The organism is Alloyangia pacifica (assembly GCF_900116195.1).
In the GTDB taxonomy this organism is placed as follows: Bacteria; Pseudomonadota; Alphaproteobacteria; order Rhodobacterales; family Rhodobacteraceae; genus Salipiger; species Salipiger pacificus.
This window is the reverse complement of the sequence record NZ_FOZW01000011.1, coordinates 1-56,572: the sequence shown is the minus strand read 5'-3', so window position 1 is coordinate 56,572 and position 56,572 is coordinate 1. Positions and strand designations below refer to the sequence as shown.

The 56,572-nt window shown below is 66.7% G+C and carries 50 protein-coding genes and 3 pseudogenes; 25 read left to right on the top strand and 28 right to left on the bottom strand.

Annotated features, from left to right (window positions below; translation table 11 throughout):
• The first annotated feature begins 175 nt into the window (after positions 1-175).
• The gene (locus tag BM397_RS20850) at positions 176-1,063 is read left to right on the top strand and encodes a hypothetical protein (protein WP_177239598.1); all 888 of its coding nucleotides are present in this window, start codon (positions 176-178) and stop codon (positions 1,061-1,063) included.
• A gap of 637 nt (positions 1,064-1,700) precedes the next feature.
• Here the strand turns inward: BM397_RS20850 and BM397_RS20845 are convergent.
• From BM397_RS20845 to BM397_RS30090, 7 genes and pseudogenes are all read right to left on the bottom strand, one after another.
• Entirely contained in the window at positions 1,701-2,798 is a 1,098-nt protein-coding gene (locus tag BM397_RS20845; RefSeq protein WP_092428105.1) for an alpha/beta hydrolase family protein, read from the bottom strand.
• Positions 2,782-4,590 carry a PHA/PHB synthase family protein gene (locus tag BM397_RS20840; protein ID WP_092428103.1) on the bottom strand — a complete coding sequence of 603 codons (1,809 nt, stop codon included), beginning with the start codon at positions 4,588-4,590 and terminating at the stop codon, positions 2,782-2,784. Before BM397_RS20840 ends, BM397_RS20845 begins: the two co-directional genes overlap by 17 nt.
• 464 nt (positions 4,591-5,054) lie before the next feature.
• A complete protein-coding gene (locus BM397_RS20835) occupies positions 5,055-5,930 on the bottom strand; it encodes a Crp/Fnr family transcriptional regulator (RefSeq protein ID WP_342707627.1) in 876 nt (291 codons plus the stop codon).
• A 178-nt stretch (positions 5,931-6,108) separates the two neighbouring features.
• Positions 6,109-8,487 carry an endopeptidase La gene (lon, locus tag BM397_RS20830; protein ID WP_092428099.1) on the bottom strand — a complete coding sequence of 793 codons (2,379 nt, stop codon included), beginning with the start codon at positions 8,485-8,487 and terminating at the stop codon, positions 6,109-6,111.
• Positions 8,484-8,888, bottom strand: coding sequence for an Hsp20/alpha crystallin family protein (locus tag BM397_RS20825; RefSeq protein WP_218124903.1), 405 nt, complete (start codon positions 8,886-8,888; stop codon positions 8,484-8,486). The genes lon and BM397_RS20825 overlap by 4 nt, the downstream gene beginning before the upstream one ends.
• A 156-nt stretch (positions 8,889-9,044) precedes the next feature.
• The gene (locus BM397_RS20820; protein ID WP_092428097.1) at positions 9,045-9,794 is read right to left on the bottom strand and encodes a response regulator transcription factor; all 750 of its coding nucleotides are present in this window, start codon (positions 9,792-9,794) and stop codon (positions 9,045-9,047) included.
• Positions 9,795-9,983: 189 nt separating this feature from the next.
• A pseudogene (locus BM397_RS30090) lies at positions 9,984-10,463 on the bottom strand (heavy metal translocating P-type ATPase); the annotation flags it as partial.
• Between the two features lie 232 nt (positions 10,464-10,695).
• On the opposite strand from BM397_RS30090, the gene acsA reads away from it, so the two are divergent.
• The 18 genes and pseudogenes from acsA to BM397_RS20730 all read left to right on the top strand — a co-directional run bounded on the left by acsA (position 10,696) and on the right by BM397_RS20730 (position 28,955).
• Positions 10,696-12,411: an acetate--CoA ligase gene (gene acsA, locus BM397_RS20810; RefSeq protein ID WP_092428095.1), complete on the top strand. Its 1,716-nt coding sequence runs from the start codon at positions 10,696-10,698 to the stop codon at positions 12,409-12,411.
• Positions 12,408-14,417, top strand: coding sequence for a pyruvate dehydrogenase (acetyl-transferring) E1 component subunit alpha (gene pdhA, locus BM397_RS20805; RefSeq protein WP_092428093.1), 2,010 nt, complete (start codon positions 12,408-12,410; stop codon positions 14,415-14,417). The genes acsA and pdhA overlap by 4 nt, the downstream gene beginning before the upstream one ends.
• Positions 14,418-14,433: 16 nt before the next feature.
• A complete protein-coding gene (locus BM397_RS20800; RefSeq protein ID WP_092428379.1) occupies positions 14,434-15,600 on the top strand; it encodes a dihydrolipoamide acetyltransferase family protein in 1,167 nt (388 codons plus the stop codon).
• Entirely contained in the window at positions 15,597-15,854 is a 258-nt protein-coding gene (locus BM397_RS20795; RefSeq protein ID WP_092428091.1) for an acyl carrier protein, read from the top strand. The genes BM397_RS20800 and BM397_RS20795 overlap by 4 nt, the downstream gene beginning before the upstream one ends.
• Positions 15,855-15,889: 35 nt before the next feature.
• Complete coding sequence (locus tag BM397_RS20790) at positions 15,890-17,962, top strand: [FeFe] hydrogenase, group A (RefSeq protein ID WP_092428089.1); 2,073 nt, start codon at positions 15,890-15,892, stop codon at positions 17,960-17,962.
• Positions 17,963-18,206: 244 nt separating this feature from the next.
• Positions 18,207-19,289, top strand: coding sequence for a hypothetical protein (locus tag BM397_RS20785; RefSeq protein WP_092428087.1), 1,083 nt, complete (start codon positions 18,207-18,209; stop codon positions 19,287-19,289).
• Positions 19,290-19,371: 82 nt separating this feature from the next.
• Complete coding sequence (locus BM397_RS20780) at positions 19,372-20,076, top strand: calcium-binding protein (RefSeq protein WP_092428085.1); 705 nt, start codon at positions 19,372-19,374, stop codon at positions 20,074-20,076.
• A gap of 69 nt (positions 20,077-20,145) precedes the next feature.
• A pseudogene (locus tag BM397_RS29995) lies at positions 20,146-20,283 on the top strand (DUF533 domain-containing protein); the annotation flags it as partial.
• A gap of 54 nt (positions 20,284-20,337) precedes the next feature.
• Entirely contained in the window at positions 20,338-20,592 is a 255-nt protein-coding gene (locus tag BM397_RS29755) for a hypothetical protein (protein WP_245696159.1), read from the top strand.
• A 585-nt stretch (positions 20,593-21,177) separates the two neighbouring features.
• The gene (locus tag BM397_RS20770; protein WP_092428083.1) at positions 21,178-22,344 is read left to right on the top strand and encodes an ABC transporter substrate-binding protein; all 1,167 of its coding nucleotides are present in this window, start codon (positions 21,178-21,180) and stop codon (positions 22,342-22,344) included.
• Between the two features lie 66 nt (positions 22,345-22,410).
• Complete coding sequence (locus tag BM397_RS20765) at positions 22,411-23,271, top strand: branched-chain amino acid ABC transporter permease (protein WP_092428081.1); 861 nt, start codon at positions 22,411-22,413, stop codon at positions 23,269-23,271.
• Positions 23,272-23,273: 2 nt separating this feature from the next.
• Entirely contained in the window at positions 23,274-24,230 is a 957-nt protein-coding gene (locus BM397_RS20760; protein WP_092428079.1) for a branched-chain amino acid ABC transporter permease, read from the top strand.
• Positions 24,217-24,963, top strand: coding sequence for an ABC transporter ATP-binding protein (locus tag BM397_RS20755; protein ID WP_092428077.1), 747 nt, complete (start codon positions 24,217-24,219; stop codon positions 24,961-24,963). The genes BM397_RS20760 and BM397_RS20755 overlap by 14 nt, the downstream gene beginning before the upstream one ends.
• Entirely contained in the window at positions 24,956-25,666 is a 711-nt protein-coding gene (locus tag BM397_RS20750; protein ID WP_092428075.1) for an ABC transporter ATP-binding protein, read from the top strand. Before BM397_RS20755 ends, BM397_RS20750 begins: the two co-directional genes overlap by 8 nt.
• A gap of 15 nt (positions 25,667-25,681) precedes the next feature.
• On the top strand, positions 25,682-26,932 hold the full coding sequence (locus BM397_RS20745; protein WP_245696158.1) for a cytochrome P450: 1,251 nt from the start codon (positions 25,682-25,684) through the stop codon (positions 26,930-26,932).
• Between the two features lie 12 nt (positions 26,933-26,944).
• Entirely contained in the window at positions 26,945-27,268 is a 324-nt protein-coding gene (locus BM397_RS20740; RefSeq protein ID WP_092428071.1) for a 2Fe-2S iron-sulfur cluster-binding protein, read from the top strand.
• The gene (locus BM397_RS20735; protein WP_092428069.1) at positions 27,265-28,443 is read left to right on the top strand and encodes an NAD(P)/FAD-dependent oxidoreductase; all 1,179 of its coding nucleotides are present in this window, start codon (positions 27,265-27,267) and stop codon (positions 28,441-28,443) included. The genes BM397_RS20740 and BM397_RS20735 overlap by 4 nt, the downstream gene beginning before the upstream one ends.
• 23 nt (positions 28,444-28,466) lie before the next feature.
• Positions 28,467-28,955, top strand: a complete 489-nt coding sequence (locus tag BM397_RS20730; RefSeq protein WP_092428067.1) for a MarR family winged helix-turn-helix transcriptional regulator — start codon at positions 28,467-28,469, stop codon at positions 28,953-28,955.
• Positions 28,956-29,756: 801 nt separating this feature from the next.
• Here the strand turns inward: BM397_RS20730 and BM397_RS20725 are convergent.
• Positions 29,757-32,906: an efflux RND transporter permease subunit gene (locus BM397_RS20725; RefSeq protein ID WP_092428065.1), complete on the bottom strand. Its 3,150-nt coding sequence runs from the start codon at positions 32,904-32,906 to the stop codon at positions 29,757-29,759.
• Positions 32,903-34,081 carry an efflux RND transporter periplasmic adaptor subunit gene (locus tag BM397_RS20720; RefSeq protein ID WP_245696157.1) on the bottom strand — a complete coding sequence of 393 codons (1,179 nt, stop codon included), beginning with the start codon at positions 34,079-34,081 and terminating at the stop codon, positions 32,903-32,905. The genes BM397_RS20725 and BM397_RS20720 overlap by 4 nt, the downstream gene beginning before the upstream one ends.
• A 105-nt stretch (positions 34,082-34,186) precedes the next feature.
• Here BM397_RS20720 and BM397_RS20715 point away from each other — a divergent pair, with 105 nt between their 5' ends.
• The 3 genes and pseudogenes from BM397_RS20715 to BM397_RS29750 form a co-directional block, all read left to right on the top strand.
• Positions 34,187-34,885: a TetR/AcrR family transcriptional regulator gene (locus tag BM397_RS20715; RefSeq protein ID WP_143015396.1), complete on the top strand. Its 699-nt coding sequence runs from the start codon at positions 34,187-34,189 to the stop codon at positions 34,883-34,885.
• A 229-nt stretch (positions 34,886-35,114) separates the two neighbouring features.
• Positions 35,115-35,564, top strand: coding sequence for a helix-turn-helix domain-containing protein (locus tag BM397_RS29990; RefSeq protein ID WP_092428059.1), 450 nt, complete (start codon positions 35,115-35,117; stop codon positions 35,562-35,564).
• Positions 35,492-36,304, top strand: a pseudogene (locus tag BM397_RS29750) (DDE-type integrase/transposase/recombinase); the annotation flags it as partial. The gene BM397_RS29990 and the pseudogene BM397_RS29750, both read left to right, overlap by 73 nt.
• 107 nt (positions 36,305-36,411) lie before the next feature.
• Here the strand turns inward: BM397_RS29750 and BM397_RS20700 are convergent.
• From BM397_RS20700 to BM397_RS20645, 12 genes are all read right to left on the bottom strand, one after another.
• Positions 36,412-36,771 (bottom strand): hypothetical protein, encoded by a 360-nt coding sequence (locus BM397_RS20700; protein ID WP_092428055.1) that lies wholly within the window; start codon positions 36,769-36,771, stop codon positions 36,412-36,414.
• Positions 36,768-37,439 (bottom strand): hypothetical protein, encoded by a 672-nt coding sequence (locus BM397_RS20695; protein WP_092428053.1) that lies wholly within the window; start codon positions 37,437-37,439, stop codon positions 36,768-36,770. The genes BM397_RS20700 and BM397_RS20695 overlap by 4 nt, the downstream gene beginning before the upstream one ends.
• 126 nt (positions 37,440-37,565) lie before the next feature.
• Entirely contained in the window at positions 37,566-39,791 is a 2,226-nt protein-coding gene (locus BM397_RS20690; RefSeq protein ID WP_092428051.1) for a PAS-domain containing protein, read from the bottom strand.
• Entirely contained in the window at positions 39,788-40,945 is a 1,158-nt protein-coding gene (locus BM397_RS20685; RefSeq protein ID WP_092428049.1) for an FIST N-terminal domain-containing protein, read from the bottom strand. Before BM397_RS20685 ends, BM397_RS20690 begins: the two co-directional genes overlap by 4 nt.
• Before the next feature lie 5 nt (positions 40,946-40,950).
• Positions 40,951-41,676 carry a LuxR C-terminal-related transcriptional regulator gene (locus tag BM397_RS20680; RefSeq protein WP_092428047.1) on the bottom strand — a complete coding sequence of 242 codons (726 nt, stop codon included), beginning with the start codon at positions 41,674-41,676 and terminating at the stop codon, positions 40,951-40,953.
• Between the two features lie 124 nt (positions 41,677-41,800).
• Positions 41,801-42,430, bottom strand: a complete 630-nt coding sequence (gene gfa, locus BM397_RS20675; RefSeq protein ID WP_092428045.1) for an S-(hydroxymethyl)glutathione synthase — start codon at positions 42,428-42,430, stop codon at positions 41,801-41,803.
• 160 nt (positions 42,431-42,590) lie between these two features.
• The gene (locus BM397_RS29540; RefSeq protein ID WP_092428043.1) at positions 42,591-43,232 is read right to left on the bottom strand and encodes a DUF58 domain-containing protein; all 642 of its coding nucleotides are present in this window, start codon (positions 43,230-43,232) and stop codon (positions 42,591-42,593) included.
• Positions 43,233-43,885: 653 nt separating this feature from the next.
• A complete protein-coding gene (locus BM397_RS20665; RefSeq protein WP_092428041.1) occupies positions 43,886-44,314 on the bottom strand; it encodes a cupredoxin domain-containing protein in 429 nt (142 codons plus the stop codon).
• 16 nt (positions 44,315-44,330) lie between these two features.
• Positions 44,331-45,002: an ABC transporter ATP-binding protein gene (locus BM397_RS20660; RefSeq protein ID WP_092428039.1), complete on the bottom strand. Its 672-nt coding sequence runs from the start codon at positions 45,000-45,002 to the stop codon at positions 44,331-44,333.
• A 10-nt stretch (positions 45,003-45,012) separates the two neighbouring features.
• Positions 45,013-45,978 (bottom strand): ABC transporter substrate-binding protein, encoded by a 966-nt coding sequence (locus tag BM397_RS20655; protein ID WP_092428037.1) that lies wholly within the window; start codon positions 45,976-45,978, stop codon positions 45,013-45,015.
• 28 nt (positions 45,979-46,006) lie between these two features.
• The gene (locus BM397_RS20650) at positions 46,007-46,978 is read right to left on the bottom strand and encodes a YVTN family beta-propeller repeat protein (protein WP_092428035.1); all 972 of its coding nucleotides are present in this window, start codon (positions 46,976-46,978) and stop codon (positions 46,007-46,009) included.
• Between the two features lie 8 nt (positions 46,979-46,986).
• Complete coding sequence (locus BM397_RS20645; protein WP_092428033.1) at positions 46,987-48,198, bottom strand: ABC transporter substrate-binding protein; 1,212 nt, start codon at positions 48,196-48,198, stop codon at positions 46,987-46,989.
• Between the two features lie 141 nt (positions 48,199-48,339).
• Between BM397_RS20645 and BM397_RS20640 the strand changes: the two genes are divergently transcribed.
• From BM397_RS20640 to BM397_RS20630, 3 genes are read left to right on the top strand one after another with little or no spacing between them, the layout of a single operon-like run.
• On the top strand, positions 48,340-48,831 hold the full coding sequence (locus BM397_RS20640; RefSeq protein WP_092428031.1) for a DUF3280 domain-containing protein: 492 nt from the start codon (positions 48,340-48,342) through the stop codon (positions 48,829-48,831).
• Complete coding sequence (locus BM397_RS20635) at positions 48,828-49,379, top strand: SRPBCC family protein (protein ID WP_092428029.1); 552 nt, start codon at positions 48,828-48,830, stop codon at positions 49,377-49,379. Before BM397_RS20640 ends, BM397_RS20635 begins: the two co-directional genes overlap by 4 nt.
• Positions 49,342-50,304 (top strand): beta-propeller fold lactonase family protein, encoded by a 963-nt coding sequence (locus BM397_RS20630; RefSeq protein ID WP_092428027.1) that lies wholly within the window; start codon positions 49,342-49,344, stop codon positions 50,302-50,304. Before BM397_RS20635 ends, BM397_RS20630 begins: the two co-directional genes overlap by 38 nt.
• A 529-nt stretch (positions 50,305-50,833) precedes the next feature.
• On the opposite strand, the gene BM397_RS20625 is transcribed toward BM397_RS20630, so the two are convergent.
• The 7 genes from BM397_RS20625 to BM397_RS20595 all read right to left on the bottom strand — a co-directional run.
• Positions 50,834-51,361, bottom strand: coding sequence for a PQQ-dependent catabolism-associated CXXCW motif protein (locus tag BM397_RS20625; protein WP_092428025.1), 528 nt, complete (start codon positions 51,359-51,361; stop codon positions 50,834-50,836).
• Positions 51,358-52,200 carry a substrate-binding domain-containing protein gene (locus BM397_RS20620; protein WP_092428023.1) on the bottom strand — a complete coding sequence of 281 codons (843 nt, stop codon included), beginning with the start codon at positions 52,198-52,200 and terminating at the stop codon, positions 51,358-51,360. The genes BM397_RS20625 and BM397_RS20620 overlap by 4 nt, the downstream gene beginning before the upstream one ends.
• A complete protein-coding gene (locus BM397_RS20615) occupies positions 52,184-52,717 on the bottom strand; it encodes a c-type cytochrome, methanol metabolism-related (RefSeq protein WP_092428021.1) in 534 nt (177 codons plus the stop codon). Before BM397_RS20615 ends, BM397_RS20620 begins: the two co-directional genes overlap by 17 nt.
• A gap of 100 nt (positions 52,718-52,817) precedes the next feature.
• On the bottom strand, positions 52,818-54,620 hold the full coding sequence (locus BM397_RS20610; RefSeq protein ID WP_092428019.1) for a methanol/ethanol family PQQ-dependent dehydrogenase: 1,803 nt from the start codon (positions 54,618-54,620) through the stop codon (positions 52,818-52,820).
• A 142-nt stretch (positions 54,621-54,762) separates the two neighbouring features.
• Positions 54,763-55,155, bottom strand: coding sequence for a c-type cytochrome (locus BM397_RS20605; protein WP_092428017.1), 393 nt, complete (start codon positions 55,153-55,155; stop codon positions 54,763-54,765).
• Positions 55,156-55,183: 28 nt separating this feature from the next.
• Positions 55,184-56,008: an S-formylglutathione hydrolase gene (gene fghA, locus BM397_RS20600; protein ID WP_092428015.1), complete on the bottom strand. Its 825-nt coding sequence runs from the start codon at positions 56,006-56,008 to the stop codon at positions 55,184-55,186.
• Between the two features lie 2 nt (positions 56,009-56,010).
• The coding region (locus BM397_RS20595) for a zinc-binding dehydrogenase (protein WP_143187054.1) at positions 56,011-56,572 on the bottom strand (562 nt) is incomplete at its 5' end.

Below are 56,572 nucleotides of genomic sequence, written 5' to 3'. Positions count from 1 at the left end.
CGGAGAGGCGCTCTACGAGGGGCGCGCCCCGATTTCCGTGCAGATGGGCGAGGCGGTTCTGCCGGCGGTGGGAATCTCCTGCGCGGGGTGCCATGGCCACGACGGCGCGGGCGGGCGCGAGGCTGGATCGGGGCCCCCTTTGCTGGGACTGAGGGCTCAGGATATTCTGCGTGCCGTGCGCGACGGGATCGGAGAGGACGGTCGGACGCTGTCGCCCGCCATGCCTCGGTTCGTCTTCGACGCACCTGGCGACGCGGCAAATCTGGCGGGGTACATCGAGGAAATCGATGCGTTGCAGCGCAGCGGGTTCGGCACGCGCGAGATCGTGCTGGTATTCGGTCAGGGGGCTGCAGCAGAGCGCTTTGCAAAAGCCTTCTTCGGACGCGTCGCGCAAATCGCGCCGCGCGGCGTTTTCGGGCGCAGTCTCGTTCGGCAGGAGGCCGGGGGCGTCGTCATCTTGGCAGCGACCCGGCCCGAGGGTAGGGCAACGGCGCCGCATCTGTTTCCACTCTACATGCTGCGCGGAGATGAGGACGTGCGGCGGGTGCGCGGCGGGTTCGCAAGCCTGAACGATCAGATCGCCGCGCTCGCGCGCACCGCAGAGAGAGGGGTGATCCTCGATCCGGAGGGACGTGAGCCCGATGTGCCCGCCGGCTGGTCCGTCGTAGCCAGGCCTCCGGGCGACGTACCGGTGATCGCCCTTGGATCAGCCGCAGGGCAGGTCGATCCAGACGCGGGCCCGGTCTTGATAGTCGCGGATGATCTGCACCACCTTGGGCGCATTGCTGGCTGCTTCACCGTGGCAGACCCGCGCCCGGCACCGGATCGTTCTGGGGCGCCGCCGCTGGAACGCTACGGACGCGCTGCGGCCGAGGTGTTGGTCGAGGCGTTGGCGCGCTGTGAGCGGGAGTGCACACGGGCAAAGCTTTTCGAGAAGCTCGATGGTCTCTCCGTTCAATCGCCTGAATGGCCGCATCTCGACTATGCGGCATGGCCGCTGACGGGGACCGATCTTGTAGCGCTCCGCCGAGTTTGTCTGAGTGATGATCGCCAGGCACCATGAGCCAACTCGCGGACGAGAAACTCTTGATTTTCAAGAGTTCTCCATCAGACAGTCGCAAGCGGCGGTGGTGGCTCTCAAAAGCAGGCTTTGCCCGGCACGACGAGATGATGGCGCTCGCGTTGACGGCAGAGACCTAAATGGTTGCGGGCCTGACATCTGAGGAGCTCGAAATCAGCCTGCGTGCTATGCGCATCATGTTGGGAAACCTTGGCTAACCCTGCTCGGGCTCTCCATGGAACGACGGTCCCGAGCGGCCCTGCGCAAGGACGTTGCGGCGGAGATTACGCTGGTGCGGTCGTGAAGACTTCTCAGTAGAGGGTGACGTCCCGGGTTGTGGTGCGGCTGTCGGTGACCACCGCGCTCTTCAATCGGCGAACCCATAGCGGCCATTTCCTCGAAACCGGAAACGCCGGCTTCCGCTTCAAGGACGGCGCGACCGCAGCCTCCCGGAAAAGAGGGAGCTCAGCCATGTCTTGACCCAAACACGACCCGCTCAGCAAAGCCCAAGGTTGGTCAATTCTCGATGGAGCACCCCGGTCAGTTCTGAGTGGAAATCAACATTCCAAGGAACGGCTTACCGCCCGAGTCTGGCGGTAAAATATGAAAATCAGGCGGTTCCGCTGGCGTGAGCCAAGGGTCATTGCCGGGACAGAAGTTCGGCGAGGGCAGGGCAGATCTTCTCGCGCCAGATGCGGCCGTGGAAGAGACCGAAATGGCCGCAGCCGGGCAGGACCATCGCATGGTGATCGCTCTCGGCAAGGCCGCAACACAGCACATGGGCTGCGCTTGTCTGACCGGGCGCAGCGATCTCGTCCTCAGCGCCTTCGACCGTAATCAGCCGGGTCGGCCCAAGCGCAGCCGGGGTGACGCGTCTGCCGCGGAAGTCCAGCGTGCCGCTGGCGATGGCGCGTGACAGGAATACGCGGTCGATGTTCTCCGCGAAGAGCCGCGCGTCGAGGTCCATGACGGCGCTGTAGAGGATCGGGAAGGGGAAGCTTTCCGGGTCCGTGCCGTCGTCCTCCTGCATCTTGCGCGCCAGCTCGGTTTCGGCGGCGAGGGCCTTGTTGCGGTAACGTGTCAGCGCCGCGAGCTGCGTTTCGGCGGGGTAGACCCAGCGGCGGTGTCCCTCGTGCGCGGCCCCGACCCGCGCCAGCGGCACGGTGCGGTACCAAGATGGGGGATTGGCCCGCAGCAGGTGGACGAGCGGTGTCGGGCGGGCCATCGGATCGACCGGGGCGGCGAGCAGCACCAGCGCGGCAGGCTCGGATCCGGGGAGCTGTGCCGCGAGATCGGCGGTCGCCGCGAGCGCAGGGACCCCGCCCTGACACAGCGCCAGCACATGCGCCCCGGGGCCGATGTGCAGGATCGCCTCGACGATGGCGCCGATGTTGTCGTCGAAGCCGAAACTGCCGTGCTCGATCCCCACGTGACGCACGTTCGCCCAGTCGATCACCGTGACGTTCAGCCCGACGCCCAGAAGCCCGAGCACCGTGTCGCGCAGAAGTACCGGCAAGTGGCCGGACAGCGGCGGCACCAGCAGCGTGCGCGGCGCTGCAGGCTGTCCGACAAGATCGAATGCCCTGAGCGTATAGAAGGGCGTGGCGTGAAGGGTGCTCTCGGTGACCGGGGCCGGACCGGATGCCGCTGGGGCGGTACCGATCCCGAACGGCTGGTAGAGCGGCTGTTCCGCGCCTGGTCGCAGTGCGCTCGGGCGATGGTCAGCGCTGCAGGACATAGAGGCCCGGCGCCGGGCATAGCGGCGCGAACTCTGTGCCGGGCAGGCCTGTCCCGGGCGGCGGCACCTTCTCGTTCGAACTCTTCTGCCGCAGCCAGTCCACCCACTGCGGCCACCACGATCCCTGCTGCGGGACGTTCTGAGAATGCCAGTCGTCGGGCCCGACGTAGCGCGCGCCCGCGGGTCGGTGGCCGAGGCGGAAGCTGCGCCGGGGCTGCCCCGGAGGGCTCAGTATCCCGCCATTGTGGCCGCCGCTGACCAGCGCGAAGGTCAGGTCGTGGTCGGTGAAGAGCGCCGTCTTGTAGACCGAGCGCCAGGGCGCGATGTGGTCCTTCTCGGTGGCGAGGACGAAGAGCGGTGCCGAGATGTCCTTCAGCGCGATGACGCGGCCTTCGACGGCGAAACGCCCGGCGGTCAGGCGATTTTCCAGGAACAACCCGCGCAGGTACTCGGAATGCATGCGATAGGGCATCCGCGTGGTGTCCTTGCTCCAGGCGCCGATGTCGAACTCCTGCTCCTCCTCGCCCATGAGATAGCGTCGGACCAGCCGCGACCAGATGAGATCGCGGTCGCGCAGCACCCGGAAGGTGCCGGCCATCTGCCGCTGATCCAGATAGCCCTGCGCCCACATCAGGTCCTCAAGGTAGGCGATCTGCGTCTCGTCGACGAAGAGCATCAACTCGCCCGCCTCGGAAAAGTCGGTCTGTGCCGCAAGCAGGGTGATCGAGCCGAGCCGGTCGTCGCCCTCGCGCGCCATGGTCGCGGCGGCGATGGCGAGGATCGTGCCGCCGAGACAGTAACCGCAGGCATGCACCTTGCTGTCCGGGCAGATGCGGGTGATCGCGTCCAGCGCCGTCAGCACCCCGTCGCGCCGGTATTCGTCGAGCGACAGGTCGCGATCCTCGGCACGGGGGTTGAGCCAGGAGATGCAGAAGACGGTGAAGCCCTGCGCCACCAGGTAGCGGATCAGCGAGTTATGCTCGCTGAGGTCGAGGATGTAATATTTCATGATCCATGCAGGCACGATGAGGATCGGCTCGGCCTGGACTGTCCCGGTCGTCGGCGCGTATTGGATCAGCTCGAAGAGGTGATTGCGGTAGACCACGCTGCCGGGCGTGCAGGCGACATCCTGCCCGGGCACGAAGGTCTCGGGCGGCTCCGAATGCAGCACCCCGTCCCGCAGCCAGTCCTCGACCATGAGCGCCGCGCCGTCGAGCAGGCAGCGCCCGCCGCTGCGGGCCGTGGCGTTGAGCACCTCTGGATTGAACCACGGCACGTTCGAGGGCGACATCGCGTCAAGCGCCTGGCGGGCCATGAACGAAACCCGCGCGTTTTCGCGGGGGTTCATGCCGCGTTGCGGGCGCGTGGCGCTGTCCCACCAGTCCTCGGCGGCAAGGAAGCTCTGCATCCAGAACCGCGAGACCGGGTTGGCCCAGCCGTCGCCGTCGAAGCGATGATCATCCGGCGCGGGGGAGAAGCCGCGTGCGGTGTCCCATATGCCTGTGAACGCCTGCCACTGGTTGCGCCAGAAGCGTTCTGCGAGGTCGGTCTGGCGGCCGGGTGCCTTGAGCAGTGTCGTGGCCCAGGCCTGCCAGGCCGTGGCGGCGGCATAGGGCGAGACACCCATGGTCAGACGGGCCCGCGTCGAGGCAAGGGCCCTGTCGAGGCTCTCGTGGAACCCGTCGTGTACCCATGCGTCGGGCGGCGTGGCAGGGGTGCAGGCGGGCAGGGGTACGGGGAGCGTCGTCCCGGCGCTTTCCGATGCGAAAGGTGATGTGGTGAGTTCGGACATGTTCGGTGCTTTCACGCGTGCGGCGGCAGGAGCCGCCAGAACCGGTCGACAGGACGACGTTGGAGCAGTCCGTGCGGCAGGCCTGTCGCCCCGGCTCGCTGCAGCGTCGTGCCCTTGGGCGATGGCCGGCTCCGGGCGTCTGCCGCGGGAAAATTTTGCCGGAATCGCGCCGTTGCTGGGAGGAGAGATTGTGCAACCAGCCCGCGCCGATGCGGGGGTGCGGTGCCTGTACGAGGCCTCGCGGGGAAGCCGTGGGGTCCGCCCCTCGGTGTCTCGCGTGCTCGGTCCGACATGCGGCCTCTCGATCCTCTGAACGCTCCGTCCCGAAGCTGGCACGGCGCGCGGGACCTGTCGTTGTTCGAAATCAAATGCGCGGACGGGTTTGTGCAGATCGGCGCTTGGGCAACCGTGGGCCCCGCAGCCGGGAACGTCGGCACTCCTTTTCGGAAGACCCGGTGACCCGGTCACGATCTGGGCGGTCGCAGCGCATCCCCGGATCGGACGGCGGCGTCCTGCTGTGAGTGGCCGCGGCTCTCGCCGGGCGGCGCTGCGGTCTCGCTCCATGTGTGCCAGCCATTGCGACGCGGGGAAGGGAAGGGCCGGGCAAGCGCCTCGCCGAGACAATCCTCGTGGCAGCGGGCGATGAGCCGCAGTTTGGTCAAGTCGGTCACCTCGAGATGGTCAGGCGCGAGCAGCCTGATGGCCCGCTTGTCGTGCAGCTGCCGGAGGGAGCGGCAGAGCGTCTCGGCCGTCATGTCCAGAAGCGAGGCCAGATCGCGGCGGCTGAGGCAGATGTGCAGGCTGCCCGGGGCGCCGGTCTCGGAGTTGGCAAGCTCTTCCAGCAGCCAGAAGGACAGGCGCTGCAGCGTATTGCGTCCGCGCATGTTCATCGCCGCGCGCTGCATCTGTTCGAGCTGGTAGTGCATGGTCACCATGTAAGACAGGAAGTGTGAGGGCTGTTCTTCCAGGAAGCCGTCCCATGCTTTGCGGGGCATCCAGCAGACCTCTGCGTCGGTTGCCGTCTCCCAGGTGAAGAGGCTGCCCGTGTTTTCGGGGACGTGAATCAGCTGACCGCGCCGCATGATCTGAAGCAGGTGCTCGTCTCCGCCCTCGGTGACGGTGCCGACCTTGATCACGCCACCGGCGATGATCCCGATCTTCTCGAGTGGCTCGCCCTGCAACACGATTTCGGTGCCTCGGGGATAGAACGCGAGGCTGCTCCTGCTCGAGACTTCGCGGAGCGCATGGGCGTCGAGCGTGCCGCAGAATCCGAAATTCCTTGCGGCGCAATGGCGGCAGCGGCACGCCTCCGCCTGTCGTGATGTCAGGCCAGTCTGCATATCCTCCCCCACGCAAACTCCTTCGGGACTCATGATTTCAGAAACTGGAATATGAAATCATCAGGAGAATTGAGTAGAAATGTGCAGGACGCTGCGGGCCCTTGGCGCGGCCTGAGCGGAAGTCCCGGAGAGGCCCCGGAGAGTGCACAGTGGGGGCGTTGCCGCGGTCGAGCAGCAGTCAGACCGCGGGCTCTTCCGCCCGGTCCGCCGCGGGCTCCAGCGCATGGATCAGCACGTCGTCCACTGTCCTTAGCCAAACGAAGGTCACCCGGCGCCGCGCCGCCTCGGGAATGTCCTCGATGTCGGGACGATTGCGCTCGGGCAGCAGCACCTGCGTGATCCCGGCGGCGGCGGCCGCGACGACCTTCTCACGGATTCCGCCCACCGGCAGGACCAGTCCCCGCAACGAGATTTCCCCGGTCATCGCCGTATCGCTGCGCAGCTTGCGGTCGAGCAGCAGCGAGGCCAGGGCCGCGAAGATCGCGGTACCGGCGCTCGGCCCGTCCTTGGGGGTGGCGCCGGCGGGGACGTGGACGTGGATGTCCGAGGTCTCGAACAGCTGCGGGTCGATGCCGAGACCCGTGGCCCGCGCCTTGACGAGCGTCACCGCGGCCTGCGCGCTTTCACGCATCACCTCGCCGAGTTGCCCGGTGAGGGTCAGACGCCCCTTGCCCGGCACCCGGCTGGCCTCGATGAACAGGATGTCGCCGCCGACCGGCGTCCAGGCGAGCCCGGTGGCGACACCCGTGAGGCTGGTCCGCAGGGCGATCTCGTTCTCGAAGCGCGGCGGGCCGAGGACCCCCGCCAGATCGCTCTCGGAGATGGTCCGGGCCTCGGTCCGGCCCTCCGCGAAACTGACTGCGACGTGGCGCAGCAGCGCCCCGATTTTCTGTTCCAGGCCGCGCACCCCCGCCTCGCGGGTGTAACCACGGATGAGTGCATGAAGCGCGGCCTCGTCGATCCGTGCCTGCGCGGGCGTCAGCCCGGTCGCGGCAAGTTGCGCCGGCAGCAGGTACCGTCGCGCGATCTCCAGCTTCTCGTCCTCGAGATAGCCGGCAAGCGCGATGATCTCCATCCGGTCGCGCAGCGGCGCGGGGACGGTCTCGAGGGTGTTTGCGGTACACAGGAAGACCACGTGCGAGAGGTCGAAATCGGTGCCCAGATAGTTGTCGTGGAAACTGGCATTCTGCGTCGGGTCCAGCACTTCCAGTAGCGCCGCCGAGGGATCCCCGCCCAGCCCCTGACCGAGTTTGTCGATCTCGTCGAGCATCAGCACGCAGTTGCGCGCCCCGGCGCGGCGGATCTGCTGAATCACCATGCCGGGCATCGCGCCGACATAGGTGCGGCGATGGCCGCGAATTTCCGCCTCGTCGTGCACCCCGCCAAGGCTGAGCCGCGCGAAGGGCCGGTTCAGCGCCCGCGCGATGCTCTGGCCCAGCGAGGTCTTGCCCACGCCCGGCGGCCCCACGAAACACAGGATCGGCGCCTTACCCGCCGGCGCGAGGCGGCGCACCGCGAGATACTCGATGATGCGCGCCTTGATTTTCTCGAGCCCGTAGTGATCGGCATCCAGCGTCCGGCGCGCCGCGGCGAGGTCGGTCGTGGTCTCTTCGGGAAGCCGCCATGGCAGGTCGAGGATCGTATCGAGCCAGCTGCGCAGCATCGCCGCCTCGGCGCTTCCCGGTGCCATGCTCTCGTAGCGGCCAAGCTCGGCAAGCACGTGCCGCTCGGTTGCTTCCGGCATGCCTGCCGCCATGATGGCGCTCGAGAGGCCCGCCACCTCCTCTCCGCCACCCGTGTCGGCCTCTCCGAGTTCGCGGCGGATGGCGGCAAGCTGCTCGCGCAGGATCACCTCGCGGTGGCGGCCCTCGAGCTCCTCGCGGGCCTGTTCACTGATCTCGCGGGTGATGCGCAGCACTTCCACCCGGCGGCTCAGCTTCTGGGTCATCGCCTCGATGCGGGCGGAGATTTCCGGCGTTTCGAGCAGATCCTGGCGCTCCGCGGTGGACATGTCGGTGTAGTTCGCGGCGAGATCGGCGAGGTAGCCGGGGTCGTCAATCTGGGCCACCGACTCGGCAAGGCCCTCGGGCGCCTCGGGCAGCATGTGCAACAGCTGTACGGCCAGCTCGCGCAAATGGAGGAAGTGGGCCTCGGTCTCGGGACGAGGGTCTGGGACGTCTTCGACCCGCTCGATCCGTGCGACCGGGTAGGGCGTGTCCGGTAGCAGCTCCAGCAGGCGGAAGCGTGCGGTGCCACGGCAGATCAGGTGGCGGGCGTCGTCGGGGGTCGTCACGTAGCGCAGGATCTCGGCGACGCAGCCCATGGGGTGGAGTCCCGCGGCATCGGGTGCATCCTCTTCCGGCCCGCGCTGCAGGATTATACCGATCGGCAACTCGTCGCGGAGCGCCCGCTCGATGGCGACGACCGAGGACGGCTGGCCGATGGCGAGCGGGAAGACGGTCCCCGGGAAGCCAACGAAATCGCGCATGGGCAGTAGGATCAGCGCATCCTCGGGGACCGCGAAACCTGCCACTCCGGCCGTGGTGTCCACGGTCATGATACGTCCTCCGGCAACTTGGCGAGCCGGACAACGAGACAGCCCGGCGCCGTTTCGCGGGTCACCCGGTAGGGCACGTCTGGGATAGTGACCCGGCGCTCGAACCGGCCCCATGGCAGTTCCAGACGCAGGATCGAGGAGGATGTCAGCTCCGGAGGGCGCGTCCGGAGTCCGCGCAGGGTCAGGGCGCCACCGGCGACCTCGATCTCGACCGACGCGGGATCGACACCGGGCAGCACCACGTAGGCCACCAGTTCGGTCGCGGTCTCGATCAGATCCAGCGGCGGCTCCCAGGTCAGAGGCTGGCCGAGCCCGAAGGCCAGCTGCCGCAGCTCGTCGAGGCGCCCCAGCCGGTACAGGGCATCCGCGAGCATTCGGTTCTGTATCGATTTCGAGATCATGGGCGGGCCTCCGGCCAATGCACTCAGCCTGTCCTACCTCGGAGGGGAACGCATTGTCGTGGCGCAATTGATCGGGCCAGCGGCGCAGATCATTTGAACGGCGCTAGGATGGCGGCTGGTCCCAGGGGACGGAAGCGCGCGCCGCGCGCGGCTCCGTCAGTGCCGGTCACCCGTGCGCTTCTGGGCGTGCAGCGCGTGTTCACGTGCGATCCTGACCGGGCCTGCAAAGACATAGCCGACGCCGCGCACCGAGCGGATCAGCTTGTCCGTGCCGCTGGCCGTAGGTTCGATCTTGCGCCGGAGCCGAGCCACGTGCCCGTCGATCGTGCGGTCCTCGGGGGACCAGTTCCGCCCGTGCAGGGCCTGGCAGATTTCGTCCCGGGTCAGGATGCGGCCCGGATGCTGCACGAAAAGCGCGAGCAGCTTCTGCTCGAAGCCGGTCAGGTTCACCGGGGTTCCGTCGAGATGGGTCAGCACACCGCGCTTGGCCTCGTAGATGGCATGGTCGAACAGGATATTGACCTCGTCCGGGATCTCGCGCCGATAAAGTTCGAGTGTCTTGCGAACGCGCAGAACGACCTCGCGTATGTGGAACGGTTTGACGATATAGTCGTCCGCGCCGAATTCGAGCCCGCGGATGCGATCCTCGGGCGAGGACTTGCCGGAGATCATCAGGATCGGAATGTTCGATGTCTCGCGCAGGCTGTGCGCAATGGCGAGCCCATCCTCGCCGTCGAGGCTGAGGTCGAGGGTTACCAGATCGACCCGGTGGTCGTCGAGGGCGTCGAACACTGTGGCGCGATCACAGGCCTCGCGCACGTTCCAGTTCTCGGCCTCGAAGGCCGAGCGCAAAGTCTCGCGCACGCTCCGGTCATCGTCGACAACAAGGATCGTAACGGTTCCCATGCGCGCACCCCATGCTGAGGTAACAGGATACCAGAAACCCGGGGCCTGCTAAATGCCGTATGGGTAAGGGAAAACACTTCAACCAAGACGCGCAATAGTAATATATCGATCAGCTCCTAGATGTTTCCTCGGTCTCGCCGCCAGACAGCTGATCCCCGATGCCTCTGCGAAAGGCACATCTGCCGCGGTCTAGGGGTTGGGCGGAGCCGCCGCTGAGACAACCGCGTCAACCGGGGCCCCTCGGGGCACGATGCGCAGCGCGCGGAGCGCATTGAGGATCACTGCGACGTCGATCACCTCCTCCAGCAAGGCGCCCTCGACCGGCTTGAGGTATCCCAGCGCCGCGGCGTTCATGCCGATCACCGACGGGTCGATGCCCGCCGCGCCGCTCTGCAGAGCGATGCTTCGCGCGTCGCGGGCGATCGCGATGCCGGCCACCAGCGGGTCGGTCCTACCCACCAAGTGGACCCCATCTGCCGCCTCGGCCGAGGCAGCGGCCCCGGGCACCCATGGCGATGCCGATAGCCGCGGCGGCGAGGGCAGGGGCGTCGGTAACGCCCTCGCCGACCATCATGGTGGGCCCGCCCTCGCGTTCGGCCAGAACCAGCGCGACCTTTTCGTCGGGATAAGCTCCGCCCAAACCGCGTCGATCCCTAGCCCCGCGGTCACTTCCGGGCGGGTGCCGAGCGCCGCCATCGCCGCATGGACGCACTTGAAGCCCCGACCCGAACGCGGCGGTCCTCGGCGGTGCCGGTGGCGCCTTCGCCTGGCGACTTGTGCACCTCCGCCGGAGCCGCGCATGCCCGACCGAAGCCGCGCGCATTGATGCACGTCAACCGGCGCTCCGGCAAAAGCGGGTAGAGCTAGGGTGTCGAGGAGAAGACGGCTTCGGGAGGAGGCCATGTCTCAGCGCGAAAAACTCGAAGCCCGGTCGGGTCCCGCACAGGACGCAAATGCGCCCTGGTCCGAGGTGCCCGGGCTGATCGATGCCCCGGGTGGCAGCGTGAACATCGCCTACGAGGCGGTGGATCGCCACGTCCGGCATGGGCACGGCGCGGACACCGCCCTGCTCTGGTTCGGAGCTGAGGGCGCTCGGCGCGCACTGTCCTTTGCCGAGCTTGCGGAGCAGACGGCGCGTTTCGCGAACGTCCTCCGCGCGCATGGGCTGGACCGCGGCGACAGCGTCTACGCCTTGATGGGCCGGGTGCCGGAGCTCTACGTCACCGCGCTCGGCACGCTGAAGGCGGGGCTGGTGTTCACGCCGCTGTTTTCCGCCTTCGGCCCCGAGCCGATCCGCACGCGCATGGAAATCGGCGGCGCAACGGTGCTGGTGACGACCGAGGCGCTTTACCGGCGCAAGATTGCGCCCTGGCGGGACCAGGTGGCCTCGTTGCGGCTGGTGTTGATCCTCGGCGACGATGCGCCCGAAGGCTGTGTTGCGCTCGGTCCCGGACTGGCTGCGGCGGTGTCCACGTTCGAGCCGGTTCCGACGAGGCCCGAAGACCCGGCGCTGATCCACTTCACCTCGGGCACCACGGGCCGCCCCAAGGGCGCGGTCCACGTGCACGGCGCGGTGCTCTACCACGCCTTCTCTGGGCGCGTTGCGCTCGATCTGAAGCCAGGCACGATCTATTGGTGCACGGCGGATCCCGGCTGGGTCACCGGCACCTCCTACGGCATCATCGCCCCCTTGGTGAACCGGGCGATGATGATCGTCGACGAGGCGGAGTTCGACCTGCAGCGCTGGTATGAAACCGTCCAGCGCGAGAGGGTCGAGGTCTGGTATACTGCCCCCACCGCGATCCGCATGATGATGCGCTCCGGCCAGAAGGCGGCGGCACCCTACGACTTTTCTTCGCTGCGCTTTCTGGCCAGCGTCGGTGAGCCGCTGAACCCCGAGGCGGTGATCTGGTCCGAGGCTGTCTTCGGTCAGCCGTTCCACGACAATTGGTGGCAGACCGAGACCGGCGGCATCATGATCGCCAACCGGCCGGGGATGAGGGTGCGGCCCGGCTCCATGGGCACGCCGCTGCCGGGCATCGCGGCGGGCATCGTAGAGCGCGACGGTGATGGGCTGCACGAGCTCGGCGACGGCGAGGTCGGCGAGCTCGCCCTGCGCCCCGGTTGGCCGTCGATGATGCGCACCTACCTCGGCGAGCAGACGCGCTACGACAAGTGCTTCGCGGATGGCTGGTATCTCAGCGGCGATCTCGCGATGCGCGATGCAGACGGGTATTTCTGGTTCGTCGGCCGCGCCGACGACCTGATCAAGAGCTCCGGTCATCTGATCGGGCCCTTCGAGGTGGAAAGCGCGCTGATCGAACACCCCGCCGTCGCCGAGGCTGGCGTTATTGGCATTCCCGACGAGACGGCGGGCGAGGTGGTGAAGGCCTATGTGACGCTCAACCCCGGCTACTCGGCCTCGGAGGACCTGGAGCGCGCGCTGCGCGGCCACGCCCGGTCGCGGCTCGGGCCGGCGGTGGCCCCGCGCGAGGTGATCTTCCGTACGACCCTGCCCAAGACCCGCTCGGGGAAGATCATGCGCCGCCTCCTGAAGGCGCGCGAGCTGGGCCTGCCCGAGGGCGATATTTCCACGCTGGAGACGGACGAGTCATGAGCCCCTCGGACACCAGCGCGACGAAACCAAGGCTCGACCGGGCGCATGTGCTTGCGCTGCTTCGGCAGATGATCCGGATCCGCAGGTTCGAGGACACCTGCGCCGAGCTCTACACGCAGGAAAAGATACGCGGGTTCCTGCATCTCTATGATGGCGAGGAGGCCGTTGCCGCCGGTGTCATCCCGGCGCTGGAGCCGCGCGACCGGATCGTGGCGACCTACCGCGAGCATGGCCACGCGCTGGTGCGCGGCGTGCCTATGACCGCTGTCATGGCCGAGATGTACGGCAAGGCCGAGGGCTGCTCGGGCGGGCGGGGTGGCTCGATGCACCTCTTCGACGCTGCGCGGAAGTTCTACGGCGGCAATGCCATCGTCGGTGGCGGGCTGCCGCTCGCCACCGGGCTGGCGCTGGCCGACCGGATGCCGGACAGCGGTTGCGTCACCGCCTGCTTCTTCGGCGAAGGCGCGGTGGCCGAGGGCGAGTTCCACGAGGCGATGAACCTCGCGGCGCTCTGGCAGCTGCCGGTGCTCTTTGTCTGCGAGAACAACGGCTACGCCATGGGTTCTGCGCTGGCCCGGACCGAGGCGCTGACCGACATCTCGCGCAAGCCGGCGTGTTACGGAATCGAGGCGCGGCAGGCCGACGGCATGGATGTGGTCGCGGTCGAGGTCGCGGCACGCAGCGCCATTGCGAAGGTCCGCGAAACCGGCGCCCCGCAGTTCCTCGAATGCCTGACATACCGCTTCCGGGCGCATTCCATGTTCGACCCCCAGCTTTACCGTGACAAGGCGGAGGTGGAGCGCTGGCGCCAGCAGGGCCCGATCGTGAAGTTCCGCGGCTGGCTGCTGGAGAACGGGCTGATCCACGAGGCGGAGGTGGCCGAGATCGAGCAGCAGGTCGATGCCGAGATCGCCGATGCCGTGGCCTATGCCGAGGCGGGAGGCTGGGTGCCGCTCGAGAGTCTGACCGCCCATGTGCTGGGTCCGCCCGCCGCGCCGCCGCCCGCTCCAGCGCCATCCGGAGAACTGGTCGAGATGACCTACCGCGAGGCGCTCCGGCTCGGTCTGCGCGACGCTCTTGAGCGCGACGAACGGGTCTTTCTGATGGGCGAAGATGTGGGGGCCTACGGCGGTTGCTATGCCGTTTCCAAGGGGCTGCTGGACGAATTCGGCGAGGCCCGCATCCGCGATACCCCTTTGAGCGAGAGCGGATTTACCGGCGCGGGGATCGGGGCCGCTGCCGCCGGGATGCGGCCCATCGTCGAGCTGATGACGGTGAACTTCTCGCTGCTGGCGCTCGACCAGATCCTCAACTCGGCCGCCACGCTGCGCCACATGTCGGGCGGCCAGTTCGGCGTGCCGCTGGTGATCCGCATGGCCACCGGCGCGGGCAAGCAGCTTGCCGCGCAGCATTCGCACAGCCTCGAGGGCTGGTACGCGCATATCCCGGGGCTGAAGGTGCTCGCACCGGCAACGCTGGAGGACGCGCGCGGGATGCTCTGGAGCGCTTTGCAGGACCCGGACCCGGTGCTGATCTTCGAGAACGTCATGCTCTACAACCGCAGCGGCAAGATCGACAGCGCCGCCGGCGCGGTGGAGATCGCCTCGGCCGCCATCCGCCGCGCCGGGACGGATCTCAGCCTGATCACCTACGGCGGCTCGCTGTTCAAGGTGCTGGAGGCCGCCGAGGTGCTGGCGGCGGAGGGCATCTCGGCCGAGGTCATCGACCTGCGCAGCCTGCGGCCGCTCGATGAGGCGACGATCATCGCCTCGGTTGCCAGGACCCGCCGGGCGCTGGTGATCGACGAGGGCTGGCGCAGCGGCGGGCTGGCGGCGGAGGTCTCTGCGCGGATCATGGAGCAGGCGTTCTGGTCGCTCGACGCGCCGGTCGGGCGGGTCTGCTCGGCAGAGGTGCCGATCCCCTATGCCCGGCATCTCGAGCAGGCGGCGATCCCGCAGGTGCCCGCGATTGTCGCGGCGGCCCGTGCGCTGCTGGGGGGCGGCTGATGGTGGGGGGTGGCTGATGGGGCTCTTCACCATGCCGTCGCTCGGCTCCGACATGGAGGCCGGCACGTTGGCCGAATGGCTGGTTAAGCCGGGCGACCACGTGTCCCGCGGCGACGTCGTGGCGGTGGTCGAAACCCAGAAGGGCGCGATCGAAATCGAGTGCTTCGAGGCGGGAATCGTCGACGAGCTGCGCGCCGAGGTCGGAGCAGAGGTGCCGGTCGGAGCGCCGCTCGCGCTGATACTTGCCCCGGGCGAAGAGCGCCCCGTCGAAAGCGCCCCCGAGTTGCCGACGCCACATCGCCTGGCCTCGCGGCCCGTGTCCCCCCCGCCGCCGCAGGGATCGGGCAGCATTGCCGCCTCGCCGGCGGCGCGGGTGCGGGCCCGCGAGCTTGGCATCGAGCTTGCGGGGCTGTCGGGCAGCGGACCGGGCGGCGCGATCCTTCTCGCGGATGTCGCCCCGCCCGCTCCGATCGTCCCGCCCGGCCCTGTCGCGGCGACACCGGGACCGCGGGCCACCGCCCAGACCGAGATGCGCCGGGCAATCGCCGCGGCGATGACTCGGGCCAAGCGCGAGATTCCGCATTTCTATCTCTCCGCCACCATGGACGTGCAGCCTGCGCGGGACTGGCTGGATGCCCGCAACGCGGGGCGGCCACCGGACGGGCGGCTTCTGCTCGGTGCGCTCTTTGTCCGCGCGGTGGTGCTTGCGGCGCAGAAGGTTCCGGTGATGAACGGGCACTATCGCGACGATGCCTTTCACCCGGCCTCCGGTGTGAACGTCGGCGTGGCGGTCGCGCTGCGCGGTGGCGGTCTGGTTGCCCCGGCGCTGATCGCTGCGGACAGGCTGGATCTTGCCGGCACGATGGCCGGGATGCGGGACCTCGTGATGCGCGCCCGCGCCGGACGACTGCGGGGCTCGGAAATGAGCGAGGGCACGATGACCGTCTCGAGCCTCGGCGAGACCGGGGCAGAGGCGATGGCCGGGGTCATCTTTCCGCCGCAGGTGGCGTTGGTCGGCATCGGTGCGCCGCAGCTCCGGCCCTGGGTGGTAGCCGGAGAGATCGTTCCGCGCCAGGTCGTGACGGTAACCGTCTCGGCCGATCACCGGGTCAGCGACGGCCGGCAGGCGGCGCGCTTTCTCGCGACCTTCGAACAGCAGATCGCAACGCCGGAGGGCCTATGACAGAGACAGACATGCGCCGCGCCTTCATCGACGCGCTGGTCGGCGTGGCGCCCGACATCGACCCGGGAAGCCTCGGCGAGGACGAACACATCCAGCGCGATCTCGGGCTCGACTCGATGGACGTGCTGAACCTGGTGGCGTCGCTGCACGACCGGCTCGGGATCGACATCCCCGAGGCCGACTACCCGCAGATCGCCACGCTGGCCCTGGCGGTTCCCTACCTGCAGGCGGCAGGAGCCTCGGGGCAAGGATGATCGCAGCGTCGGGAGAGCGCGGGAGGCATGGGCGGATGATCGCGGTTCGGGTGAACGGACGGCACGTCACGGTCGAGGAGGGCGCGACCCTGCTCGACGCGGCGCGGGCGGCGGGAGTGCACATCCCGACGCTGTGTCATCACCCCGGCCTTCCGGCCCATGCCGCCTGCCGCATGTGCCTTGTCGAGGTCTCGGGCGAGCACGACCCGCAGCCGGCCTGCCGCACCCAAGCCAGGGACGGCGCCCGGGTCGAAACCGACACCGACGCCCTGCAGGCCTTCCGGCGGGCGGACGCGCAATGGCTGCTCGCGCGCCATCCGAACGATTGCATGCGCTGCGAAATCGATGGGGCCTGCCAGCTCCAGACCCTCGTGCGGGAAAACCAGTGGGAGGATCTCTGGCCCAAGATTCCCGCCGGTACGGTGGACGCGGAGGATGTGCTCTCGAAGGATCATACGTCGCCGAGCATCTGGAGAGACCTGTCGAAATGCATCGAATGCGGGCTCTGTGCGGATGTCTGCGGCGAGTCCGTGCAGGAGCAGTTCGTCATCGGTTTTGCCGGGCGAGGATTTGATCGCCGACCCGTCACCGTCTTCGACGCGCCTCTCAGGGAGACGAGCTGTATTTCCTGTGGCCAGTGTACGCTTGTCTGCCCGGTCGGTGCCCTGATCGAAGCCCCGCACTGGCACGAGGTGCTGCAGACGCTCGGTGCGCACCGCCGCGTCTCCGTGGTGCAGGTCGCCCCGGCGACGCGGGTCGCAATCAGCGAGGAGTTCGGTCTGACGCCGGGCACCGTGAGCACCCGCCGCCTGATCAACGCGCTGCGGCAGCTCGGGTTCGACTACGTTTTCGACACGAATTTCGCCGCCGACCTGACGATCATGGAGGAAGGCTCCGAGCTTCTGGCGCGGCTCGAGGCCGGGACGGGGCTGCCGCTGTTCACCTCCTGCTGTCCCGGCTGGGTCAATTGGGTTGAGCTCAACCGCCCCGATCTTCTGCCGCATCTGAGCACGACCAAGTCGCCGCAGCAGATGCATGGGGCGATTGCCAAGCGCAGCGGCTTCGTGCGCTCCCTCGGCGCGGATTTCGCCGAGGGCCGGGCGGAACCCTATGTCGTCAGCGTGATGCCCTGCACCGCCAAAAAGGACGAGGCCCGCCGTCCCGGCCAGTCCGGCGACGTGGACCATGTGCTCACGACACGGGAGCTGGCCCGGATGATCCGCTCGCGGGGCATTCCCTTTGCGGCGCTTTCCGACGACGGGCAGTTCGACAGCCCGCTGGGGGAGAGCACGGGCGCGGCGCAGATATTCGGCGCCTCGGGCGGGGTCATGGAAGCCATGGTGCGCACCGCTGCGCATCTCAAAGGCGCGGACCATGACCTTCCCTTGGAGTGGGAGGCGTTGCGCGGAGTCGGGCAGGGCATCAAGACCGCGACCATTCCGGGTGTCGGTACGGTCGCGGTGTGCAACGGCATCGCCTCCGCGCAACACATGCTCGAGGGAGAGGGCTGGCGGAGCGCATACGTGGCCGTCGAGGTCATGGCCTGCGTCGGGGGCTGTCTCGGCGGCGGCGGTGAGCCGAAGTCGATGGACCCGCATATCCTGCGCAAACGCGCTGCGGCCATCTATGCCGTCGATGCGGACGCACCGCGCCGCAGGTCCTACGAGAACGGCGACGTGCAGGCGCTCTATGCCTCGGAGCTCCAGTCCCCGAATTCCCCGGCGGCGCACCGCTTGCTGCACACCTGCTACGCGCCGCGGCATTCCCGGCGCTTGCTGCTGATGCGGTTTCTCGACTGCGTGGACCGGCGTGACGGGGCGGCGGCCGCGCAGCTGTTCCACCCGGAGGGCGTCTGGTCGACTGCCTCGGCCTTCGGCGAGATCGAAGGTGCGGACCAGATCGAAGCGTTCATCAGCGGCACGCTGCCGCCAAGAGGATATGGCGCGGAGTTTGCTCGGCATCGGATGGAAGCCGCCGCTGATGTCGACGATCTCACGGTTCTCGCCCCGGACGGCGGCCGCAGCAGGTTCCAAGTGGATCTTTGCACCCTCGGCAATGAAACGTCCCCCAGGACGGTGATCAGGCGCCTCACACGCAGCATCCTCTAGGCCCGAAAACCGGCGCGGCACGCGAGGTCGCCACAGAACCGAGGCGCTGCGCCCGGCGCGGCCGGATCGTCCGGAAACGATGCCCGCCACCCGCGCGAGCTGACGTCGCAATGGCATGCGCCTGCCATTTCCGCACGGGTCAAGGGCGCTATTCCAAGCGATCGTTGATCGGCGTCAAGGCGTCAAATTCCAGAAATGATATGTTTGTAGGTGTTAAACTTTCGTCTCCAAGGAGGATAGGGCCATGGCAAGAGGTGGAAACGGAAACGGCAGTGGGAACGGCGCTGGCGTCGGAGGCGGCAACGGCGGCGGACAACCAACCGGCTCCGGCATCAAGAAGGGGGAACTCTTCGGGGACATGTATGTCCTGCTGAGGGATCTCGACCCCACAGACGGCGACGGCGGGAACGGTGAGCCGGTCCTCGACGCGAATGGAAACCCGATCCTGGTGGGCTCGGACGGCGACCCGATCTTCTACGTTGCCGATCCCTTGTCGGAAGACCCCGACAACCCCGACTGGATCCTCGACCCGGACAGGGAGAGCTTCGTCCAGGAGGTCGAGCTGGAGCGCGCCAACGTCGCGCGCGCGCCGGACAAGGTCATGGAGAAGGCGCTCGACGCCGCGCTGCTGAAGATCGAGACGGCCGACAGCGTCGGGACCGACGCTGCGGGGCGCATCACCTACACGGTCAACGGCATCGAGTCGACGATCGACTCCCCGGTCGAGAACCTGGCGCTCTACAAGTACCTGATGACCCGCGACGCGGAGGGCACCGATGCCGGTGGCTGGTCCGACGACCTGATCGACAGCTGGCCCCAGGCGCTGCAGGACCTCGTGGTGGGCGACGATCCGGACAACCCCGGGACCACCGAGTCCCCGGCCTGGGATCCCGCCAGCCTGCTCGGCGCGGCCTTCGCCAAGGAAGGCGAAGTCACGCTCGACGGCATGCTCTACGAGAACAGCGTGCTCGGGGTGAACGCGGTGTCGCAAACCGGCTCGGGCGTGGAAATCGACTACTTCGAGTTCAACAACGGGACGTCGGAATCCTACGATTATGTCCGAAGCGACCGCTACGAAGGCGTGATGGTCGAATACTACATGAACATGGATGACGATCCCGACCTGGAATACGGAACGGGAGATATCTACGATCTTGTCTTCAACAAGCAGGACTGGAGCGACAACTACATCGTCCTGCAGGCGGACGGGGAGACTCTCGAAGAAGAAGATGCAACCGGCTCCGGTGCGAACGATTTTGCCCAGGCTGCGGACGACGCGCGGGCGGTCATCTTCTTCATGCATGAATACGACGCGACCCTGATCTAGGCCATGCGGGCCCGGGTCCGCGGCGGTGCCGGATGTCGGCGCCGCCGCTTGGCCTGCGGCCTCCGAGAGGGAGGGAACATCTATGAAATTCCGACAGGACATTCTGCCGTTCGCGCATGAGGATGGCGACGACCACGAACCCGTCCGCGTGTTCGGGTCTAACCGCCCCGACGAGATCGTCACCGGTGGCGGGCCTCAGCACATCCTTGCCGGCAACGGCGATGACAGCATCCGGACGGGTGGCGGGCCTGACCTCGTCGAGGCAGGAAATGGCGACGACGCGGTCTTTGCGGAAGGCGGGCCGGATTCCGTATGGGGCGGGAATGGCGACGACCTCATCGACGGCGGCGGCGGGCCGGATGCGCTCGACGGCGGTCGCGGAGACGACACGATCATCGGCGGGGCCGCAGCGGATACGCTGACCGGGGGCGCAGGGCGCGATGCCTTCGTCTACCGCTCCGCCAGCGAGGCTCCAGCCCACGGTAGCGACGAAGACGAAGATCACGAGGGGAAGGATGCCGGAGACGATCATGCTGGCGGTGGTCTGGAAACGATCACCGACTTCAAGCCCGGTACCGATCTTGTGGATTTCAGCGGGATCGGCAGCGTTGTCGCTTTCGCGGCAGGGCCGGCCACCTACAGCGTTTGGGCCGAACAGCAGGGCGCAGACACGCTGCTCTATGTCGACACCGACGGTGCCCTTGCCGGAGACCACCCCGCCGAGATGAGCATCCTGCTGCTGAACGTTGATGTCATCGCGCTTTCGGAGGGTGATTTCCTCTTTTGAGCAATCCTTTGTCGGATGCCTTGATGCGAGGTCAGGACGCAAGTTCGTAAATCCTGGCGAAATGGGCAAATCGGTGGGCGAAAGGGTCGCAAGCTCGGCGGCAAGGCGATCACGTACGCCGGGCTCGCAGCCGTCGGCGGGCTGGCGCATAGGGCCTGTGCAGACTGGCAGGCGCAGAAGACCTCGGGCACCGAGCCCGAACCCCTCGGGCCTCCAAAATCGGCGCGCGAGAGCGGCTTCGACCCAGACAAGGATCGCGACGTGCACGGTCGCGCCCGGGAGCAGGTCGCGGCCTTTGATCTGGGGCCGAACGAGAAGGCGGAGCTCTACGATTACTTCTCAGAACCCGCTAGTCCGGCGACCATCGCAGCGCTGGCCCGGACCGAGGCGCAGCATGAGGACGGCCGTGCCGATTTGCAGCTTATCACGGAGGAGCTTCCAGCGCTTTTCGCGAACGGCTTTGAGCTGACGGCATCGACGTGTCCGGTGTCGGCGCCCATGGGACATCTGAATTGATTTCGGAAAGGAGGGTCTCTGGCTCATCGTAGACACCAGGGAGTGGCGATGAAAAAGAAGCCCGGAACACAGGGTCCTTCCGCCGAGAAGGTTATTGCCCAACAACGACAATCTTCAGTCCTCATTCGGGCGAAGTGCCACGTCTTTGCCTCAAGCCCGACTGGGAGATTGCCGCGGCGCCTTGACAGAGCATTGCCGACCGACCTGGTTCGCCTGCGGCGGCGGGAACAGGCGGGTGTTCGACATACGGAAGAATTAGATCGCGGCGCCCACGAACGAAATTTCTCTCAGTGGGATGCTTCACCATGTTGAGCTGCTTTGGGCGAAGCAGCGAAAACATACACTGTTGACATATCAACTCGAAGCGGGCAGGTTGGTTCTTAAGTTGATTAATCAACTCGCGCACTGAGGAGAGCGCGGCGCCGGGAGGGCAATCAATCTTCGGGAAGAGTGACCCCGACACATGCGTGTCGGCGACACATCCCCTGCTGCGTCCGGCGGCGGCTGCCGACGGGCAAAGAACCCGCCTCTGGAGGAGAGGCGACAGCGGCGGTCCCCAACGGGTCGCGCAAACGGGAGGAAACCATGACCAAACGCAATATCCTGACCGCCATCGCGGCGGTCGGCGTCCTTGGTGCGACCTGCGCCTCGGCGGACGAGATCAAGGTGGGGGTCATCGCGCCCTTCTCCGGTCCCTTCGCGCAATATGGCGTGCAGTACCAGCAGGCGATCGAGGCCTACCAGGCGCAGCATGGCACCGCTGCCGGAGAGCACGAGATCAGCTTCATCTACAAAGACGTTGGCGGGGTGAACCCCGATCAGTCGCGCGCTCTGGCGCAGGAGCTGCTGATCCGCGACCGTGTCGACTATCTCGCGGGGTTCACCTTTACGCCGAACGCACTGGCGGTCGGCCCGGTGATCACCCAGTCGGAGACGCCAACGGTGATCTTCAACGCCGCGACTTCGGCGATCAACCGCGAAAGCCCCTTTTACCTGCGCACCAGCTACACGCTGCCGCAGGTCTCCATTCCCGCCGCGGAATGGGCCTATGACCAGGGGATCCGCACCGTGGTCACCACGGTCAGCGACTACGGCCCCGGCATCGATGCCGAGACTTCGTTCAAGCAGGCCTTCGAGGCCAAGGGCGGCACGGTCACGGACAGCGTCCGCATGCCGCTGTCGACCACCGATTTCACCCCGATCCTGCAGCGGGTGAAGGACGAGGCGCCGGATGCGGTCTTCACCTTCCTGCCGGGTGGCCCGCCGACCTTCTCCTACACCAAGACCTACAACGAGAACGGTTTGCGTGAGGCCGGGATCACCTTCCTCGGCACCGCCGAGACGGAGGAGACCAACCTACAGGGATTGGGCGACATGGCGGTGGGGCTACAGACCGCCTACCACTACTCGCCCGCGCATGACAGCGACGCGAACCGCGCCTTCCTCGCGGCACTGACCGAGCTGCATCCGGATGCGGTGGCCAACTGGGCCTCGGTTGGGGCCTATGACGGCGTGCACCTGATCTACGAGATGGTGGGCGCGGCGGGCTCTGACGGGCCGGCGGCGGTCGAGGCGGCGCTCGGCCTCAAGTGGGAAAGCCCGCGCGGCCCGCTCGAGCTGGACCCGGAGACCCGCACCGTGATCCAGAACGTCTACATCCGAGAAGTGGCGCGCAACGCCGAGAGCGGCTTGCTGGAGAACGTCGAGACTGGCGTCATCGCCACCGTCGGTGACCTCGGCTGGACCAAGTGACCGACCAGTGACTGGCAGGACGGGCCGGCAGGCGCCGACCCGTCCCACCCAAACACGGGACACACCATGAACCTACTTCTCAATATTGCGGTCGACGGCATCGCCTATGGCATGATCCTTTTCATGATCGCTGTCGGCCTGTCGGTGACCATGGGGCTGATGCGGGTGGTGAACCTCGCCCATGGCGGCTTTGCGCTGATCGGCGGCGCGCTGGCGCATTGGTTGGGCGCCGGGCTGGGGCTGCCCTTCGGCCTCGCGCTGCTGCTCGCCGTCGCGGGAACCATCGTCATCGCCATGCCGCTCGAGCGGCTCGTCTACCGCCGCATCTACGGCTTCGGCGAACTGCAGCAGGTGCTGGCCACCATTGGCCTCACCTTCCTGATGATCGCCTCGGTGAACCTGCTGCTGGGGTCGTCGCTGCTGGCGATCCCGCTGCCCGAGGCGCTGAGCCGTTCGGTCGATCTTGGCTTCCGTCAGCTGACCGCGCACCGCGCAGCGGTGATCGCTGTGGGGGCGTTGGTGATCCTCGGCCTCTGGGCGCTGCTCGACCGCACCCGTTTCGGCATCCGGCTGCGTGCCGCCGTCGACAATCGCGACACCGCCTCTGCGCTGGGGATCGACACCGGTCGCATCTACATGCTGACCTTCGCGCTCGGCGCGGGGCTGGCGGCGCTCGGGGGCATCCTTGGGGCGGAACTGCTGCCCATCGATGCCTATTATCCGCTGCGCTACATGGTGCTCTTCTTGATCGTCGTGGCGATCGGCGGGCTGGGCTCTATCCTCGGCTCCTTCGTCGCGGCGCTGGCCATCGGCCTGATCGAAACCGCCAGCCGCTACCTTGTGCCCGACATGGCGACGATCACCTTCTTCGGTATCGTCATTCTCTTTCTGGCGCTGCGCCCGCGCGGCCTGATGGGGAGGGCGTGAGCATGGCGGTACGTTTCCTTCCGCCGCTGCTGATGCTGCTCGCAGCCGTCGCGGCCTATTTCCTGTTTCCCTACAACCTCGCCTTCCTGACCCGCATCGTGATCATGGTCGTGCTGGTGCTGTCGCTCGACCTGGTGCTCGGCTTTGCCGGTATCGCCACGCTGGGGCAGGCCGCCATGTACGGAGCGGGGGCCTATGCGGCGGGGCTCTTCGCGATCCACGTCTGGGCCGACCCCGTGGCGGGGCTGGTGGCGGGCGCGCTCGCGGGGGCTGTGCTGGCGGCGCTTTCAGGCGCGGTGCTGATGCGCACGCAGGGGCTGACGCTGATCATGCTGACCATCGCCGTGGCGCAGATCTGCGCGGAGATCGCCAACCGGGCACGCGGCGTGACCGGCGGCGCCGATGGCCTTCGCGGCATCCGGCCCGGCAAGGTGCTGGGGGTCTGGGAGTTCGACTTCATCGGTATCACTGGCTACTGGTATGCGCTGGCGGTCATGCTGCTGGTCTTCGCCGTGCTGGCGATCCTCGGGCGCTCGCCTTTTGGTCTGTCGCTGCGCGGCATCCACGAGAGCCCCGCGCGAATGGAGGCCATTGGCGTCTCGGTCTACCGCCGCAGGCTCGCGGCCTACACGCTGGGCGGCGGCATTGCCGGGATCGCCGGGGCTCTGACCGCGCAGATCACCCAGCTCGTCAGCCTCGAGACCTTCTCCTTCTCGCTCTCGGCCGAGGCGCTGATCATGCTGATCCTCGGCGGAACCGGGCGGCTCTACGGCGCTGTGCTGGGCACGGTGATCTTCATGGCGGTGCATCACGTCGCCGCCGCGAACGATCCATTCAACTGGCTTTTCGTCATTGGCGCACTGGTGCTGGCAGTGGTCTTTTTCCTGCCGGCGGGGATCGCGCATCTACCGACCAGCCTGAAACGTCTGAGCAAGGGAGGCCGCCATGCAGGGTCTTGAGGTTCGCGGCCTGTCCAAGCGCTTCGGCGGGCTGGTGGTGTCGGAGAACATCGACTTCGACCTGCCGCCCGGCGCGCGCAAGGCCCTGATCGGTCCCAACGGCGCAGGGAAGAGTACTTTCGCCAACCTCGTGACCGGCATTCTGTCTCCCTCGGGCGGAACGATCCGCTTCGACGGGCAGGACGTCGCGGGTCTGAACGAGGCGCAACGGGTCAAGCGGGGCATCGCCAAGACCTTCCAGATCACCACGCTCTTCCCGCGCCTCACGGTGCGCGAGAACCTGCGCCTGCCGGTGCTGGAGCGCGAGGGGCAGGGGACACGCATGTTCCGTCGCGCCAGCGGCAATGCGGAGATCGAGGCCGAGGTGACGGCGCTGATCGACCAGTTCGACCTCGGCCCGCTGGCAGACAGGCCGGTGCTCGATCTGGCCTATGGCCAACAGCGGCTCGTCGAGATGGCGCTCAGCCTCGCACTGAAGCCGCGGCTGCTGATCCTCGACGAGCCTGCAGCCGGGGTGCCGTCGAGCGAGACACATCTGATCATCGAGGCGATCGAACGCCTGCCCGACGACCTCGCCGTGCTGGTGATCGAACATGACATGGACCTCGTGTTCCGCGTCGCCCGCTCGATTGTCGTGTTGGTGCAGGGGCGCATCCTTACCGAGGGCACGCCGGAGGAGATCGCCAACAACGCGCAGGTGCGCGAGCTGTATCTCGGAGGGGCACATGGCTGACAAGGTGCTGGAGCTCAAGAACGTCACCGCGGGCTACGGGCCCACACACGTGTTGCGTGGGATCACGCTGTCCGTTGCGCCGGGCGAACGGCTGGCGGTGATAGGGCGCAACGGCGCGGGCAAGACGACGCTGCTGAGCACGATCATGGGGCTGACCCGGATGCATGGCGGCAGCGTTCACTACGGCGGGCGAGAGATCGACCGGCTCGCGCCCTACCGTCGCAATGCGCTGGGGCTGGGGCTCGTGCCGCAGACGCGCGACATCTTTCCCTCGCTCACCGTCGAGGAAAACCTGCTCTCCTGCCTGCGCGGCGATGCCTCGCTCGAAGAGGCCTACGCGCTGTTTCCGCGCCTCAAGGAACGCCGGAAGAACGGCGGCACGCAGCTTTCGGGCGGCGAGCAGCAGATGCTCTCGATCGCCCGCACGCTGATGACCCGCCCCGACGTGCTGCTGCTCGACGAGCCGCTCGAGGGGCTTGCCCCGGTGATCTGCGAGCAGCTCATGGCGGTCTTCGAGGAACTGGCCAAGGACGGCAGCCGTGCCGTGGTGCTGGTCGAACAGCATGCCGAGGCCGCGCTCGCCTTCGCCACCCGTGCCGCGCTGATGGCCAATGGCGCAATTGTACACGAAGGGCCCGCCGAGGCGCTGCGACGGGATGCGGAGCTTCTGCACCGCCACGTCGGCGTCGCGATGAGCGCCTGATCCGAGGAGACCTCCATGACAACTTCCCCGACGACGTCCACCATGGCCCTCATCGAAGGGCACAAACCGATCACGCCCGCCAGCGGCATCCCGGTCTGGGACATTGATCCCTATGATGTCGAGCTGCTGCGCGATCCTTCGGCCTATTACGCCAAGCTGCGCGAACTGGGCGAGGTGGTCTACATCCCGCGCTACAGCGTTCTGGCGGTGGGCCGCTACGAGATTACCCGCAAGGTGTTCAGCGATCACGAGAACTTCCTCTCATCGCGCGGTGTCGGCCTCAACGATTTCAAGCTCGAGGACCCCTGGCGGCCGCCGTCGATCATCCTCGAGGTGGACCAGCCCGAGCACACCCGCACGCGCAAGGTCATGTCCCGCGCGCTTTCGCCCAAGGTGGTGAAGGGCTTTGCCGATCTCTTCCGCGAGACGGCCGATACGCTGGTCGATCAGCTCCTCGCGAAGGGCACCATCGAGGCGGTCACCGATCTGGCCGAGGCCTTCCCGACCACCGTCTTCCCGAAGGCGGTTGGGATGAAAGACGTGAATCCGCGCCACCTCGTCGACTACGGAGCGATGGTGTTCAACGCGGTTGGCCCCGACAATGCGCTGCGCCGCGAGGCGATGAGCCACGCCGGAGAGATCGTGCCCTGGATCAACGCCGCCTGCACACGCGACCGGCTGACCGAAGACGGACTCGGTGCGATGGTCTACGCCTCGGCTGAGGACGGCACGCTGACCGAGGCCGAGGCGGGGATGCTGGTGCGTTCCTTCCTGTCCGCGGGCGTCGACACCACGGTGACCGGCATCGGCAACGCGCTCTGGTGCCTGTCGCAGAACCCCGAGCAATGGCAGGCGCTGAAGCGCGATCCGTCGCTGATCCGCCCGGCCTTCGAAGAGGTGCTGCGCTACACATCGCCGGTGCACACCTTTGGTCGCACCGCTGGCGGCGCGACCGAGATCGCGGGCTTCCCCGTCGAAGAGGGGACCAAGGTGCTCTGTGTTCTGGGGGCGGCCAATATGGATCCCGACAAATGGGGCGATCCCGAAGTCTTCCGCATCGACCGCAAGCCCGTCGGCCATGTCGCCTTCGGCGCGGGCATTCATGGCTGCGTCGGCCAGAACATCGCGCGCGGCGAGCTTGAGGCAGTGCTGGGCGCGCTGATCGAGAAGGTCGACCGCATCGAGCCGGCCGGCGAGGCCGTCTGGCGACCGGGCAACGCCATTCGGGCGCTCGACCGCCTGCCCATCACGCTCATTCCGAACTGAGGAGACCCTCCCATGGTCAAGGTAACCTACGTCGCCCACGATGGCACACGCACCGAGCTCGACGGCGATCCGGGCGACAGCGTCATGAGTCTCGCCATCGCACAGGGGATCGACGGCATCGTCGGTGAATGCGGCGGCTCGATGATGTGTGCCACCTGCCACTGCTATGTCGATGAGGACTGGGCCGAGACCGCGGGCCCGCGGATGGACGGCGAGGAAGACATGCTCGAAAGCGCCGCCTGCGAGGTCACGGAGCGCTCGCGTCTGTCGTGCCAGATCAAGCTGACCGAGGCGCTGGATGGGCTGGTGGTGCACCTGCCGGAGGAACAGGTATGAGCAGCGGCCACGTCGTCATCGTCGGCGCGGGGCAGGGCGGTCTACAGGCGGCCATGTCGCTGCGGCAGGAAGGGCACGAAGGCCCCATCACGCTCGTCGGCGGTGAGCCGGGGCTGCCCTACCAGCGCCCGCCGCTGTCGAAGGCCTATCTCAAGACCGGCGAGGCCGAGAAGCTGGCGCTGCGTCCCGAGAGCTTCTTTGAGACCAAGGCGATCACGCTGCGCCCGGGCACTTGGGTGGATGCCATCGACCGCGCGGCGCAGCAACTCCGCATCGGCTCCGAGACGCTGGACTACGACACGCTGATCCTTGCCACCGGCACGCGCAACCTGCGCCCGCCGATCCCGGGCGTCGAGCGCGCGCTCGACCTGCGCACGCTCGAGGACGCCCGCACGCTGCGGGCCGCGCTCGATCAGCCGCGCCGCATCGCGGTGATCGGCGGCGGCTTCATCGGGCTCGAGTTTGCTGCCGTCGCCGCCGGGCTCGGCCACCACGTGAGCATCGCCGAGGCCGCGCCCCGGCTCATGGCTCGCGCCGTCTCGCCCGCGATGTCCGAGCGGTTCCGCGCGCTGCACGAGGGGCTCGGAACGGAGCTGCACCTCGGCAATGGCGTCACCGAGGTTACCGAGCGCGGACTTCTCCTCGCCGATAGCGTGGAGGTGCACGCCGACCTCGTGCTTCTCGCCGCCGGAGTGCGCCCAAACGTCGAGCTGGCGCAGCAGGCCGGTCTCGAAGTCGACAATGGAGTCGTTGTCGATGCCATGTTGCGCACCGCCGATCCACAGATCTTCGCGCTTGGCGATTGCGCGGCCTTCCCCGAAGCGGTGAGCGGCAGAAGGGTACGGCTGGAATCGGTGCAGGCGGCGACCGATCACGCCCGATCCATTGCGAAGACCATCGTGAAGGGAGACGTGGCACCCTATGCCGCCGTGCCGTGGTTCTGGTCCGATCAACATGATTTCAAGCTGCAGATCGCCGGGCTCGCGGCACCGTCCGACGAGAGCGTGGCGCTCGACGACGGCGCTGTGCTGCGCTTCCGCGGCGATCGACTGACCGCGGTCGAAACGATCAACAATGCCAAGATCCACATGAAAGCGCGGCGCCTTTTGGGCGGCGACGCGGTGCCTGCCCGTGACACTCTGCTGCAAAGGAATTATGACCTGACAGCCGCATAAGCAACAAGAAGGGCTGCCGCACCGTGACAGATCAGCCGATGGACCGCATCTCGAGCCCGACCCGCATGCGCGCCGGGATTCGCATCCTCGACATCGACCATTACGCGCCCTTCCTGCTCAACGCCGTCAGCAGCGCATGGCAACGGCAGACCTCGGCGATCTACCGGCGCGATTTCGACCTCGGGATCGTCGACTGGCGGGTGATGGCGATGCTCAACATCGAGCCCGAGATCACCGCCAATCGCATCTGCGAGGTGATCCGCGTCGACAAGGCCGCGGCGAGCCGGTCGCTGAAAATTCTGGAGGCGCAGGGGCTTGCGACCTACGCTGCCTCGAACAGCGATCCGCGGCGGCGCAGCTGGTGGCTGACGGGGGCGGGGCAGGAAGTGCATTCGGACATCCTCGCCATCGCGCTTGACTGCGAGGCACGGATGCTGGCGGACATCCCGCCCGAGGACCTCGAGACCTACCTGCGCGTCATGCGGAAGATGCTGAAGAATCTGGATAAATGAAAAGGCCGGGATTTTCCGAGGCCCCGCGTTTCCAGTCGCGACGGCTCTCGGTCCGCGAGGATCACCACCGGCGGCACCTACTCGCCGAGCCGGGGGCGACTTCTGGGCGGAATCATATCGCCTCGAAACCGCTAGCCCGTGGCTGATCAAGGTTGGCGATCCTGTGGATGCAGCGTGGCGGCGCATCCTTCCCGGCGCTCGAGCAGCCAGAATTCGATATGAGAATATGGGCTAGGCGTCCCGCGCCGCAGGTTTTGGGCATAGGTCCGCCGCCGTTTCTTGGATCACGCTTGGCCCAGCCCCTTGGCTGCGCGCGCCGCTTGCCCGCGTCGCGTTTCCCGAGCCGCTCTTCGAGTGCGGTCGCGTGGTTCTGCGCTGCCCGTGCCAGATGCCAAAAGACCTCCTGCCCGGCCGGGTGCAGTGTCAACCGTTCGCTGCGCCGGTCGTCCGGGCTGGCGACCCGCGAGAGGAAACGCTTCTCATCTAGTGCGCGGACCGCGCGCGAGACCCCAGCCAATCAGGCCCCTGTGGTCGCGGGCAAGGGAGTTGAAGCGGGAGTCTAGGGCACCGAGAAACTCTAGGAAGCTTCGCGCAGGGCAATATCGACGCGTGGAATGAGATCGATCAGGCTCAGCGAGGCCGAGATGGCGCGGGTGGTTCGGACCTTCGGGATCGACTGCGAATGGCCTAAGACTGATCTTCTCGAGGGACTAGCCTGATTTCTCTCGTGCATCTGCAATTTGTCAGATGTGCTTTGGGTGATCAGACTTTGCCACCAAGCCAAGGAGGCGTGTCACGTCGTCAATGAGGTAAGCTCGCGGTCCCCTCGATGGCCCCTCGACGGCTGCCCGGAGTTGCTCTTGTCTCGCGTTTTTCCCGCAACATCAGCATGGCCGGGGTCACCACGAGGGTGAGCACGGTGGCGATCACCAGCCCACCTGCAATCGCGCTCGAAAGCTCGGTCCAATATTGCGTCGAGGGGGCGCCAAAGACGATTTCGCGCGAGATGAAATTGATGTTCATCCCCAAGACCATAGGCATCAGCCCCAGTGCCGTGGTGATTGAGGTGAGCACCACCGGGCGCAGACGCTGCGCGCCGGTACGCAGCGCAGCCTCGAGCGGCGAGAGCCCGCCTTTGCGGAGGTCGTTATAGGCGTCGATCAGCACGATGTTGTTGTTCACAACGATGCCCGCAAGGGCAATCACGCCGACGCCTCCCATGACGATGCCGAAGGGGCGTCCGGTGACGATCAGCCCCAGCAGCACGCCCCCGATCGAGAAGACAATGGCGCTCATCACCACGAAGGACTGGTAGAAGCTGTTGAACTGAACGACGAGGATCAGGAACATCAGCACGATGGCGGCGACGAAGGCGAGCGCCAGGAAGGTCATCGACTCCTGCTGGTCCTCGGCCTCGCCCGCGAACTCATAGCTCGCGCTGTCGGGCAGATCGGCCTCTACAAGCGCGGCGCGCAGGGCGGTGACCTGATCATTGACCAGCAGCCCCGGCGCGACATTGGCCTCGATGGTGGTGACGCGCTGCTCGTCGATGCGGCGGATGACGCCGACGCGCTCCACCGGCTCGAAGGTCACGAAGTTGGAGATCGGTACGAGCCCCGCCGAAGTGGGCACACGCAGGTTGGTCAGTTCCGACAGCGAGCGCGAGTCGTTCGGGAAGCGCACCCGCACGTCGAGCTCGCCGTCAGCGTCCGGCGGGCGATAGTCGGTGACTGTGATGCCTTGGGTGAGCAATTGCACCGCCTGTCCCAGCAGGCTGACATCGGCGCCAAAGCGCGCGGCCTCGGCGCGGTCGACGTTGATCGCCACCTCGACGCCGGGCAGCGGGCGGGTGTCGGTCACATCGGTGAACCCGCCGACACGCTCCATCGCCGCCAGCACCTTATCGACCGCCGCGCTCTGCTCGGTGAAATCTTCGGCCGAGACGCGCAGGTTCACCGGCTTGCCGCTGGACGGGCCGCCGCTTTCGGTCTCGACCTGCACGTCGATGCCGGCGATGTCGGCCATCTTGGCACGGATGTCCTCGCCGATCTCGGCGGCGGTGCGACGCGCCTGCCAGTCAACAAGGTCGAGCTGCAGAGTGCCGATCACGTCTTCCTCGCCGCCACCCGCGCTCATGGTCGAGCGGGCGTAGACGCTCTCTATGCCCTCGGTGCCAGTGAGCCTGTCCTCGACCTTGCGGACGAGATCGTCACGCTCGTAGATCGACAGGTTGTCGCGGGCACGCACCTGCACCTGCATGAATTCCGGCTCGACCGAGGGAAAGAACGAGATGCCGCGGCCGAACTGGCCATAGAGGGCAAACCCGCCGAGCAGCAGCGCCAGCGCCAGAACGACGGTGGTCCATGGCCGCAGGATCGCGCGCTCCAAGAGCCGCACGTAGGCGCCGGTAAAGCCGGGGATGCGGCGCGGATCGCCGCGCTCGGCGGCGTGCAGCGTGGCCTTTGCCTTGGCGGTTTGCGGCTGGTTGCGCCCGATCATACCCCCGAGCACGGGGATGAAGATCAGCGCCATGAAGAGCGAGGCGCCCAGCGTCAGGATCACGGTGATCGGCAGGTATTTCATGAACTGCCCGATCAGCCCGGTCCAGAACAGCAGCGGGAAGAACACCGATAGCGTGGTCGCGGTGGAGGCGATGATCGGCCATGCCATGCGTTTCGCGGCATGGGCATAGGCGGCCTTGGGGCTGTCGCCCTCCTGCAGGCGACGGTCGGCAAGCTCGACGGTGACAATGGCGCCATCGACCAGCATGCCCACAACGAGGATCAGCGCGAAAAGCACCACGATGTTCATGGTGAACCCCATCGCCCAGATGATGGCGACGCCGGCGAGGAAGGCGCCCGGAATGGACAGGCCGACGAGGATTGCCGAGCGAAGTCCGAGCGCGAATACGATGACGATCATCACCAGCATGACGGCGGCCATGACGTTGGCCTCGAGGTCGGAAAGCAAGGTCTTCACCTGCTCGGACTGGTCCTGCAGGTAGGTGACGCGCAGGCTCTCTGGCCAGTCGGAGCTCATCTCGTCGATGACCGCTTTGGTGGCGGCGACGGTGTCGATGATATTGGCGCCCGAGCGTTTGGTGACCTCCAGCGCCAGCGAGGGCTGGCCGTCGATGCGCGCATAGCCGGTGGGATCTTCGAAGGTGCGGCGCACGGTGGCGACATCGCCAAAGGTGACGACGGTGGTGCCGTCGACTTTTACCGGCATGGCCATGACGTCTTCGAGGTCTTCGATCAGGCCGGGCACCTTCAGCACGATGCGCCCGCCGCCGGTCTCGATGGCACCCGCGGCGATCAGCTGGTTGTTGCGCTGCAGCTGGCTGGTCAGCGTCTCGAAACTGAGGTTGTAGGTCTGGAAGACGGTCGGGTCGATCAGCACCTCGAGAAATTCCTCGCGCGCGCCGCCGATGTCCACTTCCAGCACGCCGGGCAGCGCCTCGAGCTTGTCCTGAACCGCCTCGGCGACGTCATTGAGGGTTCGCTCGGGGAGGGGGCCGGAGAGCACGGCGGTGATGATCGGGAAGAGCGCAGTGTTGATCTCGGTAACGTTGAGCGTGGTGGCATCTTCGGGCAGGTCGCTCTGCACGGTGTCGGCAGCCTCGCGCACCTTGTCGAGCGCCTCGTCGATATCGCCGCCGGCGGCGAACTCGAGCTGCACGCTGGCAAAGCCTTCGGTGGCCTCGGCGGACATTTTCTCGAGCCCTTCGATGGCGCCGAACTCGGCCTCCATCGGCTCGATCAGCAGGCGTTCGGCGTCGGACGGGCTGATGCCGTCGAGCGTGGTGCTGACATAGACCAGCGGCAGCGGGACCTCGGGGTTCGCTTCCTTGGGGATCGAGATATAGGCCACGGCGCCGAAGGCGAGGATCATCCCCAGCAGGATCATCATCGCCCGGCCACGGGAGAAGGCGGCGTCGATCAGGCTGTTCACGGCTTGTCCTCCGCGATCTCGAGCGGAACACCTGCGGCCGCATCCGAGACCTGTTCGGTTCCTTCCTGAGGCTCGGCGCGGACCTCTTCGCCGTCGCGCACAAAGCCCTGGCCCACGGTGATGATCGTGACGTCGTCCTCGAGCCCGGTGACCCAGACGCTGTCGATCTCTGTCTTCACGATCTGGATCGGATGGAAGGCGACGCGCCCGTCCTCGACCGTCTTGAGGCCGATCTGCCCGGCCTCGTCCAGCGAGATGATCGACGGGGCGACGCGATGGGCCGTGGTCTCGCCGGTGGGGATTGTCACCTGCGCCGACACACCGGCGGGCACCTCGCCGCCGGGATTTTCGACCTCGATCTCGGTCAGGAAGGTGCGGGTCTCCGAGGCGGCTGCGGCACCGACAAAGCTGACCCGGCCCTCGCGCGTCTGGCCGGTGATGAAGTTCACTTCAGCGCTCTGCCCCTCGCGGATCCGGCTCAACGCCTGTTGCGGCACCTGAATGGCGACGGTCAGCGGATCATTGTCGACCACGCGCGAGATCGTGGCCCCGGCCTGCACATACTCCCCCTCGCTTGCGGGAAGCCCTTCGATGCGCCCGGCAAAGGGGGCCTCGACGACGAGATTTTCGATGGCCTCTTCGGCGCTGGCGACATCGGCCTCGGCGGCGGCGAGCGCCGCGCGGGCCTCGGACAGCCGGTCGTTGGTGGCGACCCCGCGTTCGAACAGCTGCGCGGCGTTGTCGAACTCGCGCTGCGCATTGGCCCGCTGCTCTTCGGCTTGGGTGAGCGCCGCCTCGGCGCGGGCGGAATTGAGCCGAGCCAGCACGTCGCCGCGCTGCACCCGGTCGCCCTTGGCAAAGGGCATTTCGATCACCGTGCCTGCGGTTTCGGCGATGACGTCGGTATCGCGGTCGGGCAGCGCCTGACCTTCGGCGCGGTAGCTGAGGGTGACCGGCTCGGCCTTGGACTGCAGGACCATGACCGACGGCGGCAGCGGATCGTCGGCGGCGGCTTCCGCCGCGGGCTCGGAGCCGGGCAGGAAGAAACCGCTGCCCATCCAAAGAATGATGGCGGCGACCAGGGAAATCGCGATCCAGAACGGGCGCGACGAGCCGCGGTCGGTCTCGAACCGCAGAGCTTCGGGCGTCGCCTCGGCGGCGGGGTGTTCGGTCATGCTGCTACTCTCGCTCATCAAGGCGTGATCGAAATGACGTCTGAGCCGCTTTACATACCGACGGTCGGTCGGTAATCAAGGCCAGAGCTGACGGAGAACGTAATCGTGAACACCAAACGTTCCAGAATGTCCGCCGAAGATCGCCGCACCGCGATCCTCGACGTTGCCACCGACCTTCTGTCCACCCACCCGTGGGAGGAGGTGACCGTGGCGCTGCTGCTCGATGCGGCGGGCATCTCCAAGGGCGGATTTTATCATCACTTCACATCGAAGGACGACGTTCTCGCCGCGGTGCTGCTGCGGCTCACCGAGGCCAGCAATTCTGCCGGTCAGGCGGTTTACGAGCGCAGCGAAGGCGGCGCCGCCGCGCGGTTCACGGCCTATCTCGGCGGCACCACCCGCTGGGAGTTGGAGCACGCCGACAAGATCATGGGCGTCATCCGGATCGCCATGATGGCGGGCAATGAGGCGATCTTCCTCAAGCTCGAGCAAGAAGCGCGTCGGCGTGCGACCCCGTTGATGCGCACGCTCGTGGAAGAGGGCGTTCGGGAGGGGATTTTCGACGTGATCGACGTCGACATGACGGTCGATCTGCTGCAGCACGCGTGGCGCATGCGCTGGGTGGTCTTCGCGCAGGCGCGCCAGCGCTGTGCCACGGGCGATCTGGCCGGCGGTGAGGCGATGCTGGGAGAGCGCCTCAGGCTCGAAGAGAGGATGACCAACCGGTTGCTTGGTTGCGACGCCGCGACGCCGGTGCTCATGCCAGCCGTCGGGGAATTCTTGGGGTTCCTGCAGGCTCCCTGACGCGCTGCACGCCGATGTTCCCATCCCAGCACGGGGACCCAGCCGGCGTGACTTGGTACACGAACTGCAGTTCAGCTAGGATGCATGCACACCTGCCAGCGCCGAATTGAGAATTCCTCGTATTAACATAACTATCCTTATGAGAGATGTACGCGTTTAGCCGTGCGCGCTACCTTCAAGTGCGACCCCCATTAGGAAACAGATGGTTATCTAATGGAGAGAGTCTGCCATGGGAGCAGTATACGCCCAACTGAGCGTCAGGGCACATGTTCAGATCGAACGCGGGAAGCTTGCGAAGGTATCTGTCTTGGAGATGGCGCGCGTGCTGCAGCGCTCGAAAGCCACCATTTGCCGCGAGCTCAAGCGGAACTGGTTCAGCGATGAAGGCCCGCCGGGAGATGAAGGCTACCATGGCGCTGCCGCGCATAAGAAAGCCATCAATCGACGCGCCCGCCAGCGCAAGCTGATCTGCCATCCGCAGCTACGAAATCAGAAGGTGCGAAGCTCCGGGTCTGCCAGGCGACGATCTACCGCTTCTTCTACTCGAAGGAAGGCATGGCGCAGGAGTTCGAGTGGTACCTGCCCGAGCACCACACCGCCCGCCGTGGTGACCGCAAGGTCTGGCGGCAACTCGCCCGGGAAGGCTTCGATGTCGCCCGGCGCACGGAGGCAAGGCTGATGAAGGACATGGGCATCCAAAGCGCTCGCCACTGTCCTCGGGCCAGTGGCGGATAATGCCTCGCTCCGCGGCACGCCGGACAGTACTCCGTTCCCGGACAAGAAGGTCCCATGCTCGCCGGACAAGCTGAACCGCGAGTCTCGCGGGCTGGCGCCGGACATGCGTTGGGGTCGTCCATCGAGGCGCCATCGGTCCGAGACCGATGCAAGACGATTTCACCTTCGTCGCAATCTGGAAGGGGTTCGCCTATGTCGCCTTCGTCATCGATGCCTATGCCCGCAAGATTGTCGGCTGGGGCGCCAGCACGTCAGCCCTAGCAGGGTGCGTGCTGGGTGCACTGGAGCAGGCGGTCCATGACCGAAGGCCGACAAAGGCCATGGGGCTGGTGCATCACAGCGATCGCGGCTCGCAATATCTGCCCATTCGCTACACCGAGAGGCTGGGTGAGGCTGGCTTCGAGCCTTCGGTCGCCGCCATCGTCACTCGGACCGACGGCGTTCCTTCGCGGCCGTTGGCGACACCTATGACAATGCCTCGGCCGGAACCAACAACGGCCTGCTCAAAGCGGAGGTCATCCACGGCCGCGTCCCATGGCGCAGCTTCGCGCCGTCGAATACTCGGCGCTGGAATGAGTCGACTGGTTCAGCAACCGCCGCCTCCTTGAGCAGATCGGGAACATACCGCCAGCCGAGGCGGAGGCGAACTTCGACGCCGCTCTGGAAACTGAATACGTGGCCGCGCAACTAACGGTAAGCAGCCTCCGGAAAACTTTGGGCGGTTCACCTGGCTCAGCGGGGCTCATGTCATCCCGGGTTCTTCTGCCTCTCGCCGTCTGCCGCGTACCAGCTCAGAAGAAGCACACCACTTCGGCCTCGGCCTGCGCCCGGCGCAGCTCAGCCACGATGCCGTCGGTCATCGCCGAGCTGTTGAAGATTGCCATGCGCTCGCCGCCGGTCAGCCGCAGCGACAGCACGGTCTCGGCCTCGACGTATTTGTCATAGGGCAGGATGGCGGCGATCTCGTCTATCGAGCAGGCGCATTTGCGCAGGCTCTCGCGGCTCTGCCCGTTCGAAGCCATGCAGCCAAAGACGTAATCCGCGCGCACCTCCGTCGGGTAGTCGTTGAGCCGTTCCGCCAGGCTCTGCGCGGCAAGCGCCCCGGGCGTTGCCAGCCCCAGGGCCAGGGCCAAGCCCGCCGCCCGGATCATTGCGCCGCCACCCGCTCAAAGCGCAGCTCCGACAGGTAGCCCTCGGCCGCGCCCTCGGCATCCGGGGCTTTGGCCACGAGGCTGAGGTACCAGCCCGGCACTTCCTCCGACATGGTTACCCGCAGTTCCAGATCGCCGAACCCTGCCATTCTCGCGCGGTTTGGGTCCTCGGCGAAGGGGCGCAGGGTCACAGTGCTGGTCTCGATCCGGCGGCCCTGGTAGTCCGCCTCGCCGGTCTCGATCTGCGCCGGGCGCACCAGCGATTCCTTCACCCGGTTGCGAATGTAGAACGGTGAGCCCCCGGCGGTTTCCGCCATGTCACGGATCACCGTCTCGTAGAAATACATGATCATCGGGTTGCCGACGCTGGCCGGAAAGCTGCCAAGGTTGCGGTGCTTGCCGTCCTGCAGGAACTGCAGGTTCGCGAGAACCGCTTCGGGCTGCGCGTCGAAGGAGAGTGAGATATCACCGCTGCCACGCTCCGCCGCCTCGGGATCGGCGCTGTTGTGCACCGCGCGCGTGTAGCGCAGCACCGCGTCGCGGCTTACCGTGTCGAGCGTGCCTTGCCGGAACAGCAGCCCGTAGGTTTCTTCCGCCTCGGTGGTCGCCGCCACTGCCGGCAGCGCCAGCGCGCCCAGCATGGCGATCAGGGCCAATGTCTTGCGCATGCTCCGTCTCCTCCCGCGAGTTCTTCCAATGGGCAGCCTACGCGCCCTGCCCCGTCTGTCATTGCCGACTTTTGTCGGTGCCGGCCCGGCCTTCCGCCCCCGCCCGGGCAACCGGTAGCTGGCCCCTTAATCTGCCGGCGCTTGCCAGCGCACCTTCCATTCGATCAGCGACCGCAGCCGCGCCAGCTGCACCGGTTTGGCCAGAACCGAGAACCCCTCCGCCGCGCCCTGCTTCATCAGCCGGTCACCGCGATTGGCGGTGATCATGATCGCAGGCACATGCGCGCTGCAGGCCCGGCGGATCTCCGCGATCGCCACATCCCCGGTCTCGCCGCCGTCGAGTTGGTAGTCGGCGAGGATGATGTCCGGCGGCATACCAATGTCGCGCACGTGCTCCAGCGCCTCGTCGATGGAACGCGCGGCCAGCACACTTGCCCCCCATTGCTCGAGCTTCTGGGAAAACGCGTAGAGCACGTCGACGTCATTCTCGACCAGCAGGACGATGTGCTCCATTTCGTAGGCCGCAGGCGGGCTGCGCTCGCAGCGCTCCTCGGGCTCGGCGAGTCGGCCCTCGACCATCTCCATCTCTATGCTGAACACCGAGCCGGACCCGGGCTTCGAGCGCACCCGCACTTGGTGACCGAGCTGGCGGCAGGTGCGGTCGACGATCGACAGTCCCAGCCCCATGCCCGAGCCAAGCGGGACATTGTCGGCGCGGGCGAATTCCTCGAAGATGCGCTTCTGGTCCTTGCGCCCGATGCCGATGCCGGTGTCCCAGACCTGCAGCTCGACGCGCCCTCCCCGCCGCCGGCAACCGACCAGCACCCGCCCGCCTTCGGGCGTGTATTGCAGCGCGTTGACCACGAGGTTCTGGATCGAGCGCAGCAGGTAGATCGGGTCGGATCGCACGAAGACCATGCTGGGCACCACCTCGAGCCGCACCCCCTTGCGCTGCGCCAGCGGGGTCTGGTCCTCCCAGACGCTGCGCATCAGCGTGCCAAGGCAGAGCTCCGAGGCGGTGAGCGCGCTGTCGGTGCTCTCCAGCCGCGAGATATCGAGCAGCGAGTGAAGCAATTGCTCGATCGAGGTGAACGAGCCCTCGAGCCGCTCTACCGTCGGTGCAAACCGCGTGTCCGTCACCGCGTCGAGCAGCGTGGCGATCAGCAGCTTGGCGGCGTTGATCGGCTGCAGCAGGTCGTGGCTGGCAGCGGCAAGAAAACGCGTCTTGGACGAAACCGCCGCCTCGGCCCGCTCCTTGGCCAGACGCAGTTCCTCCTCGACCCGCGCCTTTTCCTCGAATTGGAGGCGGAGCTGCGCGTTGGCACGGGTCAGCTCGGCGGTGCGCTCGATCACCCGGTTTTCCAGCATCACCGTGGCGCGGGATTCCAGCGTCACGTCCTTCAGTTCCAGCAGTACCCCTCCGTCGGGCAACCGGTGCGCGTGCAGGTCGAGCATCCGTCCCGAGGCATGCCGCAGCCGCCGCCGCAGCCGCCCCTGTCGCTCCAGCCGGTCAAGCCAATGGGCGATGTCGTGCTCGGCAGCCTCGGTGATCAGCCCGTGCTGGGCGACGTAATCGAGCATCCGCTCCAGCTCGACGCCTTTCTGCAGGATGGTATAAGGCAGCCCCAGCAATTGACGGAACTGCTGGTTGTACATCATCACCTCGCCCACCGGCGAGAAGGTGCAGACCCCCGAGGTCATGTTTTCGAAGACCGCCTGAAGGTAGTCGGCCTGGCGGTCGATCAGGCTCTCCTTCTCCGAGCGGTTGCGGCGCACGATGCCGGTCATCTCGGTGAGCAGCAGCACGAGGTTCTCGTCGCTCGTGCGCTGCAGGTTGATCTGGTACCAGCGGTCGCCTGTCAGCTCGATCACCAGCGAGACCACCGACGCTCCTGCCCTGCCTCGCCTAGCCTGCGCCAGCGCAGCGTCGAAACTGCCCTCCACCGTCACCAGGTGGTCGCTCTCGGCCATGGCCGCCAGGCATGCCCCGACCTCCAATCCTGGCCGCAACCGCTCCGAGATGTCCGGAAGCAGCCGCTGGAAGATGTCGTTGCAGACCTCGAGCAGGCCACCGGTGAACAGCGCCACCCCGCCGTCGAGCGCTGCCAGCGCATCGGCAAGGTTCTTGCGCATCCGCTCCGAGTCGTCGCGGGCGTGGCGCAGCGCGTCCGTGGTGCGCTCGAGATCGCGGGTCTTGGCCCAGACCTGAGCCTGCAGCGCGATGGCCGACTGGAACGCCCCGTAGGCGGTGCCGCCGACCTCATGCTGCCGGTTGGCACGGCGTACCAGCGCATCGATGATCCGAGCCTGCCGGGCGACCTGCACTTCGAGCGGCTCCTCGGGGTCGATCATGCGAAATCGCGCCTCCCCGGTTCGAAGAAGGCGACACCGACGAAGGTCTGGTTCACGTGCACACCGCAATGCTGCTCGCCGTAGGTGTTGAACCCCACCACCCGGCGGCGCCGGAAAATCTCGCTCACCGACGGGGCGAGCTGCTTCTGCTCGATCTCCAGCTTGCGCAGCACGCAGTCGAAACCAAGCACGAAATCCGGAGCCGTGTCCTGTGAGCCGGTGACGTCCAACTCGTGCTCCAGCGTCTCGAGGATCTCCTTGCCCCGACCAAGCGTCAGGATCAGCCCGTCGTCGATCGCCCCCAGAAAGGACAGAGCGTGGGTGCTCGGCGCGCCATGGACCGCCCGCACGTGGTAGTTCATGTTCTGCCGAACCAGCATCGGGTTCTCGGCGAAGACCTGCGGTGACAGCCGCTCGACCGGGCAGCCGACGATGCGTGCGTATTCCAGCGCCGCCGGAGCGCCGTTGATCTCGAAGACCAGCCGCTCCTCGGGCAAGGCATGGGTGACAACCATCTGCTGCTCCGTGGGCAAGAAGTGATCAAAGCAGAGCCCGCGGAACTCGAGGTCCGTTTCGACCAGAAGTAGAAGAGCCGCATTGCTGCAAAACCGCCCCTCATGCAGGACGAAGGTCTCGTCGAAAGCCAGGTTGTCGCCTGCCGAGCCACCGAAGACCGGGACCTGTCCAAGCGCCGCCTCGAGCGTGGCAACCAGCATCTCCTCCTGTTTCGACAGGCCGTCGGCGAGGATGAATGCCAGTCGGTTCCAGCCCGCGGTATGCCGGAAGCGGGCCGCATGGTTCTGCACGTCGGCGGCGATCGATTTCATCAACAGCGGCTTCAGCGGCGAGATCAGCATCGAGGCGCAGCGGAAATGCTCACGCGGAAAGGCCAGCAGCAGCAGTGCTCCGGTCTCGTAGCCCGCGGGGGTGATGGTTCCTGCGGTGGTGCATCCGAAGACCGGTACGCCGCCCGCGCCCGCCTCCAGCGCCTCGGCCACCACGTCCAGCTTCAGTCCCTCGGGCATGAAGGCCATGATGAAACAGGTTTCGGCGAGGTCGAGCATCGCCAGCGCCTCGGTGACAGCTGCGGCGGCCTCGCGTTCATGCGAGACCGCGATGCGGACGAAACGGGGCAGCGGGCCCTCTGTCGCCATTCGGGTCAGCTACTCAGAAAGGCCTGCACATCGGCGTCAGCGGTACCGATGTTCGTGGCGGGCTGCGAGTTTTCCACGAGCACCGCCGCCTGCGTCCTGTTCTGCACTCCGAGCCGCCGCAGCAGCGCGGTGATATGCGCCTTCACCGTGGCCTCAGCCAAGTCCAGTTCGTAGGCGATCTGCTTGTTCGGCTTGCCCGCGCAGATCAGCTTCATGATGCGCTTCTGCTGCGGCGTCAGCTCGGCCAGCTTGGGATGCGCCTTCTCGAAGGGCACCTCCTCCGGCTCGGAAACCGCCGCGCCGAGATAGCCCGGATGCACGTAGCAGCGCCCTGCGACAATACTCTCGAGCGCCTCTCGCAGCAGCGGTGCCGGCGCGTCCTTGGGCAGGAAGCCCGCAGCTCCCTCGGCCATCAACGCCTGCACCACCTGCGCCGAGGTCAGTGACGAGACCACCAGCACCGGAACATCGGGCAGCGCCTCGCGCAACCTTTGAAATCCCGAGATGCCGCAGACATCCGGAAGCTTCAGATCGAAAATTACGAGGTCAGGCCGGCACCCGGAGGCGAGCAGGTCGAGCGCCGCGCCGAGGGACTGGGCCTTGGCCGACTGGCACTCCGGGAAAGCCATCCTCAGCGCCGCAGCGAGCGCATCGCTATACAGCGGATGGTCGTCGACAATCAGGACAGATCCCATAGTGCCCGATGCCGCAGCATCTTGCAGGTCTTTCATTGAACTCTCCTCCCGCGAAAAGGTTAACGCAGGAATTTCCGCTCACGCAATGGTATTGTTCCGCAACGGCAATACAGCGCGCGCGGGCGAGCCATTCCTCGCCCGGCACGCGCCCCTTTTCAGGCTATGTCAGCGCTCCACTCTGCTGCGCGACATGCGTCGCGATGGCATCCATCAGAGGCGGCGACAGGCAATCGTAGGGTTCAAGGCCGAGTTCTCGCAGTCGGCCGCGGATATCGTCCATGCGCGCCGGAGCGACCCCCGATTCAATGATCGATGAGACGAAGGCGGCAAATTCCGCCGGCGACCAGCCGCCGTCGGACGACAGTTCCGTATGCACGAAATCGAGCCCGTGGAACGGGTGGCCGGTATTCTCGATGCGACCGTACATGTGCACCCCGCAGCCCTTGCACGCGTGCCGCTGGATCGCTGCCGAAGCATCCACGATCTCCAGCTTGTCCGCGTTCTCGGTCACTGAGAGCTGGTCGCGGGCGACGACGGCGACCTGGCTGAAGATCGCACCATCGGGTTTCCAGCACTTGGTGCATCCGCAGACGTGGTTATGCGCGGTCTGCGCACCGACCTTCACCACCACCGGCGCGCTGGCGCATTTGCACCTGAGCGTGCCGCCGGCAAATCCCGGCTGGGCCGGGGTGACGCCATTGTCCACCTGCGGGTGAATCTTCACGTGGCTGAACTGCGGTGCCGTGGAGGGGTTCTCATCCCCGCCGAACAACTTGTCGAGAATTCCCATTTCCTCTTGCTCCTCCCATGCGGCCCCGCCTCCCTGCGGCACCATGGAGCAAGGGTGAGACCTCGCTCGGGATGTGGCAATGCAACCATTCGTATCGGCTCGGCGTCTCTTTGCCGGCGCTCCTGCCGCGATTTCCAGCCGCGCGAACAGCCGGAACCGCTCAGCGCAGCGCCCGGCCAAGAAAGGGCGCCGCCTGTTCCGGTGGTAGGTTCGCATCCAGTGAAACAAGCCCGCAGCCCTTGCCGGTCTCCATGCCTTCGCCATCAGTCACATGCAGCAGCCGCAGCAGATGCGCCCGCGCCAAAGCCTCGACCCGCGCCGCGAGTCCCGGTCCCGGCACCTGGAAGCTAGAGGCGATCACCAGCAACGCCCCCGGCAGCGCAAGTTCGTCGACCTTCTGCAGCCCGAGCGCCAACGGCGGATCGTCGAAACGCCCGGCCAGCGCCATCGCCTCAGCCATCTCATGAGCACCGACGAGCCCGGCGATCACCTTTTGCATGCCGGCCTCCCCGCGCGTCGCCGGGACCACAACGGGGGCGCTCGCCCCTAGCGCAAGCAGCGCGACCCAGCCGCCGTCGAGCGCCACGCGCCATCCGATCAGGGCCAGCGCCTCGGCGGCCGCGACCGAACGGAAGGCGCGCAGCTGCCCCCTGAGCATGGAGGGACGGAAATCGGCGACCAGCACCGCGCCCGGCCAATCCTGCGCCTCCCAAACGTCGGAATGCTCCTGCGCCGTGTGGCGTAGCACGCCCAGTTCCGAAGCAGTCAGACTGGCGCCGGGCACGTGCATGGAAGGGCTCATTGCAAATTCCTTCGGCATGGCTGGTCTGGAAACTCTCGGTCTTTCTTGTGGTCAAGGTGTCAGTCCCGCCATTCTACTGGTGCGAGAAGAGAGCCGAAACACAGCCGTAGGTCGCAGATCTTCCGTCTCAGAGAGGGATTGCGAAAGGCACAGACACCAACACCTGAAAAGGTCCTGCCTCCATTCTATCGGCTGACATTTCCAGTTTCCGGATGGGTTTGCCTCGGTCGAAACAATCGCCGAAGCCGAAAGTCTCACCACGCCTTGGGAGGCCATCTCGCATGATCGGCCGAACTCTGGATTCGGGGCCGCCATCGGCCCTTGGAAATGCGTTCGGCCAGCTCCCCGAGGACCCTGGGGCAACGTGAAGAGGCCCACCGGCGCGATCGCATAGGCAAAACGCTCGGATCACCCGGTTGCGCACAACCGATGCGAATGGTCGGGTGAGGTGCCGAAGAGGCTGGAAGGTCACAGCCCGCCAGCCCCGGCGCCTTTCGGACCATGGAGCCGCGATTGTTGCTCAAGCGACGCGCGAGCGGCTTCGGGCGCAGGCCTCCCGGCGGCATCGCAACACAAGCGGTCCCGGCCCCTGAGCAATGGGTCCGAAACCTGCCCTCTCTGGCGGCTCCGGACCAATGCACGCGCCTCGTCCGCTACTGGATGACGATCTCCACTCGCTGGCTCTCGCCGGTCGATCCTGGGATTTTCAGGTAGTACTGGCCCGGCTTGATCGCGAGGAACTCGATCTCCATCTCGCCGGCCTCGTCGAACTCGACGCTCTCCAGCCCGTAGGGGCGGATTTCCAGTCCGTTGATCACCACCTCGTTCACCCAGATCGCCCTGAAGAAGCCCGGCCCCTCCAGCCCCAGTTCGCCGGTCCCGTCGGCCTCGATTTCGAGCTCGTACATCATGCCCGACTTCAGGGTGATCGGCCCCTCGGCCAGCGGCTTGCCTACCGACAGGGTAATTTCGGGCATTTCCTCGGAGTTGGTGTTCGAAAGAATGCCGGCAAAACCGTATTCATGCGCGGCAGCGGGCAGCGCCAGCGCGGCAAGCGCGGCGGCGATCAGGGTCGTTTTCATGGTCTTGGCTCCTCCTTCAGACCAGATGCGGGGTCAACGTGGCGGGCTGACCCTGCAACTGCAGGATCCGGCTGGCCAATCTTTCGGCCTCGCCGCGCGCGTGGGTGACAAAGAGCACGGCGGGGCGCAATTCGGCGATCAGCTCTTCGGTGAGCGAGAGCATCGCCTCGGCAAGTTCAGGGTCGAGCGACACGAAGGGCTCGTCCATCACCAGAAGGTCGAGCCGCCCGGCAAATGCCCGGGCCAGCGCCAGCCGGCGCTGTTGCCCGAGCGAGAGGCTGCGCGGAAAGGCATCGTGCCGCCCTTGCAGCCCGACCCGGTCGAGCGTCACCCGTGCGTCGCGCTCGCTCAGTTCGGGGTGCACCAGCATGAGGTTCTGCAACGCCGTGCGCCAAGGCATCAGGGTCGGCTCTTGGAACACCATGGCCATATGCGCCGGGCGCGTCACCTCACCGTCGAAGGCCGCATCCAGCCCCGCCACGATCCGCAGGACGGTCGATTTGCCGATGCCCGACGGGCCGAGCAACGCCACGGTCTCGCCGCGCGAGATGGTGAAATGCACGTTGCGCAGCACCTCGGTCCCACCGAAGCGTTTCGAGCGGATCTCGACGCGCACCGCGCCGGGGTCCGCCAGTTCGGGGTGCAGCGGCACGACCCGCGGGTCCTCTGGGTTGGTTCGTGGAGTCATTGCGGAGCGCTCATTGAACGTCGGCGAAGAGGCCGTCGGGCACCCGGCTCGCCTGCCCCACCAGCTCCGCTCCGCCCAGTTCGGCCATCAGCGACAGGAGCTTGCCCGCCGCCTCGGCATCCACCGGGCCGCGGGCCGGAACGCCGGCCAGCCAATCGTCGCGCAGCTGCTCGAACTGGGCGTCATCCCCGGCGTTCATCTGCGGGCGCAGCGCCTCCCAGGCCGCCGGGTCTTGCGCGAGCAGGTCCTTGGCGTCGCGGCTGGCCTCGAAGAAGGACTGCGCCAACCCCGCGTGGTCGGAGAGGAAGTCGCCCTTGAAATAATAGCCCAGCAGCGGCACATCGGGGTCGAGCCCCAGCGCTTCTGCCGCCGTTTCCACCGAGATCAGCTCGCGCATCCCGGCCGCCTTCATCTTGGCGAGGAAGTGCCAGAAGTTGATCGCCCCCGCGTAATCCCCCGACAGGCCCGACTTGAAGATCAGTGGCGGCGCACCGAAGACCTGCTCGGTGTCGGCCTTGAGGTCCATGCCGTACTCCTGTTGCGCAAAGGCGCGCAGGATCAGCCACGACTTGTCGAGCGGCCCTCCGGCGATGCCGATCTTGCCGCCCTTGAGGTCGGCCAACGTCTCGACGTCCGAGCCCTCCGGCACCAGCAGCCCGCCCACTGCACGGGAATAGGGCACGACAACGTAATCCTTGCCCTCGGCGCGCTGCCGCGCGACCCAGATCCAATCAGCGACAGCCATGTCGGCCTCGCCGCCCTCGACCGCGATGCGGGTGGCACCGTTGTCGGCATAGGGCACCATTTCGAGCGTGAAGCCGTGCTTCTCGTCGAGACCGTTCTCGACGATCGTCGACAGCTCCCAGTTCACCGTGCCGATCTTCAGCACGGCGGCCCGCACCACCGGCAGATCCTGCGCGGCGGCCGACATGGCGGTGACGCAGCCCAGTGCCAATGCAGTGAGAAATCTCTTCATCTTCGTCCCTTCCGCCCGGAGCGCTGCTTCAGTTCGGCGTGATCGCCACGCCCCAGGGTTGCTGCCCCACCTGCACCGACTTGATCGCTTTTTCCGCGGTCACGTCGATGATCGTGACGTCGTTCGAGTTTCCGTTGGTGGTCAACAGGTACTCTTCTCCCGGGGTGAAGGCCATCTGCCAGACCCGCTGCCCGACCATGATGTAGTCGATCACCTCGAGGCTTGTCCCGTCGATCACCGCCACGCGGTTGGCCGGCCCGAGCGCCACGAAAATGCGGCTGCCGTCGGAAGTGGCCTTCACCCCCACCGGCTGCAGCCATTCGGGCAGCACACCCGGCACCTCGAAGCCAATCTTCTGCGTCAGCGTCGGTGTGCCATCCTCGGCGATGTCGATCACGCTGACCGTGCCGCCGATCTCGGAGCTGACGAAGAGCCGGGTGCCGTCGTCGAGATACTCGGCGTAGCGCGGCCGCTGGTCGACGAGGATATTGTGCTTGATCTGGTAGTCCACGGTCGAGATGAAATGCGCCATGTTGGTGGTTTCCGAGGTGTTCACCACCCAGCGATGGTCGGGCGAGATCGCCATGCCCTCGGGCTCCACCCCCACCGGCACCTCCGCGAGGATCGTGTGGGTCTGCGTGTCGGTCACCGTGACGAGGTTGTCATCCTCGTTGGCGATGTAGAGCGGGCTGCCGCTGCGATCGAGCACGAAGAGCTCGGGATCGGGCCCGGAGGGCAGCGTGTAGAGCTCTTCATATGTCTCGGTATCGAAGACCCGCACCGTGTCGTCATCCGAGGCGCAGACATAGAGCAGCGTGCCATCCGGCGAGAGGGTGATGCCGCGCGGCCGGTTGCCGCCCGCGAACTCGGTGATCACTTCCCAGGTTTCGGTATCGAGCACGGTGATCGTATTGCCCCGTTCGTTCGAGACGAAGGCCTTGCCGGCCAGTGCGCCGGATGCGGCAAGGCAGAGCGCGGCGGAGAGCATGAGCGTTTTCATCGGTGTCCTCATTGGAAGGCCGTGCAATCGGATTCGGGGCGGTCGAGCCCCAGCGTGTCGAGCGGCGAGACCTGGTGCAGGAACCCCTCCTGCGGGCTCACGCTGACGGTGATGCGGTCGTCATATAGGAGGATCGGCTGGCGCAGCTGGCCGTTCCAGTCGCGGAAGGTCACCTTCTGTCCCTTGAAGGCCGCCAGTTCGAAAGCGTCCGAAAGAATGTATGACTCGATCTCGGCAGGATCGTCGCTGCCGGTGCGCGTCACCGCCTCGCCGAGCACGCGCAGGGCCAGCCAGGTGTTGTAATCTGCTTCGGTCACATGGCGGCGGGCGAGCTTCTCGAACCGGGTCTGGAACTGCGTCGCGCCCCAGGCCTCATGCGCACCGTGCATCGTGACCGGGCGCAGCCCGGCGCTGCCCATGACCGGGCGCGGCGTCCAGAGATGATAGGGCAGGTAGGCGGCGAAATAGTCGGTGGCGTCGGCGGCGATCAGCACGTCGTGATCCTTGGCGCGTTGCAGGAAGGTCGGCAGCTGGCGCTGCACCAGCGCGTGGCCGGTATCGGTGCGCCGCGCGCCCCCCGTGTCCTCGAACTCGCGCTCCTCGACGATCTTCGCGCCGAATTTCTTCGCGGCGCGTCGGTAGGCCTCGGCCAGCGCGCGGTCCTCGGGGTTTGATCCGCTCACCAGCAGCCAGCGCGGCCATTTTTTCCAGATCGCAAACTGGGCGACCGCGTCGGCCTTCATCGCGAAGGAGGGCGCAACGTGCAACAGGTTCGCCCGGCATTCGGCCCCGCGCAGCGCCACGTCGGGGGCCGAGGCGTTGAGCACCAGCGCGCCCGCCTCCGCGGCCCGATCCGCGAGCGCCAGAAGCTCCACGGCCTGCGCGTCGACCACCACGTAGCGGATGCCGTCCGCCAGCATCGTGTCGAGCGCCTCCAGAGCGCCCTCGGGCGGGACGGCCGCGTTTTCGGTCTTGTAGGTATGGCCGAGGAACGACCCGGTGGTCGCATTGTCCTCGTCAGCAAGCACCGCCCCGGCGAAATCGAGGTCCTCGGGCCGGGCGTCGTAGCGCGAGATCGGCAGCAGCGTGGGGTAGTCCACCCGCAGCACCCCGGCGCGGACCTCCACCGCCCGAGCCGACGGTGCTGCCAGACAGGCCGCAATGCCAAGCGCGGCCGCGGCCAGCAGCGGGACAAGATTCTTCGGCACTTTCTCCTCCATGCCCGCGCAGTTTCCCCGGGGCCCTGACCCACTCTGCCCCTTCCAAGGCGAAGCGGTGAACCGATACTTTCGGTTCGGTTGCGAGACACAGGGTAACGGCGGCACGATTGTCGGCGACTCTTAATTTCTAAGAAGGCAGCGATGCTTATCCGCGCCCTCCCCCTTGCCCTGCTGCTCTGCACGCCCGCGCTCGCGGGCGAGAAGGTCGCCTTTCTGGGGATCACCTTTCTCGACAGCTCGCTGCAGACCGCCGAGCTGGGCCAGGACCCGGCCGAACTGGCGCGGATCACCATGCTCGAAGACATGGTGCGCGACCGGTTTACCGACGAGGGATACGAGCTTCTGGACCTCGGCCCCATCGCCGAGGAGCGCGACCGCATCGTCAACCCGGCCAAGTGCTACGGCTGCGACACCCGCATGGCCGCCAAGCTGGGGGCCGATTACGCGCTGGTGGGAGAGGTTCAGAAGGTCTCGAACCTCATCCTGTCGATGAACCTGCAGCTGCGCGATGTGCAGAGCGGTCAGACGGTCAAGGGACGGGTCGTCGATATCCGCTCGAACACGGATGAAAGCTGGCGTCGGGGGATGGACTACATCCTGCGCACCGGAATCTTTAGGGAGGAGAGCAAATGAAGAGACGCAACCTGCTGGCCTTTGGGGCGGCGCTGGCGCTGATGCCCGCCGTGGCGATGGCGCACGGGCCGACCCGGCAGAAGGTGACGCTGACCACCGACGTTGCCGCCGAACCCGCCGAGGTCTGGGCCGCGATCGGCGATTTCCAGGACATGACCTGGCACCCGGCGATCGTCGCGAACTCCGGCGAGGGCGGCAACGAGATCGACGCCACCCGCGAGCTCTACCTGTCGGATCAGGGCGCCTCGGGACCGATGATCTCGGAGGTACTCTACAAGTACAGCGCCGAGGAGATGTCCTACAGTTACCGGATCACGGATGTGGCGGTCGAGGTGCTGCCGGTGACCAACTATTCGTCGCACCTGACGGTGCTCCCGCGCGAGGGCGGCGGATCGACGGTCGAATGGCGCGGGGCCTTCTACCGGGGGTATCCCAACAATGACCCGCCCGCCGAGCTGAACGACGAGGCCGCGATTGCCGCCGTCTCCGGGGTCTACGAGGCCGGGCTGAATGCGCTGGTCGAGCGGTTCGGTGCGCCGGGGTCCTGATCTCGCATTGGTCGCGTTGCTGGCCGTCGTCGCGGGTCCCGCGGCGGCGGACCTCGCTTTCGTGACCTGCCAGAACGGCGACGCGCTTTCGGTGCTCGATCTGGAGACCGGCGAGGAAACCGCCCGCTGGTCGGTTCCGGGCAAGCCGGCGGGCGTCGCCGTGGCGCCGGACGGGACGGTCTACACCGTCGCGCCGGATGCCAAGACGGTGCGCAGGCACGGCGCCGATGGCTCGGTGTACGCCGAGACGATGCTGGAGGGTGGTCCGATCGGGGTTGCCCTGGACGTGGCCCGGTCGCACCTCTTCGTCTCGGATTGGTACAACGCCCGGCTCTGGGTGCTGGACGCCGAGACACTCGAAGGCATTGCCGAACTGCCGACCGGGGCCGCCCCCGCCGGGATGGCCCTCTCGCTCGATGGCAGGCTGCTCGCCGCAGCCGAGCGCGACGCGGACCGGATCAGCCTCTACGACGCCGAAACGCTGACGCTCGCCCGCACCATCCCCGTTGGCACGCGGCCTTTCGGGCTCGGCTTTGCCCCCGACGGGAGGCTTTTCGTGGGCAATGTCGGCAGCAACGACGTGACGGTGATCGACCCCGGATCGGGCGAGGTGCTGGCCACGCTGCCCGTGGGCGACCGCCCCTATGGCCTGGCCTTCGCCGCCGGGCGCGCCTTTGTCACCAACCAGTACGCCGGGACGGTCAGCGTGATCGCGCTGGAGGATCTCTCGACCGTGACCGAGCTTGCGGTCGGCGAGTATCCCGAGGGCATCGCCGCCACGTCTGACGGGCGGATCGCGGTGGCCAACTGGTTCGACAACACGCTCAGCCTGATCGACGCGCGCTCGCTGGAGGTGGTTGCGGACATCGCCACAGCCGACGGGCCGCGCGCCTTCGGGGCCTTCATCCTGCAGGATCCGCGCTAGAGCCGGGCCGGGCCCCGGACGGGGCCTTGCGTCTCAAGTCGGCGACACAGGGCGCCCTGCCGATGTCGGGCACAACCAGTCCCGCGTGCGCTGCCTCGAAGAGATCGCCGTCTGAAACCGCCTCTACAGTGGCTCCTCGACTCAAGGCTGCACGGACCCAAGCTTCTGCAGTCGGCGAGGACCCGCAGCCCTTTCATCTCGACAAGACGGCAGGGCAGACCAATCTATTCGGCAGCCCGGCAGCCCGGCAGCCCGGCAGCCCGGCAGCCCGGCGGCCCGGCGGCCCGGCGGCGAGCGGCTGGCACAAAGCGGCGATCCCCCTGAAGCTCTTCGCCCCCCTCCCAGAAGCCGACGCGGGCGGACGACGTTCTGCGCGTTGAAAGCACGATCACCGAGTACCGAGCCTCGCGCCCCGGTCGGGCGATGGTCACGGTCGGGACGCAGTCCCTGAACCAGCTCGGTGCCCCGCAAACGGATCTCGCGCATGGGGGATCTTGCGGGGACCGCGGCCGGGACCGCGGTCCCCTGATCACTGCCGCGGCGTGACCCGCTCGAGCGGGTGCCCCGCCGCGGCCCACCCGTCTGTCCCCACGGGCAGCCAGTAAACCTTCGTGTAGCCGTAGCTCAGCGCCCGCTTCGCCGCGTTCCAGCTCATCCAGCAATCGGCAAGGCAGAAAAACAGCAGCGGGTGCGTGGGATCGCCGCCGCTCACTGCCTCGAGGCCGGACCGGAAATAGTCCTCTTCGGGCGCGGCGAGCGCGCCGTAGCCGGTATTGGGGAGCCAGATCGCCCCGGGGATGCTGTCGCGCGGTTTGTCGCGCCAGACTGTTCCCTCGGGCAGATCATCGGGCTTCGGCGGGCGTGGCAGCACGTCGATGAAGGCCGCCTCCCCCGCCTGCCAGAGCGCGTGTGCCCGTGCCACGTCCACCACCGTTCCCCCCTCCAGCGTGCCGGGAACCGGCGCGCGATAGACCTCCATGCGGTAGGCCTCTGGCTCGGGCACCTGCCCCTGCGCCAGCGCGGGGATCAGACACAGCGCCAGCAGCAACCACCTCATTGCCCGACGTCGAGCGGACGCTCCCCCATATCGTCAAGCAAAGGCACCCCGGCTTCCGCCAGCAGCGCGTCGATCTCGGGCTTGTTGCGGCGGATCAGCGAGTTGAGCTGGCGCTGCCAGACCTTCTCGCCCCGGCGCACACCCATGGTGATGCGGTAGAAGAGCTTCGGCGCACCGGCCTCGCGGATCAGCGGTACCACCTTCAGCCCGGGGTGGTCGCGCTCCACCAGCGGCCCGGCAATCGGTCCCCAGAGCACCGCCGCGTCGATCTCGCCCGCCGCGAGGTCGTCCAGCATGTCGCTGGCCGGGCTCTCGACCCGGCGATCAACCACCAGTGCATAGGCCCGCGCCTTGCCGATCAGCCCGTGCCGCGCCATGTGGGTGGCCGGCGGCGAGCCGGCGATCACCCCCAGTGTCAGCCCCTGCAGCGCCGGGTCCGACAGCTCGTTCACTCCCGCGAGCGGGCCATCCGAGGGCACCACCAGTGCGTAGGCCGAGGTCATGTAGTGGTTGGTGTTCAGCACCAGCTCGTGGCCCTGCGCATAGCCCATCACCACGTCGCATTTCCCGGCCTTCAGCGTCTGGCGGATGAACCCGGTCGCCATGGGAAACCAGGTGTAGCTGACCGGGCGTTCGAGCTTCGCGGCAAAGAGTTCGGCCAGCTTGTTCTCGTAGCCCGAGCCGTCCTGCATCGACATGGGATCCGCAGCGGGATCCGCACAGACCCGGAATTGCGTCTTCGAGACGAGATCCGAGGTCTGCGCCTGAACCGCACCCGCGGTGCCGGCCAGCAACAGGGCCAGCGCCGCGCCGCGAACGGCCTCAGCCCATGCAGGCATTTTCCATCTCGGTGAAGGTTTCACTCTTGGCCTCTTTCTTGGCCGGGCGACCGCGCTCGATCGCGCCGGAGCCATGGGCCTTGAGATAGGTGTAAATGTCATCGAGGTAGCACATCACGTTGGGGTTGGTGCCGAAGGCGGGCATCACCGAGTTCTCGGCCGCGCCGACCTTCTTGCGCCCGTTCACCACCGTGTCGACGAAGTCGTAATAGTCCATTTCGATGGCGGAATTCTTGAGGGCCGGGGCATAGGTCGATCCCTCGCCGTCGGGCCCGTGGCAAACGTGGCACTCGGCATGGTAGCGGCGGAACCCCGAGAATGTCGGCCAGTCAACCGCGCCCTCGTCGTTGATGTTGAAGGTGGGGATGCCGTCGTCGGTGTAATAGCGACCGCCTTCCTCGTAGGCCACCGCGATGTTCGGATCGTCCATCGAGACATCGGCGGCGCTCAGCGCGCCCGCCATCGGGAGGCTCGCGAGGATGCCGGCGGCGGTCAGGAGGGTGAGCTTTCGGGTCATGGCAAAAGGGTCCTGGGCATGGGATCGAGGTTCACGTCGAAATGTCTTGTGCAAGGGGCCGGCGGGAACAGTCTCCCGCCGGCCTGTCGGTCGCTGCGGATCAGTCCGGGAGTGCAAAGACCGTCAGCTGACCGCCGAGCGCGGTATAGTCGGACAGGGCCGAGTAGCCGCCCACCGCACCGAGACCGTCGTTCGGGTTGGTCAGACCGGCTGCGAGACCGATGCCGGCCCAGCCACCGACGCCCGAAAGGATGCCGACATACTGCTTGCCGTCATGCTCGTAGGTCATCACGTTGCCGATGATCCCCGAGGGGGTCTTGAAGCGATAGAGTTCGTCGCCCGTCTCGGAGTCCACCGCCTTCAGGTAGCCTTCCAGCGTGCCGTAGAAGACAATGTCCCCCGCGGTGGCCAGAGCGCCCGACCAGACCGAGAACTGCTCAGGGATCGACCACTTGATCTCGCCCGCGACATTGTCCCAGGCGATGAAGTTGCCCATGCCGCCGTGGCTGTCGGGCGCCGGGTACATGGCGAGCGTCGCACCGACATAGGGCTGACCCGCGGTATAGCTCACCCGGAACGGCTCGTAGTCCATGCAGACGTGGTTGGTCGGCACGTAGAACAGACCGGTCTTGGGCGAGAAGGACGCCGGCTGCTGGTCCTTGGAACCGAGCGCCGCCGGGCAGATGCCGGTCGAGTTCACGTCCTCGCCGTTCTGCTCGGTCGAATACTCGGCGACCACTGCCGGTCGGCCATAGGTCTCCGAGGCCGGATCCATGTCGACGCCGGTGGTCCAGTTCACCGCCGGGTCGTATTTCTCGGCCACCAGAAGCTCGCCGCTGATCCGGTCCATGGTGTAGGCCAGACCGTTGCGGTCGAAGTGGGTGAGCAGCTTGCGCGCCTCGCCGTCCATCTCCTGATCCGTGAGGATCATCTCGTTGACGCCGTCATAATCCCACTCGTCATGCGGGGTCATCTGATAGACCCATTTGGCCATGCCATCGTCGGGGTCACGCGCCATCACGGTCATCGACCAGCGGTTGTCGCCCGGGCGCTGCGCCGGGTTCCAGGTCGAGGGGTTGCCGGTGCCGTAATAGATCAGGTCGGCCTCGGGGTCATAGGAATACCAGCCCCAGGTGGTGCCGCCGCCGATCATCCACTGATCGCCTTCCCAGGTGTTGGTGCCCGAGTCCGCGCCCACCGGCTCGCCCAGGTGGGTGGTGGTTTCCGGATCCATCAGGATGTCGCTGTCCGGCCCCATGGAATAGGCGCGCCACTCCTGCTCGCCGGTCTCCATGTTGTAGGCGGTGACATGGCCGCGCACGCCGAACTCGCCGCCCGAGATGCCGACGATCACCTTGTCTTTGACCGGCAGCACCGTGGCGGTGTTGGTCTCGCCCTTCGAGGCGTCGCCGTTCATCACCTCCCACTTCACCTCGCCGGTCTCGGCGTCGAGCGCCACGACCTTGGTGTCGGCCTGGTGCAGGAAGATCTTGCCGTCGGCATAGGCCACGCCGCGGTTCACCGTGTCGCAGCACATCACCGGGATCACGTCGGGATCCTGCTTGGGCTCGTAGCGCCATTTGATCTTGCCGTCTTCTTTGAGGTCGAGCGCATAGACGATGTTCGGGAACGGTGTGTGCACGAACATCGTGTCCCCGACCACCAGCGGCGAGCCCTCGTGGCCGCGCAGCACGCCGGTCGAGAAGGTCCAGGCAACCTGCAGGTCACCGACGTTCTCCTTGTTGATCTTGTCCAGCTCGGAATAGCGCTGGTTGGCATAGTCGCCGGTCTGGATGGCCCATTGGCTCGGGTTGTCCATCTGGGACATCAGGTCGTCGTTTGCCATCGCCATGGATGCGGCGCAAAGCAGCGCACCCGACGATAGAAGCAGCCGTCTCTTCATCTTCCTTCTCCCTTGGATAGAACGGCGTTCCCGCCGCGTGGTCCCGTCCCGGCCGCCTCTCGGCATCAACTGAAGACCGTGTCGGGTCATCCGGGTGCGACGCTCCTTCTCCTCCCGCCGCATCCGGAAATCTGAATCCGTGTTATGAGCCCTCTCCCCCGAAGGTCGCGAGATAGGCGATCACGTCGGCGCGCTCGTCCTCCTTGCGCAGGCCGGCAAAGGACATCTTGGTCCCCTTTGCGAAATCCTTGGGTTTCTCGAGAAAGGCCGCCAGCTCCTCGGGCGTCCATGTCCCGTCGGCCGCGGCAAGCTCTTTCAGCGCATCGGAATAGTCGAAGCCCTCGACCGCGGCGATCTCACGCCCGACAACGCCGGTCAGCACCGGGCCGACGCGGTTCTCCGCCCCGTCGCCAACCATGTGGCAGGCCTTGCACTTGCGAAACACCTTCTCGCCCTTCGCCGCATCCCCCTCGGCGAGGGCCATCCCCGCCGTGAGTGCCAGGATCATTCCGGCTGCGAGCGTTCCTTGATACATGCCTTGTCTCCTCTTGCTGGACCCGCGCTCAGGCAAGCCGGGCTGCATGCCAGGCGACATGGTCGCCGGCAAAAGAATTCACGAAGAAATACGAATGGTCATAGCCATGCTGCATCCGAAGCACTCCTGACTGGCGCCGTCTCGTCATCGCCTCGGCAAGCGCCTCTGGCTGCAGCAGCTCGAGGAACTGGTCGCTCGCGCCCTGGTCGACGAGGATGTCCTCCTTCCAGCCGCGCTCCTCCATCAGCAGCGTCGAGTCGTGCAGCGCCCAGCAGCCCTCATCGTCGCCGAGATAGGCCGAGAGCTGCTTGCGCCCCCAGTCCGAGCGGGTCGGATGCGCGATCGGCGCGAAGGCCGAGAGGCTGTCGTAGAGATGCGGGTTGCGCATCGCCAGCGTCAGCGCGCCGTGACCGCCCATCGAATGGCCGGTGATGCCATGGCGCTCGCCGATGCCGTCGAGCCCGGCAACCAGCCCGCGCAGCTCCTCGGTGATGTAGTCGTACATCCGGTAATGCGGCTTCCACGGATCGCGCTTGGCATTCACGTAGAACCCGGCGCCCTGGCCGAGATCATAGGCCTCGTCGTCGGCTACTTCGGGCCCGCGCGGGCTGGTGTCGGGGAACACCAGCGCCAGCCCGTGCATCGCGGCATGCTCCTGGAAGCCGCCCTTGGTCATCGCGTTCTCATGGGTGCAGGTCAGCCCCGAGAGATACCAGAGCACCGGGACTGGCCCGGATTCCGCCTGCGGCGGCAGGTAGACCGCGAAGGTCATGTCGCAGCCGCAGGCCTCCGAGCCGTGCCGGTAGACGGTCTGCCGACCATCGAAGCTGCGATTTTGCGCCACCACCTCCATGCTCAGAACTCGACCACCGCGCGGATCGACTTGCCCTCGTGCATGAGATCGAAGCCGTGGTTGATCTCGTCGAGGCTCAGCTTGTGGGTGATCATCGGGTCGATCTCGATCTTGCCGTCCATGTACCAGTCGACGAATTTCGGCACATCGGTGCGGCCCTTGGCGCCACCAAACGCCGTGCCCTTCCAGACCCGGCCGGTGACCAGCTGGAACGGACGGGTGCTGATTTCGGCCCCCGCCGGCGCCACGCCGATGATCACCGACACGCCCCAGCCGCGGTGCGAGCATTCCAGCGCGTCGCGCATCACCTTGACGTTGCCGGTGGCGTCGAAGGTGTAGTCCACGCCGCCGATCTGGTCCGCGCCGCGCTTGGTGAGGTTGACGATCTCCTGCACGACGGAGCCCTCGATCTTCGAGGGGTTCACGAAGTGGGTCATGCCGAACTTCTTGGCCATCTCGGCCTTGGAGTCGTTGAGATCCACGCCGATGATCATGTCGGCCCCCGCCATGCGCAGGCCCTGGATGACGTTGAGCCCGATGCCGCCGAGGCCGAAAACCGCCGCG

What these genes read in the sequence shown, in the direction of transcription:
- gfa (WP_092428045.1), bottom strand. Translation starts at nt 42,430, where the DNA reads ATGGGAATTCTCGACAAGTTGTTCGGCGGGGATGAGAACCCCTCCACG.
- pdhA (WP_092428093.1), top strand. Translation starts at nt 12,408, where the DNA reads ATGAGCCCCTCGGACACCAGCGCGACGAAACCAAGGCTCGACCGGGCG.
- BM397_RS20680 (WP_092428047.1), bottom strand. Translation starts at nt 41,676, where the DNA reads ATGAAAGACCTGCAAGATGCTGCGGCATCGGGCACTATGGGATCTGTC.
- BM397_RS20785 (WP_092428087.1), top strand. Translation starts at nt 18,207, where the DNA reads ATGGCAAGAGGTGGAAACGGAAACGGCAGTGGGAACGGCGCTGGCGTC.
- BM397_RS20765 (WP_092428081.1), top strand. Translation starts at nt 22,411, where the DNA reads ATGAACCTACTTCTCAATATTGCGGTCGACGGCATCGCCTATGGCATG.
- BM397_RS20695 (WP_092428053.1), bottom strand. Translation starts at nt 37,439, where the DNA reads ATGCGCAAGACATTGGCCCTGATCGCCATGCTGGGCGCGCTGGCGCTG.
- BM397_RS20620 (WP_092428023.1), bottom strand. Translation starts at nt 52,200, where the DNA reads ATGCCTGCATGGGCTGAGGCCGTTCGCGGCGCGGCGCTGGCCCTGTTG.
- BM397_RS20615 (WP_092428021.1), bottom strand. Translation starts at nt 52,717, where the DNA reads ATGACCCGAAAGCTCACCCTCCTGACCGCCGCCGGCATCCTCGCGAGC.
- BM397_RS20650 (WP_092428035.1), bottom strand. Translation starts at nt 46,978, where the DNA reads ATGAAAACGCTCATGCTCTCCGCCGCGCTCTGCCTTGCCGCATCCGGC.
- BM397_RS20660 (WP_092428039.1), bottom strand. Translation starts at nt 45,002, where the DNA reads ATGACTCCACGAACCAACCCAGAGGACCCGCGGGTCGTGCCGCTGCAC.
- BM397_RS20840 (WP_092428103.1), bottom strand. Translation starts at nt 4,590, where the DNA reads ATGTCCGAACTCACCACATCACCTTTCGCATCGGAAAGCGCCGGGACG.
- BM397_RS20800 (WP_092428379.1), top strand. Translation starts at nt 14,434, where the DNA reads ATGGGGCTCTTCACCATGCCGTCGCTCGGCTCCGACATGGAGGCCGGC.
- BM397_RS20795 (WP_092428091.1), top strand. Translation starts at nt 15,597, where the DNA reads ATGACAGAGACAGACATGCGCCGCGCCTTCATCGACGCGCTGGTCGGC.
- BM397_RS20780 (WP_092428085.1), top strand. Translation starts at nt 19,372, where the DNA reads ATGAAATTCCGACAGGACATTCTGCCGTTCGCGCATGAGGATGGCGAC.
- BM397_RS20825 (WP_218124903.1), bottom strand. Translation starts at nt 8,888, where the DNA reads ATGATCTCGAAATCGATACAGAACCGAATGCTCGCGGATGCCCTGTAC.
- BM397_RS20610 (WP_092428019.1), bottom strand. Translation starts at nt 54,620, where the DNA reads ATGAAGAGACGGCTGCTTCTATCGTCGGGTGCGCTGCTTTGCGCCGCA.
- BM397_RS20820 (WP_092428097.1), bottom strand. Translation starts at nt 9,794, where the DNA reads ATGGGAACCGTTACGATCCTTGTTGTCGACGATGACCGGAGCGTGCGC.
- BM397_RS20755 (WP_092428077.1), top strand. Translation starts at nt 24,217, where the DNA reads ATGCAGGGTCTTGAGGTTCGCGGCCTGTCCAAGCGCTTCGGCGGGCTG.
- BM397_RS20685 (WP_092428049.1), bottom strand. Translation starts at nt 40,945, where the DNA reads ATGGCGACAGAGGGCCCGCTGCCCCGTTTCGTCCGCATCGCGGTCTCG.
- BM397_RS20605 (WP_092428017.1), bottom strand. Translation starts at nt 55,155, where the DNA reads ATGTATCAAGGAACGCTCGCAGCCGGAATGATCCTGGCACTCACGGCG.
- BM397_RS20735 (WP_092428069.1), top strand. Translation starts at nt 27,265, where the DNA reads ATGAGCAGCGGCCACGTCGTCATCGTCGGCGCGGGGCAGGGCGGTCTA.
- BM397_RS20745 (WP_245696158.1), top strand. Translation starts at nt 25,682, where the DNA reads ATGACAACTTCCCCGACGACGTCCACCATGGCCCTCATCGAAGGGCAC.
- BM397_RS20845 (WP_092428105.1), bottom strand. Translation starts at nt 2,798, where the DNA reads ATGTCCTGCAGCGCTGACCATCGCCCGAGCGCACTGCGACCAGGCGCG.
- BM397_RS20835 (WP_342707627.1), bottom strand. Translation starts at nt 5,930, where the DNA reads ATGCAGACTGGCCTGACATCACGACAGGCGGAGGCGTGCCGCTGCCGC.
- BM397_RS20630 (WP_092428027.1), top strand. Translation starts at nt 49,342, where the DNA reads ATGCGCTGGTCGAGCGGTTCGGTGCGCCGGGGTCCTGATCTCGCATTG.
- lon (WP_092428099.1), bottom strand. Translation starts at nt 8,487, where the DNA reads ATGACCGTGGACACCACGGCCGGAGTGGCAGGTTTCGCGGTCCCCGAG.
- BM397_RS20750 (WP_092428075.1), top strand. Translation starts at nt 24,956, where the DNA reads ATGGCTGACAAGGTGCTGGAGCTCAAGAACGTCACCGCGGGCTACGGG.
- BM397_RS20655 (WP_092428037.1), bottom strand. Translation starts at nt 45,978, where the DNA reads ATGAAGAGATTTCTCACTGCATTGGCACTGGGCTGCGTCACCGCCATG.
- BM397_RS20700 (WP_092428055.1), bottom strand. Translation starts at nt 36,771, where the DNA reads ATGATCCGGGCGGCGGGCTTGGCCCTGGCCCTGGGGCTGGCAACGCCC.
- BM397_RS20720 (WP_245696157.1), bottom strand. Translation starts at nt 34,081, where the DNA reads ATGACCGAACACCCCGCCGCCGAGGCGACGCCCGAAGCTCTGCGGTTC.
- BM397_RS20645 (WP_092428033.1), bottom strand. Translation starts at nt 48,198, where the DNA reads ATGGAGGAGAAAGTGCCGAAGAATCTTGTCCCGCTGCTGGCCGCGGCC.
- BM397_RS20760 (WP_092428079.1), top strand. Translation starts at nt 23,274, where the DNA reads ATGGCGGTACGTTTCCTTCCGCCGCTGCTGATGCTGCTCGCAGCCGTC.
- BM397_RS20770 (WP_092428083.1), top strand. Translation starts at nt 21,178, where the DNA reads ATGACCAAACGCAATATCCTGACCGCCATCGCGGCGGTCGGCGTCCTT.
- BM397_RS20625 (WP_092428025.1), bottom strand. Translation starts at nt 51,361, where the DNA reads ATGAGGTGGTTGCTGCTGGCGCTGTGTCTGATCCCCGCGCTGGCGCAG.
- BM397_RS20690 (WP_092428051.1), bottom strand. Translation starts at nt 39,791, where the DNA reads ATGATCGACCCCGAGGAGCCGCTCGAAGTGCAGGTCGCCCGGCAGGCT.
- BM397_RS20790 (WP_092428089.1), top strand. Translation starts at nt 15,890, where the DNA reads ATGATCGCGGTTCGGGTGAACGGACGGCACGTCACGGTCGAGGAGGGC.
- BM397_RS29990 (WP_092428059.1), top strand. Translation starts at nt 35,115, where the DNA reads ATGGGAGCAGTATACGCCCAACTGAGCGTCAGGGCACATGTTCAGATC.
- BM397_RS29540 (WP_092428043.1), bottom strand. Translation starts at nt 43,232, where the DNA reads ATGAGCCCTTCCATGCACGTGCCCGGCGCCAGTCTGACTGCTTCGGAA.
- fghA (WP_092428015.1), bottom strand. Translation starts at nt 56,008, where the DNA reads ATGGAGGTGGTGGCGCAAAATCGCAGCTTCGATGGTCGGCAGACCGTC.
- acsA (WP_092428095.1), top strand. Translation starts at nt 10,696, where the DNA reads ATGTCTCAGCGCGAAAAACTCGAAGCCCGGTCGGGTCCCGCACAGGAC.
- BM397_RS20640 (WP_092428031.1), top strand. Translation starts at nt 48,340, where the DNA reads ATGCTTATCCGCGCCCTCCCCCTTGCCCTGCTGCTCTGCACGCCCGCG.
- BM397_RS20635 (WP_092428029.1), top strand. Translation starts at nt 48,828, where the DNA reads ATGAAGAGACGCAACCTGCTGGCCTTTGGGGCGGCGCTGGCGCTGATG.
- BM397_RS20665 (WP_092428041.1), bottom strand. Translation starts at nt 44,314, where the DNA reads ATGAAAACGACCCTGATCGCCGCCGCGCTTGCCGCGCTGGCGCTGCCC.
- BM397_RS20740 (WP_092428071.1), top strand. Translation starts at nt 26,945, where the DNA reads ATGGTCAAGGTAACCTACGTCGCCCACGATGGCACACGCACCGAGCTC.